Source organism: Flavobacterium sp. RSSB_23 (genome assembly GCF_051547145.1).
In the GTDB taxonomy this organism is placed as follows: domain Bacteria; phylum Bacteroidota; class Bacteroidia; order Flavobacteriales; family Flavobacteriaceae; genus Flavobacterium.
In genome coordinates this window covers 56,952-114,622 of sequence record NZ_JBPTTO010000005.1, presented here as the reverse complement: position 1 = coordinate 114,622, position 57,671 = coordinate 56,952, and the positions used below count along the sequence as shown (strand labels likewise).

Sequence of the window (57,671 nt, the reverse complement as noted above, 5' to 3'; positions counted from 1 at the left end):
TAAATCTCTTGGAGTTTTTACGAATGAAAGTGCAATCCAATCTAATTGTTGTTCAATTGCAAATTTTGCATCTGCAATATCTTTTTCAGTCATAGCCGGAAGAGAGATTTTCGTATTTGGAAGGTTAACTCCTTTTTTAGATTTTAATTCTCCACCTTGAATTACTTTTGCTAGTACTTCGGTTTTTTTATCTGTTTCAACAATTTCGAAAATAAGCTTTCCATCGTCTAAAAGTATTCTTTCTCCTGGATTTACATCGTTTGGAAAGTTTTGGTATTTCATAAATACCTTTTTAGAAGTTCCAATAATGTCTTCGGCAGTTGTGAAAGTAATAAGATCTCCTTCATTAACAAATGCTCCGTCTTCCATCACACCAACTCGTAGTTTTGGGCCTTGTAAATCGCCTAATATTGCAGTTGTGTACCCAAATTCTTCATTTAAACCTCGAATGATGCTGATTTTATTTTTTACATCCTCGTAATCGGCATGCGAAAAATTTACTCTAAACACATTAACTCCTGCTTCAATCATGTCTTTAATGATTTCTCTTGTGCTGCATGCAGGCCCTAAAGTGGCTACAATTTTCGTTTTTTTGTTTGTAAGCATTGGTATTAAAAAATTAAATTGTTTTTCGATTTTATTGTTTCTGTTTTTACACTATAAACCATATTTATGATTTCAATAGTGTTTAAAGCAGCTACAGTTTTTATACTATTAAAATTACTCTGGCAAGTTTCAATCTTCAAGAAATAGTCTGTTTTTTTCATTTCAGGTATTAAATATACTTGAGCTGCTATTTCTATATTTTGATCAAAAAATAAATTGGATTTTAACTGGGCATTGTTCTGAGTTATTTCATTTTTATTTTGAATCAGATGCCAAGTACTATCTTTTTTACAATCATAATAAGAGTATCTCGAAAAAAAAGATTCGCCCTCTTTTATGTGGATCAAAATGTCTTTTGGGCTCTTAACAAGATTAATGTTTAAGGCCTTATTGATAAAATAGGCCAAACGATAATCTTCTACAGTGGTATGTATGGCTATGATAGCATACTCAACTTCCTCAAACTCGTTTAGACTTACTTTATGAACTGCCATTTCAAAAATAAATAGCAGTAAAGATACTATATCTAAGGATGATTTTCTAAGAAAGATTGATATGATTTTGTTAAAACGTTAACGAAAACGATATAGCTTTAAGAAAATTAGGATTATTTCTTATTTATTTTTTCTTGAAATGCAAAATAGGCTCGTTGAGCTGCTTTCTCTTCTGCCTTCTTTTTGGAAGTAGCTCTTGCTTTGGCAATTACTTTATCATCTATGCTTAATCGAACACCAAATAGGCGCTGTCCATCTATACCATTGTCTTCAAAAATATCGAAAAAGAACATTTTTTTTTCTTTTTGACACCACTCAATAACTAAACTCTTGTAACTGATAACTTTTCCTTCAAGTCTGCTAATGTCAACGTAAGGAATGATAACGCGTGAATTAATAAATTTTTCGCAAAACTCATATCCTTTGTCGAGATAAATGGCGCCAATCAATGATTCAAATATATTTCCATGTATGTTATCACCAAAATGTTGAACCGGTACTTTGCTTTCGATGAATTGAATTAATTTTAAATCTTTCCCGAGTTCATTGAGGTGTTCTCTACTAACAATTTTTGATCTCATTTTGGTTAGATATCCTTCGTCGCCATAAGGAGCTTTGTTGAATAAATATCCAGCAATAACCGATCCTAACATCGCATCTCCCAAAAATTCCAATCGTTCATAATTCATTGGATTTCCTTGTTTGTCAAGTTTATTTGAGGATCTATGGGTAAATGCTTTTCGGTAAGGTTCTAATTCATTTGGTGGAAAGCCTAATATTTTTTCGAGTGAATTAAAAAAAATCCCGTCTTCAAGAGAACGGGATTTTGAAAATATTTTTCTAATTATATTCATATATAATTATAGCTCTAATTTTTTAACTAAAACGCATGCATTGTGTCCACCAAAACCAAAGGTGTTGCTCATTACTACTTTCATATCTCTTTTTTGAGCTACATTGAATGTGAAGTTTAATTTCGCATCTATGTTTTCGTCTTGAGTAGTGTGGTTAATGGTAGGAGGAACTATTCCATGTTTTAGGGATAAAATAGAAGAAATTGTTTCTATTGCACCCGCAGCACCAAGTAGGTGGCCAGTCATGGATTTTGTTGAATTTAAATTCATTGTGTATGCATGTTCTCCAAATACATGTTGAATAGCTTTTGATTCTGCAACATCTCCAAGAGGAGTTGAAGTTCCGTGCATGTTTACACCGTCAACATCTGTTGGTTGTAATCCGGCATCTCTCAAGCAATTAAGCATCACATTTTTGGCTCCTAATCCTTCTGGGTGTGGAGCTGTTATATGGTGTGCATCTGCAGACATACCGCCACCACCTACTTCGCAATAAATTTTTGCTCCACGGGCTATAGCGTGCTCGTATTCTTCAAGGATTAGTGCTCCAGCTCCTTCACCAAGAACAAAACCTTCACGTCCTGCATCCATTGGTCTAGAAGCGGTTTTTGGGTCATCGTTTCTTGTGGATAAAGCGTGCATTGCATTGAATCCACCCATACCTGCAATTGTAACAGCTGCTTCAGAACCTCCAGTAACCATTACGTCTGCATGACCTAAACGGATATAGTTAAAAGCGTCGATGATTGCATTTGTAGAAGAAGCACAAGCTGATACGGTTGCAAAATTTGGTCCTCTGAATCCGTATTTAATTGAAATATGTCCACATGCAATATCAGAAATCATTTTTGGAATGAAGAACGGGTTGAATTTTGGAGTACCATCACCAGCTGCAAAATTCAACATTTCGATTTGAAATGTTTCTAATCCGCCAATTCCTGATCCCCAAATAACACCAACGCGGTCTTTGTCTATTTTTTCAAGGTCAAAACCAGCATCAGTCACTGCTTCTTCAGTAGAAACCATAGCATATTGTGCATAACGGTCCATTTTTCTCGCTTCTTTGCGGTCTATAAAATCTTCTACATTGAAGTTTTTTAACTCGCATGCAAAATGAGTTCTAAATTTTGAAGCATCAAAATAAGTAATAGGTGCTGCTCCACTAACTCCGTTGATCAAGCCATTCCAGTATTCTTCAATTGTGTTTCCAATAGGGGTTAATGCTCCTAGTCCTGTAACAACAACTCGCCTTAATTTCATAACGTATGTATTTTGTTAGCTTTAAACAAATAAAACCCACGCATTCTTTATTGTATGAAAAGTACAAAAGAGACATGGGTATTACAATATAAGTATTTTGAAGAGGACAAATCCTCTTGTAAGTATTTAATTGATTTGTAAAAATAATAACACCCGCTTGTTATAATACAAACGGGTGAAAGTTTATTATTTTTTTGCTTCCTCGATGTAAGAGATAGCTTGACCTACAGTAGCAATGTTTTCTGCTTGATCATCTGGAATTTGAATATCGAATTCTTTTTCGAATTCCATAATAAGCTCAACAGTGTCTAATGAATCAGCTCCTAAATCGTTTGTGAAGCTAGCTTCTGTTACAACTTCGTTTTCGTCAACACCTAATTTGTCTACGATAATCGCTTTTACTCTTGATGCAATGTCTGACATAATCTTTAATTTTAGAATTTAATTTGTTGGCAAAAATAAAAAACTTTATTTTAAAACTACTATTTAGTTAATAAATGTATAGTAGAAATGCTAAAATTTATTTTAACAAAGGAGCAACAAAGCTGTTTTTTTTCGTTTTTTATGCCGTTTTTTGCAAAATAAAATTATTTGTAAGATGAAAAGAATTGTTGTTTTTGCCTCAGGATCGGGTACAAATGCAGAAAATATCATAAAATATTTTTTGAATACATCAAAAGCGAAGGTGGTGAGTGTCTTGACCAATAATCCTTCTGCAAAAGTTATTGAACGTGCTTCAAAGTATACTGTTCCAACACAAATTTTTTCAAAGCAAGAACTTAATGAAGGTTTTTTATTACAAAAAATTAATTTGCTTGAACCAGATTTGATAGTTTTGGCTGGTTTTTTACTAAAAGTTCCTCAAAATCTAATAGATGCTTATCCCAATAAAATTATAAATATACACCCCGCATTATTGCCAAAGTTTGGTGGGAAAGGGATGTATGGTATGCATATTCACGAAGCTGTGGTTGCTAACAAGGAAAAAGAGACTGGAATCACTATTCATTATGTGAATGAAAATTATGATGAAGGGGCTGTTATTTTTCAAAAAAGTGTTGCATTGTTAGAAGAGGATACTCCAGTAATTGTAGCAGAAAAAATTCATAAATTAGAACAAGACCATTTTCCTCAGGTTATTGATACGTTGTTGAACGATTAAATATTCTCAAATAACTAGACATTAATCTTGATTAAAGAAATTATAATGGGGCATCAAGTTCATATATACACTGACGGAGCGGCTAAGGGAAACCCAGGAAATGGAGGTTACGGTGTGGTAATGGAATTGGTAGGAACACCTCATAAAAAAGAGTTCTATGAAGGTTTTCGTCTTACTACAAATAATAGGATGGAACTTTTGGCCGTGATTGTAGGCTTAGAAAAACTCAAAAAGCCAAATATGAAAGTCCTTGTAGTTTCAGATTCCAAATATGTTGTGGATTCTGTTGAAAAAAAATGGGTATTAGGCTGGGAGAAAAAAGGCTTTGCAGGAAGAAAAAATGCAGATCTTTGGAAACGCTTTCTAATAGTATATCGCAAACATCAAGTCGATTTTAAATGGATTAAAGGTCATAATAATCATCCTCAAAATGAACGTTGTGATGAATTGGCTGTAATGGCTTCACAGCAAAAGCAACTTTCTATCGATTCTTTTTATGAAAATGAAGAGAAATAATTCTGTAAATTATTGAAAATCAAAACTTTTTGTCTTTAGTGCTTTCGGCCTTTGAATCGTTGCAACTTTACACTTTATAAACTATCTTTGCGCCTTAATTCGAAACACAGCAAATGAATAAATTATTGATTGTTGGAACAGTAGCTTTCGACGCAATTGAAACTCCTTTTGGGAAAACAGATAAAATATTAGGTGGTGCGGCAACATATATTGGTTTGTCTGCTTCTTTTTTCAACTTACAATCTGCTATTGTTTCTGTAGTAGGTGATGATTTTCCTCAAGAGCATTTAGATTTATTGACTTCTAGAAATATTGATATATCTGGAATTGAAATCGTTAAGGGGGGGAAAACTTTCTTTTGGAGTGGCTTGTATCACAATGATTTGAATTCAAGAGATACATTGGTTACAGAACTTAATGTTTTGGCAGATTTTCAACCAAAAGTGCCTCAAAATTTCAAAGATGCTGATGTCGTTATGCTTGGAAATCTACATCCATTAGTTCAAAGTAGTGTTTTGGATCAAATGGAAATTACTCCAAAATTAGTAGTTTTAGATACTATGAATTTTTGGATGGATTGTGCGCTACCTGAATTGCTAGATGTGATTAAGCGTGTAGATGTAATTACCATAAATGATGAAGAGGCTAGACAATTGTCTGGAGAATATTCATTAGTAAAAGCGGCTGCAAAAATTCATACCCTTGGACCTAAATATGTAGTGATTAAAAAAGGAGAACACGGAGCGCTTTTATTTCATAATAATGAAGTGTTTTTTGCTCCTGCTTTACCTTTAGAGGAAGTTTATGATCCAACAGGTGCGGGTGATACTTTTGCAGGTGGTTTTTCAGGTTACATTGCTCAAAGTGAAAACATTTCATTTGAAAATATGAAAAACGGTATCATTTATGGGTCAAACTTGGCTTCTTTCTGTGTTGAGAAGTTTGGAACCGAAAGAATGGTAAGTTTAGAAGAAAATGAAGTGAATCAGCGATTGAAACAGTTCAAGGCTTTAACGCAATTTGATATCGAACTATAATGACTTAAGCTCAGGAAACTGAGCTTTTTTTAATACACAATTTAATACAATACAACACAACAACAAATACCATGAGTGACGCTTTACAACACGAATGTGGAATCGCTTTAGTTAGGCTTCTTAAGCCACTTGAATACTATAAGGAAAAATATGGATCGGCTTTTTATGGCATCCAAAAAATGTATTTGCTTATGGAAAAACAGCACAACCGAGGACAAGATGGTGCTGGATTTGCAAGTATAAAATTAGATGTAGAGCCTGGTCAAAGATATATAAGTAGAGTGCGTTCTAATCATGCACAACCAATTCAAGATGTTTTTGCTCAGATTAATTCAAGAATTAACGAAGAGCTTACTCTTAACCCTGAATATGCTGAAAGCGTAGCACTTCAAAAAGCAAATATTCCTTATTTGGGAGAGTTGTTTTTAGGACATGTTCGTTATGGTACTTTTGGAAAAAACAGTATCGAAAGTGTTCATCCTTTTTTACGTCAAAATAACTGGATGCATCGTAATTTGATTCTAGCTGGAAACTTTAATATGACCAATGTTAAAGAACTTTTCGAAAACTTGGTTGAGTTAGGTCAACATCCAAAAGAGATGGCGGATACCGTTACAGTGATGGAAAAAATTGGTCACTTTCTTGATGATGCAGTGACTGATTTGTATCAAGATTGCAAAAATGAAGGGTTAAATAAAAGAGAAGCTTCGCCTGTAATAGCCGAGCGATTAAATGTCGCAAAGATTCTGCGCCGTGCTGCCAAAAATCTTGATGGAGGCTATGCTATGGCAGGTCTTTTAGGTCATGGAGATGCATTTGTTTTTAGAGATCCAGCAGGAATCAGACCAGCCTATTTTTATCAGGATGATGAAATTGTTGTTGTAGCCTCAGAGCGACCAGTGATTCAAACAGTATTTAATGTGCCTTTTGAAAAAGTACATGAAATTGATCCAGGAGCTGCTTTGATAATCAAAAAGAATGGAACGGTTTCTATGCAAGAAATTCTTCCAGCAATTACAAAAAAGGCATGTTCTTTTGAGCGAATTTATTTTTCAAGAGGTAGTGATGCCGAGATTTATAAAGAGCGCAAAATGTTAGGGAAACTGGTATTGCCGGCTGTTCTAGAAACAATTGATTACGATACGGATAACACTGTTTTTTCTTATATTCCGAATACTGCTGAAACTTCTTTCTTTGGTATGGTAGAAGCTGCTCAGGATTTTTTGAATCAACGAAAAAACAATTATATTTTAGCTAATAGAAATACGTTAACAGCTGAGAGTTTACAAGAATTATTAGCAGTTAAAATCAGAACTGAAAAAGTAGCGATCAAAGATGCTAAATTAAGAACCTTTATTACAGAAGACAGTAGTAGGGACGATTTAGTGGCTCACGTTTATGATGTGACATACGGAGTGGTTCAGCCTACAGATAATTTAGTGATTATTGATGATAGTATTGTTCGTGGTACTACACTTAAGAAAAGTATCATCAAAATGATGGATCGTTTGAATCCTAAACGTATCGTTGTGGTTTCTTCAGCGCCTCAAATTCGTTACCCAGATTGTTACGGAATTGATATGGCTAAGCTTGAAGGTTTGATTGCTTTTAAAGCTGCCTTGGAGTTGCTTAAAGAAAGAAATCTGTACCATATAGTTGATGAAGTTTATGCTAAGTGTAAAGCACAAGAAAACTTTAAAGATGTTGAAGTTGTGAATTATGTTAGTGCGATATATGATCCATTTACGCCACAAGAAATATCAGATAAAATTGCAGAAATGCTAAGTTCATCTGAAATCAATGCAGAAGTAAAAATTATTTTCCAAACAGTTGAAAATTTACATATAGCTTGTCCTAAAAATTTAGGGGATTGGTATTTTACGGGTGATTATCCTACACCTGGAGGTAACCGTGTTGTCAATCGAGCATTTATGAATTTTTATGAGGGTAAAGACGCAAGAGCGTATTAAAGAAATCATAAAATATGCATTTAATCGGATTTTTATGCATTTCATCGGAAAAGATTGTTAGTAATATAGCTTTGCAGTAAGTTTACTACACCATAATATTAGTAGGTTAAGTTTATGGTAGATTTGGGGCAAAAAGGGTGGAAGAAATTCCACCTTTTTTATTTTAATCGTTAAATTAATTTGTTTCTGCTAACTATTGCATTCTTGTATTGCTTTTTTGGAGTTATTTTAAGAGTGTTTTTTAGATATATTGTATAAAAAAAAGAGTCGTTTTCAATTAAGAAAACGACTCTTTTTTTTTGGATAAAATGGTTACTCACTCAAAGCATTCCAGCCCCTGGCTTTTAATGGAATTTTAGTATTGGCTCGAGTAATCAAATGTGTTCCTTCACTTGGTTCAGTCATATGGCCAATGATAGTGAAGTTGGGATTTCCTTTAATTTTGTCGAAATCAGTAATAGCGATTGTAAACAATAACTCATAGTCTTCGCCACCATTTATAGCAATGGTTGTACTGTCAATATTGAATTCCTCGCATACTGAAATAAATTGAGGGTCTAATGGCAATTTGTCTTCATACAGATTACAGCCTACATTGGATTGTTTGCACAAATGCATGATTTCGGAAGAAATACCATCAGATACATCAATCATAGCCGTTGGTTGTATTTCTAAAGCGTGTAATAAGGTACGAATATCGGTTCTTGCTTCTGGTTTTAGTTGTCGCTCAATCAAATAAGTATAGGCATCTAAATCAGGTTGTGAATTTGGATTTACTTGAAAGACTTGTTTTTCTCTTTCTAAAACTTGAAGTCCCATATATGCAGCGCCAATATCTCCAGTCACTACTAATAAATCGGTTGCTTTGGCTCCGTTTCGATAAACAATCTCATTTTCATCTGCTTCACCTAAAGCGGTAATGCTAATAATCATTCCTTTTTGAGACGAAGTGGTGTCCCCACCTATAACATCAACTTTGTATTCTTTCGAAGCTCGAGCAATTCCTTCATATAATTCTTCTAAAGCTTCTAAAGGAAATCGATTGGAAACGGCTACCGAAACAGTGATTTGTGTAGGTTTTGCATTCATAGCACAAATATCAGAGAGATTAACTACAACTGCTTTGTATCCCAAATGTTTTAAAGGCATATAGGCCAAATCAAAATGTACTCCTTCAATTAACAAGTCGGTTGAAATTACTGTTTTTTTTGTGCCAAAATCCAAAACAGCTGCATCATCGCCAATTCCTTTTAGTGTTGATTCTTGGTTAATTTCAAAGTTTTTTGTCAAATGGTCGATTAACCCAAATTCACCTAATTGAGCAATACTAGTACGTTGAGGGTTTTTATCTTCAATCATGTTTATTTATGGTTTTTAAAAAGGCAAAGGTACAAAGATGTTGCCCTAATTTCATTGGAATTTATACGTGTTTATAAAACTAATTAGTTTCTTTGCTTAGAACAGTGCTTACCTTTTCATACTAAAATGCGATTTGAATACTTGTTGTTCTCCATTTAAAAGATAAGTGACTAGAAACCAATAATCGGTCGATGGCAATGGTCGGCCATTGTAATTCCCGTCCCATCCTGAACCTGAGGGTTTGATCTCTTTTATAAATTTCCCGTAGCGATCAAAGATTTGAATGACTGCCTCGGGTTGAAATGCTAAATCCATTATGTTCCAAGTGTCATTAAAGCCATCATTATTTGGGGTGAAAAATTTTGGATATTTCAAAACATTGACGGCCAAAACACGATCGTCACAGCCTCCTTTGATATCTTTAATGGTAACGGTATGTGCACCCGAATTAACATCATAGAAAATGGAGCCATTTTGAAAATTGCCATCGTCAAGTTTAAACTCATAGCTCCCCAATCCATTTTTTACAGTTACTACAACATCGATAGTGTTAGTAAAAGCGCTAGATGTTGTAGCGGTTGCTTCTGCTGGACTTGATTTTTCGACAGTATAAGTCGTGGGATTGAATCCGCAATCAGGTCCAACACTTGGACTTATCTTTTGACTTCTCATAGTGTAAACTCCTTCCTGTGTTGTTGAAAAATCAACGCCTGTACTAATTTTGGTACCTGACAAATACCAATCAACATTATAATCATTCGGATCTAATCCTGAGGTTAATATGGCGGGTTGTATCACTTTGCCTGACTGAAAATCAACACAAATAAAAGCAAGTTGTGGCGCTAAATCCTTCAAAGGAAATATGGTAATTTCAAAAGTAAGCTCTGAGAAACAGTTTGGATTCGTTGCCGAAGCAGCATAAATATACATTTTTTGACTTGCAGTAATCTCATCGCCAGCTTGATATGGTGTACCTCCTTTATTTGTATTTGAATAATAAGCACCAAGGCTCAAAGGCGGTAAAATATAGCTAACACAAGCAGCAATATTTGTCGCAGGTTGAAGTATGGGAGTATTAGAGATGTTCACCATGAAAGACGTTTCACTGGTGCAAGTGATCCGGTTACCAGCCTCAGCAAAAACATATATTCTTTGCGTTGTTTTTAAAACAGTACCTACTGCGATTGGATCTTTCCCGTTTGGGCTTAAGTAATATCCTCCAACAGTTAAAGAAGGCAAGGTATAACTATCGCAAGTATTTATATCAGCGAATGTTCCAATATCGACTTTTTTTATGTTAATTTTAAAAAAGGATTCATTACTACACGCTTTAAAATCATTCCATTCATTATAGATAAAGACAGTTTGTGAAGTGCTGATCAGCGTGCCTTCAGGAATTACCGTTCCAACTCCTTTACTGCCTCCCGAAGCCGTGTAATAGGTGCCATTTTTTAATCTTGGCAACGGAAAACTTGTACATGAAATGACGTCTGTAAAATTATCAACAACGGGTTTTGGTCTAATTTCAATTTTAAACGGATGCTCGTTGCTGCACTCTGGGCTAGATGCAAATACATAAATCGTTTGGTTTATGGTAATACGTGTTCCTGCTTGTAATTGGTTTCCTCCTCCATTGGGTAAGGTGTAATAGTTTCCATTTGTTAAAGTGGGTAAAATGTATTCTTCACAAGCCAACACGTCATCTGGTTTGTCAATCAAGGGCAAGGGTTTTATTGTGATATCTATTTTTAGCGTATCGGTACAATTGGGCGTAGTGGTAGTAGTTGCAAAAAAATAGACCGTTTGCGAATTAGTAATTTGGGTTCCAGCAGGAATGGTATTACCTTGACCTCTGGGCTGATCATAATATCCACCAACTGAAAGTGGAGGCAAGGTATACCCTCCACAGCGACTAACCGGTCCAAATACGGAGGGATCAATGATTACAATTTGGAATGAGGTTTCATTAGTACATTGTCCATCATCGGCAAATATGTAAATGGTTTGAGTTGAAGTGATAGCGGTTCCTGAGGACAAAATTGTTCCGTTTCCTCCCGGTTGCGTGTAATAGTTTCCTTTTGTTATAACAGGTAAAACATACGAGTTGCATGTTACCACGTCTGCTAATTGGTCAACGGGCGGCAGCGGAAAGACAGTTATAGCCACCGCTTCGTCTCTACAAATTACTCCATTAATTTCAGCATAGTAAAAAATAGTTTGACTTGTTGTCAAAATAGTTCCTGCAGGCAAAAGGCTACCGCCGCCACTGGATTGGGTATAAAAGTCACCCACAAGTACATCTGGAACAACATACTGCCCACAACCTTCTTTCAAAAAAGATAAGTCATATGCTAAAGTGACCAAAAATGAAGTTTCATTACTGCAAATAGAATTAGGTGACGGATCGTTGTATATATAATAAGTACCCGATGTGGTGATCACATCTCCGATATTGAGTTGATTTCCTGTAGCGTTCGGTCCAGTATAGTACTTTCCATTGGTAATATTGGGCAAGGTGTAACTATTACAGGCAATAACATCAGCTAACCGATCCACATTCGCCAAAGGAATACCAATAACATCAAAGGTTACTGTGGCATAGCATCTGGACTCATTGTTGCTTTCTACACGTACCCAAATAGCAAGGGGTGATCTAGCCAAAGTCATGATAAAATTGCGGGGATTACTAATGCCATTGGTTTGGTTATTGGCATCAATTAAATTAAAGTAATACGACAACGTGTATTCTGTTGGAGGTAATCCATTTAAAATACTACTAGCATTAGTGGTTAAATCAACGGGGATTTGTCCATTTGCAATATCGCACACTTTAATCTCAGGCGGATTGATAATATTTAGTGGAGCTGTAATTTGTAGTTCAAACGAAACCAAATCATTACAAAGTGTGTTATTGGTAATATGAATGGGTTTGATATATATCGTTTTGTTGGCTGAAGTGATATAGTTGGTCAATTGGTTAGCTGGAATAGCAGGTCCGTTGGCACTGGCATTAGCCAAGGAGTCAAAATATAAAAGAGAATAGGAAGCAGGATCTAATCCTAGTGCAGCTGCATTATTTTTAGTTAAATCGAAAGGGTAACTTATACTGGCATTATAGCAATTAATCAAGTCTTTTGGAGGGACTAAAGCCAATTCGAAAATGGTCACTTCGTCTTTAATAACACATCCCGAAAGAGTAGCTGTTACGCCATAGGTTCCTGCTTGAGTTACGGTCAAAGTTGCTTTGGTTTCGCCTGTTAGTTCAGCACCATTTAATGTCCATTTATAATTATAATTTCCAACTAAATCCGACTGAAGTAGTAGTTGCTCTCCTTTGCAAAGGATTTGATCGGGGCCTAAGTTCATCGATGTTTTAAAACTACCGCCTTTAATAAAAACTGCCGAATCATAATTACTATCGTTGTAATCTCCTATGGCCAATTTAATTTGATACTTCCGATTCGGAACTACAGTTGCTGAGGCGGTTAATACCTTAGTTTCGCCTCTCATATTCATTAAAGAAGTAGTAGAATTACCAACATTATAATTATCAAAAAAAGAAGCATTGGCCGAAAGACAGGATGAATTGTACCGATTATCACGAATATTTAAAACGGATACTGCTTGATTTGTTTGGGGAAGTACAGCCAAATTAGTGGAAATACCAGTAGTAAGATCCGTCAATATAAAACCAAAAACATCGCTAAAACCACATTGAAACTCGCCATATTCGTTAGACGCAAACAAAAAATCAAAACTAAAATTACTGGACACTGGTGTAAAATCAAATTGAATAAAACTCACATCCGTAATAGGTGTAATTTGCCCGTTGCTATTACTAATCGCTTGCAAATCTGGATCACCATTGGTATTCAATTGACTACTCTCGTTAGCGCCAGTATACGTTCCTTCGGTGTGCTTAGCAATTCCATTCCTAATAATAATACCCTCTTGAAAGGGAAAATTAGGGTTTGAACTTATAAACTTCCCAATTCCTAAACGTGATGAAAATTTGAAATTGCTCTCCTCAGCGCAAGCATTTTGCAACAATTCATTTCTAACCAATTCAGGAATACTCAGCGTAGTCGTATCCACAACGATGCCCTGCGACCAAGAGTGTGCCGAACAAAATAATAAAACAAGAAATAGAGCTTTTCTCATAATTCTGAATGTATTATTTAGGATAAACAAATATACAAATCAAAAAAGTAAAAAATTGATAATCAACAAATTGAATTAATTATTATTTCGAAGGCCTCTATTTCATAACGACTAAGCCAAATATCCGAAAGCAACTGATTACAAAAAACAGTAGCAACTAGCGCATCGCCTCAAAATTGATTAAATTGCAACTTAGATCTATAAAATTTTAAAAAAATGAAAGCATTCGACATAGTGACCCTAACGGTCAACCCAGCAGTAGATAAAAGCACCAGTTTTAAAGGATTAGTAGCCGAACAAAAAATACGTTGCGAAGTACCAAGATACGACGCAGGAGGTGGCGGAATCAACGTCTCTAAAGCGATTGCTCGTTTGGGAGGCAATTCTATGGCTTTATTTACTTCAGGTGGTGCAATGGGGCAATTGTTGGAAGAATTAGTGGCTAAAGAAAATATTGCCAGTGAGGCTATTGCTGTGGAGAGTTGGACACGAGAAAGTTTTGTGGCTGTAGATACGAATACCAACTCGCAATACCGATTTGGACTTACAGGAGGTTCGTTAAAACAAGAAGAAAGTGAGCGATTTTTAGCAAAAATTGCTGAGTTCAAACCCAAATTTTTGGTCGCTAGTGGTAGTTTGAATGAAGGCTTGAATTCTGATTTTTACCAAAAAATAGCGCATATTGCTAAAGAGAACAACTCAAAATTAATTATTGATACTTCAGGAGAAGCTTTAGAAAAAGTCCTTGAAGTAGGTGCTTATTTAATCAAGCCAAACGTTGGTGAACTAGCCAAATTAATTGGCGAAGAGCGACTTGAAATGGAAGAAGTAAATGAAGCAGCCAAGAAAATTATTGCTAAAGGAGGTGCGGAAGTAGTAGTGGTATCTCTTGGTCCACAAGGTGCTGTTTTGGTGACCAAAGACCATTATGAGTTTGTTCCTGCTCCCAATGTCGCCAAAAAGAGTACTGTAGGCGCTGGTGATAGTATGGTAGGAGGAATGGTTTGGGCACTTTCTCAAAATAAACCTTTAAAAGAAGTTATTCGATGGGGCGTGGCTTGTGGTTCAGCTGCCACGATGAATGAAGGTACCCAATTATTCAAAGGTTCGGATGCGCTGCGTTTGTTTGATTGGTTGAAGGATAAATAGGAAAAGCCCCCTAACCTCCTAAGGGGGAATTAGAAACAAAAAACCTGACAGTTTTGATTGTCAGGTTTTCTTTTTATTGTCATAAAAGCTAAAGCTATATTTGCAGAAAAAGAAGTTACTTATTTCTTTTTTTCCAAATTTCGGGATTTCTTGAAGTATGAAAAATGGCAAAAACAGTAATTAACTTTAATTCTTCATCTACAAGATAATGAATTAGGAAAGGGAATTTTTCAATTTTACGACATCTTATCGCATCGTATTTTATGGAATACAAGTAAGGGTTTTTCTTTAAAGAATTAATTTGTCTTTTTACTTGAGCTTTGTAGCGAAAACCTAAACCTTTTAATTGTATTTCATACCATTCAGAGGTTTCAAGGATGTCATTGAGTGCGTCAATATCTATCTTTAATTTATAGCCCAAATCTTTATAGTGTTTTAGATACTTTGTCCCAATCCAAAAGGCGTTCAGGATTAGTTTTAGCTTTGGCAATTCGATCTAACACAATTTTTTGATGCTCTATTGGAATTTCAACATCTTCATTCCAAAGCGCATCATTGATTTTCAATCGATCTTTTGGAGATAATTGTTTAACCGCTTCGAGTAATTGGCTTACACTTAAATCAATGTTTAATTTTATTGTTTCCATAAAAACAAAGTTAATGAAAAAAGACTTTATCTGCTAGTCTCTTTAAATTTTGTAAAACATACATAGTCTTAAAATAGTTTAAAACTAAATTGTTATGATTTTTAAGCTAAACAAAAATACCTGACAACTTTTACATTGTCAGGTATTCTATCTTAATACTTTGTACTTAAATCTTAATACTAAAGTTAATCATTCAGCTTCAACACCGCCATAAACGCTTCCTGTGGAATTTCCACATTTCCTACTTGACGCATACGTTTTTTACCTTTTTTCTGTTTTTCCAATAGTTTACGTTTACGAGAAATATCTCCTCCGTAACATTTGGCGGTAACGTCTTTACGCAAGGCTTTTATGGTTTCACGAGCAATGATTTTGGCACCAATTGCAGCTTGAATCGGAATATCAAATTGCTGTCTCGGAATCAACTCACGCAATTTTTCGGTCATTTTTTTACCAATTGTATAAGCGTTGCTTTCGTGAATTAGTGCAGAAAGCGCATCCACCTGATTAGCGTTCAATAATACATCCAGCTTAACCAATTTAGAAGTACGCATTCCAATTGGAGAGTAGTCAAACGATGCATAGCCTTTAGAAACTGTTTTCAATCGGTCGTAAAAGTCGAATACTATTTCGGCCAATGGCATATCAAAGTTTAATTCTACACGTTCCGTAGTCAAATACGTTTGGTTTGTGATAATACCACGTTTTTCAATACACAAACTCATTACGTTACCCACGAAATCAGACTTGGTAATGATAGTTGCTTTGATATAAGGTTCCTCTACACGGTCCAATTTTGATGGTTCCGGCAAATCGGATGGATTGTTAACGATAATAGCTGTTTCAGGCTCTTTTTTGGTATACGCCAAATACGAAACGTTCGGAACCGTAGTAATTACCGTCATATCGAATTCACGCTCCAATCGCTCCTGAATAATTTCCATATGTAGCATTCCCAAGAATCCACAACGGAAACCAAATCCTAAAGCTGCCGAACTTTCAGCCGTAAATACCAGCGAAGCATCGTTTAGCTGTAGTTTTTCCATCGAAGCTCTTAGTTCTTCAAAATCTTCTGTATCTACAGGGTAAATTCCAGCAAAAACCATTGGTTTTACGTCCTCAAAACCTGTAATCATATTGGTGGTAGGTGTTTTGGCATCTGTGATGGTATCACCTACTTTTACTTCTTTGGCTTCTTTAATTCCAGAAATCAAATACCCAACATCCCCAGTTGAGATGATGCTTTTTGGCACCTGATTCAATTTTAGAGTACCTACTTCATCGGCAAAATATTCATTGCCAGTAGCCATAAATTTTATCTTTTGACCTTTTTTGATTTCTCCATTTACCACACGGAAAATAACTTCAATCCCGCGGAAAGGGTTATAATGTGAATCAAAAATCAAAGCTTGTAACGGTTCTTCTTTATTACCTTTTGGAGGTGGAATTTTTTCGATAATGGCAGCCAAAATATTTTCGACACCAAAACCTGTTTTTCCTGACGCGTGAATAATATCTTCTAATTCACAGCCCAACAAATCGATAATATCATCGCTTACCTCCTCAGGATTAGCGCTTGGCAAATCGACTTTATTTAAAACTGGAATAATTTCCAAATCGTTTTCTAAAGCCAAGTATAAGTTAGAAATCGTTTGTGCTTGTATACTTTGAGCCGCATCTACAATCAAAAGCGCGCCTTCGCAAGCGGCTATCGAACGAGAAACTTCATAGGAGAAATCCACGTGACCCGGAGTGTCAATCAAATTCAAGATATATTGTTCGCCTTTGTAGGTGTATTCCATCTGTATAGCGTGACTCTTAATGGTGATTCCACGTTCGCGCTCCAAGTCCATATTGTCCAACAATTGAGCTTTTTCTTCACGAGCGGTAACCGTTTGCGTGGCGCCTAATAATCGGTCAGCAAGAGTACTTTTTCCGTGGTCAATGTGTGCAATAATGCAAAAATTTCTAATGTGTTTCATGCGTTGTCTCTGTCATTAATGGCGAAAAATATCGCTTTCAAGCTGCAAATATAGCGCAAAGTTTAGATTTAATTGTATGTTTTTAAAGTTAGTACCTATAACTATTTATTTTTAATCCCGTTACTGCTGGTGTTTAAGAATTGAATAATGGAACTAGTATTTTAATAAAACAACTTTTTTCATAGTACAAGAAGTAGTATCAAGCTATTGCTGTTGTTTTTGTACATTTGAGAAATGAGTGCGGCATCCCCTTTTTTGAAAAAACTACATCTAATTATTTCAGCAGCTATAGTAGTACCTGTTGGTTTGGTATATGGCGGTAAGCCTGACCTCCTTTTTGAAGTAAGCTTACAATCGACCGATGATTTTTCTATTTTTAAAGCTATAATGGGTTTGTATTTAGGCTTTTCGTTTTTTTGGCTTTTAGGAATTTTTCAAAAACAATTTTGGAAAGCCGCCACGATTTCTAATATGATTTTTATGTTGGGCTTGGCTTTCGGGCGATTGGTTTCGATGTTTTTAGACGGTTTACCTTCTACAGTATTTCTTTTGGGTACTGTTGGGGAATTGGTTTTAGGGGGTTACGCTTATTATCAATTGGTTGATGATGAAACTAGCTGAGGTTTTTATTTTTTATCAAAAGTAAAGAATACCTTAGTGGTATCTTTTTTTGTGTCAAAAATGATTCTTCTATTCTCTTTATTTTCTAATTCAAACTGCTCATTTACAACAAATTTTACTTCGGTGAACTTGTATCCCGTATAGGTAGTTATTGTAGTTTGATAAAGGTTATCTTTTTTAATTTCTTTCATTTCGGTATCATTATCCCAAGAAAGAGGTTTGTCATTTCCTCGAATTCCTACTTTTTTGATGTTCTTGATTTTAGATGCATCCAAAGTATAAACTACCGTTCTCTTATACGTTTTTTGAACACAACTTGTCAAAAGTATGCATAGAACTAGTGCCATTATGTTTTGTGTAGTTCTCATAATTATGCTTTGTTTTTAGTTAATAAATAATCCATACCAAAACGTCCTGAGCCTAACATCAGATTAAAAAGCCCAATCCACAGGAAACCCATAGCAGGAAGGCAATTCCAAAGACCGTTTTGAATTTGCTGCATAAAAATAGCCACTAGCATAGTGCAGATTATTAAGAATGAAGCTATCCTTGTTTGAAGGCCAATTATCAGAAGAAGACCACCAATTGCCTCCGAAAAAGCACCTATCCAAGCAAAGAACGCAGGAGCAAGGGCAAAAACTCCTCCATAACTTGCTACATCACTTGGGAACCAAAACGCTACTTCAAATAAGCCTAAGTTGTTGTCAGCGGGAGACCAAGGCATTCCGAATTTGGCCGCTCCAAAATCAAAAGCTAATAAATAGCCACAGACGATTCGTGGTAGGGTTACGACTAAATCTTGTGACCAATGTGGCAACAAAGTAGGTGTTGTGATTGTTTGTATTATTTTCATATATGTAAATTTTATTTTTTATAGGTCATATATGGTATGCTTCGCCAATTCGCTTCGCTCGGGTCGCCTTTTACTTATCGGTGTTTGTTTGCAACAAACTTGTTGTTAGTGGCGATTTCATAATTCTTTTGATTTTGTGATTGAAAACTCTAGTTGGTTATTAATTTGCCATTGCCTGATTTTTTTGAATTGGCATCAAATTTGGCTTTTCCTTTGTTGATGATATCTCCATTTCCAGATACTTTTGCCGAAAGGGTATCGGATACATTTACGATAAGGTTTCCGTTTCCAGTGCTGTGCAAAGTGGCTTTTTTTGCAATAAGGTTTTCAGCGTTTACATCCCCATTTCCTGTTTTATTGATATCTAAAACATCAATAGTTCCAATAATTTTACTATCTCCATTTCCTGTGTTTTCCATCCTAAAGTAACGTCCAAAAACATTTTTAACAATCAAATCGCTATTTCCTTCATTCTTGATGACACTAGCTTCGGGCATTGTGATTTTAATTTTGGGATTGGTTTTTTCAATATATTTTTTGTTGTTTTTGTTGTCCTTGAATTGAATTTTTAGTTCATATTCTGAGGTGTTTTCTGAGAAAACTAGAAGATGCTTCAAGTTGTCATCGATGGTTACCGAAATGCTCCAAGGTTTTCCTATTTCGATTTCAATTTTTCCATCCAAATCTTCTAGATAAACTTTGTCGAAATTTTTATAATCATAATTCGTAGTGATGGTTTTTCCAGAACCTTGAAGTTGTGCTTGTGCAAAGATTGACGTAATGGTCAATACAATGGTGAGAATTATTTTTATCATACTCTTTGTTATTAGTTTATTGGTTATTATAAGTCATTCCTAAATTCAAGTCACCTTTTACTTTTAGTGTTACCGAGCCATATTCGTTGCCTGTGTTTTCTATTATTAAAGCCGTATTTTTTGCGGTTTTGAGGTTTGCCGTTTCTTTGGGTTTGATAAGAATGGTAGAGTGCGTTCCTCCGTTAATGGGAGCTTGATAAATTTTTAAGGTCGTTGTTCCTTCATTTTTCAAATAGGTTTTGAAAGCATTGTGTTCGTTTTTTCCTAGGACAAATGTTTCGTTGGGTTTAATAGAAGTATTGGAGTTTAATGACCCAAAAACACCGCAAGAAGTGGCTAAAAATAGTGTTGCTAGGCAAGCAATACTTGTTGTACTTGATTTCATAGTTTTTGTTTTTATGGATGAATAACAAAGCAAAGATGCGTTGTATAGCAGTAGCAAGCGTTGCAAATTATAATTTGAGTCCAAGTAAGTAGGTCTCAAATTGTAAATGAAGTTTGTTGTCAAGCAAAATCAATGATTAAGAGGGGAGCCTCAAATTGTGTTTTGAAAAAGAGAAGGTGTATTTTGAAGTTTTTTGCGCGAAGGATGCAAGGGAAAATCCTTTTTTGCGATTCTTTTAGCAAAAAAGATTGGAATAGGCAGCCTGACCCTTTTCGGGTCGCGCCCAAATTTAGCTAAAGCTTTGAAATGTATTCTTTTGGAGAAAGACCTGTATTTTTTTTGAAAGCACGATTGAAGGTAGCTTTGGAATTAAAACCGCAATCATAGGCAATTCCTAGAAGCGTGGTTTTTTTATGTTCACCTTCTGTAAAAGCTTTTTTGACAGATTCAATTCTGTGATGGTTGATGTAGTCGTTAAAGTTCATTTGAAACCCTTGATTGATGGTTTTTGAGATTATGGACGCGTTGGTCTGTAATTTTTTAGCCACTTCGGTCAATGATAATTCGGGGTCTTGATAGAGTTTTTGATGAATGATAATCGATTCGATTTTATCTTTCCAAAAAGTAATTTCTTCTGAAGGTTTGTTTTCAAGAAATTCGAAATCAATATCCAACACTTCGGTTTCTGATTGGTACGGGTTGGCTAGTAATAAAGCAGGCTTCTTTTCAAATACGGATATCTCAAAAGGAATTTTGGCAACAATAGCATTGGCATATCCTTCTATCGCGATGTAATAAAGGACAAAAGAAAAGAAGAGAAAAAACCACCAACTCCCTTTGTAGCTATTTAGTTCTGCAAAATAATTACCTAAAACATCAAAAACCACGGGCAATATGAGCATAATCAGAAAGCTATACAAGAACGTTTTTATCCATTTAAAAAGTAAGCTATCTGCGTAGCTTACCACCTGTTGCATTAGTTTTCGGTATTTATTGTAAAATCGAATTGAGATGATAAAATAAAAAAGCATTGAAAGTTGTCCTGTGATTTGATACCATTCATCGAAATCTTTATCGGAACCATCTTGATAAAAATAGTAATCACCTAGAATAAGTTTATCATAAACAAATAGCGATAAACTATAAAGCAGATAAAGGAGGGCAGGAACAAAATGAATACTGTTTTTTATGTTTAAGGAAAAAGAGGGATTCAATAAGCTTTGAATGTAAAAGTACATTAAGGGACCAATTAAAAACAAATGCTGGAAAGGCGTGTAAAATAAAATATCTCGATAAGGCTGATTATCATACCATCCGCCAAAACCCAACATCCAAGGCGCAATATACAAACAGCAAACAAAAATGAAAATGCTTAGCCAATAGTTGGAGGAAACCTCGGTTTGAATTCCTTTTTTTAGCAACAAAAAGGAGTAAACAATGCCGTGAGAAAATGAAATTAATAGCAGTGAAGAATAAAAACCAAAGGTAAAAAGCATATCGAAGTTTTCGTAAAAATAATTATAAAATGCTAAAACAGTGGCACTCTTGAGATTAAATTTTATTACTAAAAATTCTTAACTATCTTTGCAAAAAATTTAAGCAATGCCCAAAATTGGCAACATAGAACTTCCAGATTTTCCTTTACTTCTTGCACCTATGGAAGACGTAAGCGACCCGCCTTTTCGTAGATTGTGCAAAATGCACGGTGCCGACTTGATGTATTCCGAGTTTATTTCTTCTGAAGGATTGATTCGCGATGCCATCAAGAGCCGAATGAAGTTGGATATTTTCGATTACGAACGTCCCGTTGGAATACAAATCTTCGGTGGCGATGAAGAAGCGATGGCGTTATCTTCTAAAATCGTTTCTACCGTAAATCCAGATTTAATTGATATCAATTTTGGTTGTCCCGTAAAGAAAGTGGTTTGTAAAGGCGCTGGAGCAGGAGTTCTAAAAGACGTTGATTTGATGATTCGTTTGACCAAAGCAGTTATTGATAGCACGCATTTACCCGTAACCGTAAAAACCCGTTTGGGCTGGGATGATAATTCTATCAACATCGATGAGGTGGCCGAGCGTTTGCAAGATATTGGCGTTGCTGCATTGAGCATTCACGCTAGGACACGTGCTCAAATGTACAAAGGCCATTCGGATTGGTCTCACATTGCTCGAATCAAAAATAATCCAAGAATTACGATGCCGATTTTTGGAAATGGTGATATCGATTCTCCTGAAAAAGCTTTAGAATACAAAAACAAATACGGAGTCGACGGGATTATGATTGGTCGTGCCGCTATTGGTTATCCTTGGATTTTTAACGAAATCAAGCATTTCTTTAAGACGGGAGAACATCTGGCAAAACCCACGGTGGCTGACAGAGTAGAAGCGGTTCGTAACCACTTGACTTGGGCTATGGATTGGAAAGGCGAACGTCACGGAATTGTAGAAACAAGACCACATTATACCAATTATTTCAAAGGAATTCATTCGTTCAAAACCTACAAACAACAATTGGTTACTCTTGATAAACCTGAAGAATTATTTGCAGTTCTTGACGAGATTATCGACGCTTATTCTGGGTATGAAGTGGTGTAAATAAATGGTTTAGCTACCTTGTTTTTTACTATATTTGACTAAACAATAGTTATTATGAGTGTTCAAGCAGAAAAATCTTTTTTAATTGATTTACTTCAAAATAGTAATGATGCTTCATTTATTCAGAAGGTAAAAAACTTTGTTTTGAAGGAAATGGAAGCTATTCCTTTAACTGAAAATCAAAAAAAGGAATTGGATAAAAGAATAGTAGAGCATCAGGAAAATCCTAATTCTGGTTTGGATGCTTTTGATTTTTTAGATAAGCTAGCATCCAAATATGAATTATAAAAAGCTTATTCTAAAGACAAATGCTGCCGTTGAAATAGAAGAAATAATGGCTTTTTATGCGTCTAAAAATCTGGCGATATATAAAAATTCTCTTCCGAACTCAAAAAAGCATTTCAAGTAATTCAACGAAACCCAGAAAGTTTTCAATATAGATATTCAAAAATTAGGGTGTTTTGGTTGCGGAAATTTCCCTATGGATTGTATTATTTTATAGAAGAACAAGAAATTGTGATTATTGCGTTTTGGCATTCAAAAGAAGATATTCCCAATAAGTTACCTAAAATTTTATAGTCTTTTAATCTAACAACTTCTTCGTAACTCGACTACTAGCAATCAACGAAGCTAAAAAGCCAAGAGTTATTATTGTAGCCATTACTATAGCTATATTTTCAAAACTAAAAACGACTGGATAAGCTAATGTTGGGGTAATCATAATCCACTCGAATTGTTGTTGCAATAGCACAATTACGATGCCCAAAAGCAATCCAATGATTCCGCCATATACACTCAACAAAGTCCCTTGTAGCAAGAAAATATTGCGAAGACTCTTGATTTCGGTTCCGAGATTGAATAAGGTTTTCAGATTTCCTTTTTTGTCTAAAATCATCATAATCAAAGCGCCAATCAAGTTAAAAAGCGCCACGACAATCACTAAAGTAAAAATCAAATACACCGCGATATTTTCGGTGTTCAACATTTTATAAAGCGACTCGTTTAGTTGCGCTCTGTTTTTTAGCGTGATTTTATTCTTGAAAATCGTTTGTAATTGCTCAATAATAGCTTCTTCATCAGCATTTGGCTTGAGTTTAAATTCCATCCCAGAAATTTGATTGGGTTGGTATTCTAGTAATTCTTGCGCCAAGCTTAAATCGGCAAAAACATATTTTGAATCCAAATCTTCACTAATCGAATAAATCCCAATCGGAATCAAATCCGTTTGATTGAAGGCTTCCGAGGGAATAGTAATCGTCCCTTTTCCCGGTCTTGGCACCATAACTTCTAGCGCCGTATTGTAGTCAAACAAACCCATCGAAAATTTTTGCGCCATACCGTATCCTACTACAACTTGATAGGTGTTGGGTTGCAGCCATTGCCCGTTGTACAATTTTTTTTCAATGGCGTTTACTTTGGTGAATTGCGTGTCTACTCCTTTCAAATAAGTCACTTCTTGCTTGTCTGCAAAAGTAAAAAGCACTCGTTCTTCAATAATCTTGGAGAACGAAGCGATTCCAGCTATTTTTTTGATTTCTTGATTTTGTTGGGGAGTAACAAAAAACGATTTGCCAAGGGTAGGCGTCGCTTTTAAATCGGGGTCAATTTCGTTGGTAAACGAAAGGCTAAATTCTTTCAAACCGCTAAATACCGACAGCACCACAAAAAGCGCCATAGCACCCACAATGATGCCCAAACTAGCTATACGATTGATGATGTTAATAGCGCTGTTTTTGCTATTACTTCTAAGGTATCGGTGCGCGATGTAAAGCGGAAAATTCAATTTAAAACTGTCTGCGTTTTTCTAATAAATCTCTGTTTTCAATAGGATTTTCTTGATTTTTCAAGGCATTGTCGATTTTCTCGATATAATCCAACGAGTCATCAATAAAGAAAACCAAATTAGGAACTCTACGCAATTGCAAACGAACACGTTGTGACAAATCGTGTTTAATCAAGTTGGTATTCGTTTTTATAGCTGCCAAGGTTTCTTGTGCTTTTTCTTGAGGGAAAATACTTAAATGCACCGTAGCTACCGATAAATCTGAGGTTACCACTACTTTGGATACTGAAATTACTAAGTTAGTAACGCCATTTTTTCTCACTTCACCTTGCAAAATGTCCACCAAATCTTTTTGGATTACACCGCCTATTTTTTTCTGTCTATTTGTTTCCATACTGCAAAAATACTACTTTTAAGCTTTATTCGAACAAATTTTCAACGTAACAATCCTGATTCTAAAATAATCCGATTGATAATCAGGAGCTATTTCCTGCTGTACGCTATATCTTTGCTGCCTCGTCCCAAAAGACGAGGCAGCAAAGGATGCCGCTTCCATCAGGGCTAGGGTTTAGGATAATCGAGAAAATTTATTTTTATTGTTCACTATTATCCTTTCAGAGTTTTGAGAGGTTAAGCCGAAAAGTTTACAAACAATCACAACTATGCAAAGCACTTCCTTTTCAATTTATGACGCATCTGCTGGCTCTGGGAAGACGTATGCATTGGTCAAAGAATACCTCAAAATAATTTTGGTCGCCCCCAAAAACGATGCCTATCGCCATATTCTAGCCATCACTTTTACCAACAAAGCGGTGCAAGAAATGAAGAGCCGAATTGTAGGTAGTCTATCCGAATTTGCCAAAGACGAACCCAATGCCAAAGCACTTGATTTAATGCAAGATTTGGCTATTGATACTCAGTTGTCTTTGATTCAAATCAAAACCAAAGCGCAACAAATCATCAAGCATATTATTCATAATTATGCGGCTTTTGATATTTCTACCATCGATAAATTTACCCATAAAGTCATTCGCGCTTTTGCTCTCGATTTGAATCTCCCGATGACTTTCGAAGTGACGTTGGATACCGAAAATTTATTAATCGAAACCGTAGATGCCATTATTGCTCAAGCTGGCGAAGATGCAACCCTAACGCAACTACTCATCGATTTCACTATGGAGAAAACCGATGATGATAAGTCTTGGGACATTTCAAGAGAAATATTAGAAACGGGTCGACTAGTGCTTAATGAGAATAATCGTAATGAAATTGCGCAATTTCAAGACACTACGATTGGTGAATTTGTAAAAATAAAAGAGAAATTACTGCAGCTCAATCGCGATTTAGAACAAGAGACCATGTCTGGGGCAGCTGCAATTTTAGAACAAATCAATTCGAATGGCATTGATTCAAAATCATTTTCTGGGGCTTATTTTCCAACGCATCTTTTAAGTATTCAGGAAGGAAACTTTAATCCTAAGAATAAAACCTATCACGAATTTGAGGATATAAAAATCAACAAAACAGCCAAAGATAGAGCGATTATAGAGGCTTTAATTCCTGAGTTTTTGAGTCAGTTAGCTGCTATTTATAAAATCTTTGAAAAGATTAATTTTTATAAAGCCTTTCTAAAAAACATCACGCCTTTATCTTTATTGAATACGGTCAGCAACGAATTGGCCAAAATTCAAGAAGAGCAGAATGTGCTTTCAATTGCAGAGTTCAATGCTATTATTCATCGAGAAATTCAAAACCAACCTGCGCCTTTTATTTATGAGCGTTTGGGTGAGCGCTATCGTCATTTTTTTATCGATGAGTTTCAAGATACTTCCGAAATGCAATGGCAAAATCTCATTCCGCTAATTGATAATGCCTTGGCGGGTCAAGATGATTATGGCGTAAAAGGAACTTTGATGATTGTGGGTGACCCCAAACAATCCATTTATCGTTGGAGAGGAGGAAAAGCAGAGCAATTTATCGCTTTGAGCAAAGACCATAATCCGTTTAGCAATCCAGATAAAAAGCTGATTCACTTGGATAAGAATTATCGAAGTTATTCTGAAGTCATTGACTTTAATAATGCTTTTTTCAAGATGTTATCGGCTGAATTTACCAATAAAGATTACAAAGACTTATACGAAAATCACAGCCACCAAAAATCGAATGATAAAACGGGAGGCTATGTAAATATCTCTTTTATTCCTCAGTCAGTCACAAATGAGGAAGAGGAGGAAACACTTGATAAAACAGAATTGTATGTTTTGGCAACATTGCAAACGATTCAAAAAGTAATCGCTCAAGGGTTTGAATACAAAGACATTGTTATTCTTACCCGAAAACGCGAGCAAGGAATTGCGGTTGCGAATTATTTAACGGAACAAAACATTCCGTTGTTGTCCTCAGAAACCTTGATGATTCAAAACGCCACCGAAGTCCGTTTTTTGATTCATTTATTGAAGTATTTGAACAATAGCAATGACTTAGAAGCTAAGGTGAATTTTTTGTATTTCATTGCTAAAAACAAACAAGATGTAGTAGCTGTCCCTGATTGTATCGCACAAGGAATGGCATTGTCAAACGAAGCTGATTTTGAAGGTTGGCTGCAACAGCAATTCGGGGTGCAATTTTCATTTCAGGATATCCGAAAAAAAGCTTTGTATGAAGCAGTTGAGATTAGTATTGCTAAGTTTCTGAATGCAGCAAACAGTAATTCTTATGTGCAATATTTTTTAGATATTGTACTTGAGCGAGACATTCGTAATCAAGCTGGAATAGCAGATTTTTTACTGTTTTGGGAGAAAAATGGCTCCAAATTCAGTATTCCTTCTCCAGAAGGCAGCAATGCAGTCCGAATAATGACCATTCATAAATCCAAAGGGCTGGAGTTTCCAGTGGTAATTATGCCTTTTGCAGAAGAAGATTATTCACGGAAACCCAAAGATAAATTATGGCTCGATGCTGAAAAAGAAGAGCTCGGATTAGAAAAAGTCTTGGTAGATAATAGTAGTGCGGTTGAGGGTTTTGGTGCAGAAGCATCATTGGTTTACAATCAAAAGAAAGAAGAAGAATTGTTAGACAATATCAATGTGTTATATGTGGCATTGACTAGGGCAGAAGAGCAATTGTATATTATTTCTAATATGAATTTATCCAATAAAGGTGCTTTGCCTAAGAATAATATGTGTACTTTTTTTATCAATTATTTAGAGAGTAAAAATCAATTTGATAGCGAAAAATTAACCTATGAATTTGGTTCTGCTACCAAGCTTTCAAAATCGGTAAAACATATCGATTCCACCAAGTCAATTCCAGTAATGGAAGCGTTTTTAGACCCAAAAAACATCAAGATTGCGCAAAAAGAAGCCTTAATGTGGGGCACGCAACAGCAAGAGGCAATTGCTTACGGAAACGTGGTGCACGAAATCTTATCACTGGTAAAATATCAAAAGGATATAGAAAAGGCCGTTGAGATAGCTTTGGCAAATGGTTGGATTCATTTCGAGCAAACTGCAACGGTAACTCAAACGATTCAAGCCATTGTATCACATCCTGAGTTGGAGGGGTATTTTGAGGAAGGGAATCAGGTTTTTAACGAACAAGCCATTATTCAAACAGAAGGAAAAACAATGAAACCCGACCGAATGGTTTTGAAAGGGGGCAATGAAATGCTGTTGTTGGATTACAAAACAGGAGTTCATAATGTTAAATATCAGCAGCAACTGGAGAATTATCAAGATGCTATTGAGAAAATGGGATATAAAGTAGTTAAAAAGGTATTGGTATATATCGGATTAGCAATCGATATAGTAAATTTGTCATAAAAACTAAATTTAGAATATAAAAACATATACTATGTACGGTAAGATACAAGAATACTTGCAAAACGAATTGCAAACCATCGAAGCTAATGGCCTTTTTAAAAAAGAAAGAATCATTACTTCAGCTCAAGGGGCAGAAATTACAGTGAATGGCGAAACGGTACTTAATTTTTGTGCCAATAATTATTTGGGACTTTCTTCGCATCCCGAAGTAATACAAGCCGCAAAAGATACTTTAGATTCTCACGGCTTTGGAATGTCATCCGTTCGTTTCATTTGTGGTACACAGGATATTCACAAAACCTTAGAAAAAAAGATTGCCGATTTTTACGGTACCGAAGATACTATATTATACGCTGCAGCTTTTGATGCTAATGGAGGTGTTTTTGAACCTTTATTAGGAGAGCAAGATTGTATCATTTCAGATAGTTTGAACCACGCTTCTATAATAGATGGAGTACGTTTGTGTAAAGCGGCTCGTTATCGTTATGAAAACAGTAATATTGAGGATTTGGAACAGCAACTAATCAAGGCTACCGAAGCAGGTACCCGTTTTAAATTGATTGTTACTGATGGGGTTTTCTCAATGGATGGACTTGTGGCGCCTTTAGATAAAATTTGTGATTTAGCAGATAAATACGAAGCAATGGTAATGGTAGACGAATGTCACGCTGCAGGTTTTATTGGAGCCACAGGAAAAGGAACATTGGAAGCTAAAGGAGTTATGGGACGTGTGGATATAATTACCGGTACACTCGGAAAAGCCTTGGGAGGTGCTATGGGAGGTTACACGACAGCTAAAAAAGAAATAATTGAAATTTTGCGTCAACGTTCCAGACCTTATTTGTTTTCTAATTCATTAGCACCAGCAATTGTTGGGGCATCTATTAAGGTCTTTGAATTGTTGGAAAAAGACACATCTCTTAGAGACCAATTAGAGTGGAATACCAACTATTTCAAACAAGGAATGATTAAAGCTGGTTTTGATATTATTGATGGCGATTCTGCTATTGTTCCTGTAATGTTATACGATGCGAAGTTGGCACAAACAATGGCCAATGAGTTGTTAAAAAACGGAGTTTATGTTATAGGTTTCTTTTTTCCTGTAGTGCCAAAAGAGAAGGCTAGAATCAGAGTGCAGTTGTCTGCCAGCCATACTAAGACGCACTTAGATAAGGCGTTGAGTGCTTTTGAAAAAGTGGGAAAACAATTAAAAGTTATTTAATTTCACTGATTTTGTTTTTTTTTGTAGGTTTTTTTTAGCTTTTAATTTTGCTGATAAAAATTAAGTTGCTATTTTTGTTTATAATTAACTAAATTTTAATAGAATCATTATGAAACATCTTAACAAACTTTTAGTTGCTGTATTGATGGCTGCGGGTTTATCTTCGCAAGCGCAGGACAGTAACAATCCATGGGCAATTACCATTGGAGCAAATGCGGTTGACTATAGAACAAGCGCTGGTCCAGGACATGTGAATTGGTTTCAACAACACTTTTCTCAACCTTTCGACGTGAAAACCAATTGGAACATTCTTCCTTCTGTATCTTATCTTAATGTATCAAGATATATTGGAAGCGGTTTTACATTCGGATTGTCTGGATCTGTTAACAAAATTGACAAATATGTTAACCATGTTCCAACTGCTGCAAACGCTGACAGTAGAGGTATGAGTGTAACAAATCCTGGTGATTTGATGTACTACGGAATTGATGGTACTGTTAAATACAGTTTCTTGGAATTAATTGGTACTAAATGGTTTGATCCAAGTTTACAAGCTGGAGGAGGTTATACTTTCTTAGGTGATGAAAGCTACGGTCATGCTAACTTAGGTGTTGGTTTGACTTTTTGGTTTACTGAAAATGTTGGTTTAGCATTAGCTTCTACATACAAAATGGCTTTGCCAAATGATAATAGAAATTATGTAAACACAGCAAATCCAGACAAACCATCTTACGCACAACACACTGCTGGTATCGTATTCAAATTTGGAGGTAAAGATACTGATGGAGACGGAATCTACGATAAAGATGACGCTTGTCCAGAAGTTGCTGGTTTAAAACAATTCAATGGATGTCCTGATACTGACGGTGACGGAATCGTTGACGGAAGTGATGCTTGTCCAGATGTTGCTGGTTTAGCTGCTTTCAACGGATGTCCTGATACAGACGGTGACGGAATCGCTGATAAAGATGACGCTTGTCCAGATGTTGCTGGTCCAGCTTCAACTAAAGGTTGTCCTGATACTGACGGTGATGGTCTTGCTGATAAAGATGACAAATGTCCTAAAGAAGCTGGTCCAAGAGATAACCAAGGTTGTCCAGTACCTGTAGTATTAGATGCTGATAAAGATGGTGTTCCAGATGCAGAAGATGCTTGTCCATTGGTACCTGGTCCAAAAGAAAATAATGGTTGTCCTTATGTAACTAAAGAAACTTTAGAGAAAGTTAAGTTAGAAGCTAGATCAGTATTCTTTGTTACTGGTAAAGCTGAATTACAAACAGCAGATAAAGGTGAGACTTCTAAAAGATTAGATGCAATTAAAGAAATCTTAAAAGATTATCCAAATGCGAAATGGTCTATCGAAGGTCACACTGATAATGTTGGTAAGAAAGCATCTAATTTAAAACTTTCTCAAGCTAGAGCTAAAGCAGTTATGGATGCTTTAATAGCTAGAGGTTTGAAAGCTGAAAATCTATCATCTAAAGGATTTGGTGATAGTAAACCTGCTGCAACAAATAAAACTGCTAAAGGTAGAGCTGAAAACAGAAGAACTGAAATCATTTATGTTGGAGGTGCTGATGTTGATATCAAAAAATAATATTTAAATACTATTTTTTTAAAAGCCGTTCTTAATTGAACGGCTTTTTTTTATATTTATAAAATGACAAATGCTACTTTTCTAGACCAAATTGCGACTCAATTAATCACTAATTATTCGGGAAATTTTTCGAATATTGTTGTGGTACTACCCAATAAGAGGGCTAAAATCTTTTTAATAGAGGCTTTAAAAAGACAAATTACTGGAACTGTTTTTTGTCCTGAAATAACTAGTGTTGAAGATTTTGTACAAGAGGTTTCTGGAATTCGTTCTATAGATTCGATTGCCTTATTATTTGAATTTTATGAAGTGTATTTGTCAATCACTTCCAAACAAAACCAGCAATCTTTTGAATTATTTGCCAACTGGGCGAAAATGTTATTGCAGGATTTTAATGAAATTGATCGCTATTTGTTGGATCCGAAACACGTTTTATCTTATTTAAAAGATATTGAAGACATAAAAAAATGGGGAATAGCAGTAGAAGATAAAACGCAATTACTTGAAAATTATATTGATTTCTGGAAATTGTTGCCTCATTATTACCAATCGTTATACCGCTATTTGTTAGAGAAGAAAATAGGGTATCAAGGTTTAATTTATAGAGAAGCAGTAACTAATCTTCCTGTATTTTCAAGCAATGGTGATGCAACCTTTTATGTATTTGCTGGATTTAATGCCTTGAATGCTGCCGAAGAAAAAATTATTCAGCATTTAATGGTTAATGATAGAGCTACCATTTTTTGGGATGCTGATCAAACATTTTTAAATGACCCCTATCACGACGCGGGATTATTTATTCGAAGATTTAAAGAAAGTTGGAAGTACTACAAATCCCACCCTTTTGAGTGGATACTTGATGATTTTTCTAAGGCAAAAAACATTCACGTAATCGGTACTCCCAAAACTATTGGGCAAGCCAAAATTGTAGGTAGTCTTATTGAAAAGACCATTGCTGAACAAGAAACGCCTAATCTCGATAAAGTGGCGGTAGTTTTAGGCGAGGAAAATCTTTTGGTGCCGTTGTTGTATTCTCTTCCTGCTTCGGTTGGCGCGTTAAATATTACTATGGGATATTCTAGTAAAAATAACCCAGCGCAATTGTTAGTAGCGAAATTATTTAAAATGCATACGAATGCTTTGAAAAGGAATCCTTCTCAATATGTGTTTTATTATAAAGATGTGCTCGATATTCTTACGCATCCACTGGTAGAATCTTTTGCTAATGCGAATCACTTGGTTCGCATTATAAAAGAGAATAATTACACTTTTATTACACACAAGAAAATAATTGAGCTCCAATCTAAAACGAATGCTTTATTCGATTTGTTGTTTCAAAAATGGGACAACGGTTCTATGGCAGTTTTAGATGTTATTTCTAGTTTGTTGTTGCTCTTACGTAATAATTTGAGTAATGATAATGAAGAAGAGAAATTGACCAAGGCTTTTGTGTATTCAATTTTTACGGTGATTAATAAGTTGAAGAGTTATTATGCTCAACATTTGCAGATTGATCAAATACCGACTCTTTTTGCTATTTACAAACAGATAATTGATTTGGCTGAGGTTTCCTTTGAAGGAGAGCCGTTGAATGGTTTGCAAATTATGGGAGTTTTGGAAAGCAGGGTACTGGATTTTGATACCGTCATAGTGACTTCAATGAATGAAGGGAAATTTCCGGCGGGTAAGTCTATGAATTCTTTTATTCCTTATGATGTCAAAAGAGAATTGGGATTGCCCACTTTTAAAGAAAAAGATGCTATTTATACCTATCACTTTTATCATTTATTACAACGTGCCAAAACTATTTATTTGATTTACAATACCGAAAATGAGGGATTAGATGGTGGTGAAAAAAGCCGTTTCATCACACAGCTCGAAGTGGAGCAACGTCCGAATCATAAACTTACTCACGAGATTTACAATGCCACTGTTCCTGATTCGGCTTACTTGCCGATGAGTGTTGAAAAGTCGCCATTGGTTATGGAGCGTTTGAAAGAGATTGCAGAGAAAGGATTTTCACCTTCGGCATTGACTAGTTATATTCGTAATCCTATCGATTTTTATTTTAAAAAAATAGTGCGTATTCGAGACACAGAAGAAGTCGAAGAGACTATTGCCTTGAATACTTTAGGTACAATTATTCACAAGACCTTGGAGGAATTGTACACGCCTTTTATCGACAAGTTCATTTCGGAACAAGATATCGAGCAGGCTATTCAAAAAATTGATTCCGAGGTGTTGAAACAATTTAAATTGGTTTATAAAGAAGGTGAAATTTCCAAAGGACGCAATTTATTAGCTTTTGAAGTAGCGAAACGCAACGTCTTTAATTTCTTAAAGTCCGAATTGCAATCGATAAAAGCGGGTGATGCTGTTAAAATTTTGTCTTTGGAAGCGACTTTTGAGCGCGTTTTGGAGCATCCGAGTTTGCCTTTTCCAGTGAAAATTGCAGGGAATGTTGACCGAATAGAAGTCCGAAACGGTACCATCCGAATTATTGATTACAAAACTGGTAAAGTTGAAAAAGGCAATGTTACCTTAAAAGCTTGGAACGGATTAGTGGATGACATTAAAAATGACAAAATCATTCAAATTTTGGCGTATGCATTTATGTATGAAACCCTTGCCAAAGAACAACCCATGCAAGCGGGTATTATCTCTTTTAAAAATAGTAAAGCTGGATTTTTGCCTTTTACTTTAAAAGAAGAAAAAACTGAAGAAACTACTATTAATGCAACTATTTTGACTGCTTATTTGGAGCAATTGGTTGGCTTGTTACAAGAGATTTTAGACCCTGCAATTCCGTTCAAGGAAAAAGTATAATTGGATATGAGTTGGGTAAAAATCATCCTTATTTTTCAGTTTTTTAAATCCACCATTTTGCTTAATTGTACGGTTTGTCTCTTGCCTTTATTATTTGGAGGGACGGAGTTTTTTAATAGTTGTTTTTTGAGTATAGGTTTTTTTTCTAGTCTTTTGTTTAAAGAGATTAATCGTAAAAATGAGTATTTGTTTTACTATAATAATCAGATTTCTAAACCTGTTTTGTTTTTGATTTCTTGGATGATGTCTTTTGTGTTGCTTGTATTACTGAATTTAGTGTGTCATTTTATTATGGAATTTTAGGATGAAACACGTTTTAGAAATAGATAGTATTCAGAAAAAGTTTGGTTTAAAACCAATTCTTTCTGATGTTTATTTGAAATGCGAAACGGGAGATATTGTAGGACTTTTGGGGAGAAATGGTTCTGGTAAATCCACATTATTGCAGATTATTTTTGGCATTTTAAAAGCTGATTTTAAATTTATTCGAGTGGACGGTGTGGTAAAGTCCAAAACAAGTGAATTGTTTAATGAGATAAGTTATTTATCACAAGATGATTTTCTGCCAAGAAATTTTAGCGTAGCCAAAGTAATAGCTTTATCCATAAAGAAGGATAAAATCAATGACTTTTATTGTGATGAAACGATAACAACTTTAAAGAATAAAAGCATTGGTGAATTGTCTTCGGGAGAATTAAGGTATTTAGAGATTAAGTTGGTGCTAAACTATCCTTCTAAGTTTGTTATTCTTGATGAACCCTACAATGGGTTGTCGCCCTTATTAATTGAAAAGATAAATGATTTAATTCTTAAAAATTCTGCTCAAAAAGGGATAATTATAACGGACCATAATTATGAAAGCATAATTGGTATATCCACGCGGTTGACTTTATTAAAAGAAGGTAAATTACACCACATCAAAAATAAAGAGGAGCTGGTCGAAAAAGGATATCTATCTCGATGAATACTTTAAATTTTCTTCAAAAATTGCATTAATACTTCGCTTAACTCCGTTTCATTTTCGATGTGGCTCATATGACCGTCTGGGAAAGTTACCAATTCAACGGTGGTTCCTTGAATTTGAGTGACGGTTTCTTCGTAGTTCAAAACGGGGTCTTTTTTTCCTAGAATTAATACTTTAGGAAAAGCAGTAGTGTGGAGCAAGACTTCTCGGTCTTTGCGGATTTTCATCCCTTCGAGAGAGGCGACGATGCCTTGAAGGGGAGTTTGTAAAGCTTCGATTTTTACTTTTTCGATGCGGTCGTTCAAACGGTCGCGGTTGTCTTCGCTGAATAAGTTGGCGATAGAAAGACGAATAAATGTTTCGTAATCTTTTTTTACTGCTATAATGGCGCGGTCTCGGTTGGTTTTGCGTTCGGGACTGTCTTCTTTGGCGGTGGAGTTGAGTAACACTAATCCTTTGACGCTTTCAGGATACAACTCGGAATAGGCTAAAGCTACGTAACCGCCCATTGAGTGTCCGATGAAAACTGCTTTGCGGAGACGCAAACTAGAAAGCACTTCGTGTACCGCATCGGCATTGTCTTCCATGGTTTGGATGTAACCCATAGGTTCGGTTTGGCCGTGACCTAACAAATCGATGGTGATGACGCGGTATTTTTGACTCAAAACGGGTACTAAAGCATTCCACATCGATTGGTTTTCTAGGAAGCCGTGCAATAAAACAACAGCGGTTCCTTTTCCCGTGTCGGTGAATGCGATTGAGGTGTTTTTGTAGTGAAGGGTTTTCAAAGCTCAAATGTTTTTGCAAAAGTACTTTTTATTTCTAGACTTTTTGAATTCAAAATGTAACCAAAAAAAGCCAAATGTTGGTTTTTAGCCCCGATAGGAGTGGAAATCCTCTAGTGCCGGGGTTCGGTACTAGAGATTGTAGCGGATAGCGGGACGGTGTTTCCAAAAAATCCCTATGCTTACTGCTCCTAAAAAAAATACCCCAAAATTGGTGTCTTTTGGGGTAGGGTGTTTTTGAAATTTTTCTGTTATTAGAAGCGATTATCGCCGTCTAAAAGATTGCCCAATCCGCCCAAAAGGCTGCCTTCTTCACGGCTACTTCCGCCTGCTCTTGGGGCTGAAGCAATGATACGGTCGGCCAATCTAGAGAACGGAAGCGACTGAATGTACACTGTTCCAGGGCCACGCAAAGTCGCGTAAAACAAGCCTTCACCACCAAAAAGAGAGTTTTTGATGCCGCCAATAAACTCGATATCATAATCGACATCTTGGGTGAAACCTACGATACAGCCGGTGTCTACTTTGAGGATTTCGCCAGGTTGTAATTCTTTTTTGGCTAAAGTTCCGCCTGAATGTACGAAAGCCATTCCGTCGCCTTCTAGTTTTTGCATGATGAAACCTTCGCCACCAAAAAGTCCTGTACCTAATTTTTTGGAGAATTCAATACCAACGGCTACGCCCTTGGCAGCGCAAAGGAATGCGTTCTTTTGGCAAATGAATTTTCCGCCAAATTGTCTTAAATCAATTGGAATGATTTTTCCGGGATAAGGCGAGGCAAAAGAGACTTTGCTTTTGTTGTAATTTTGATTGATAAAGGCGGTCATAAACAGGCTTTCTCCGGTTAGAACTCTTTTTCCTGCGCTTAGTAATTTGCCAAACAAACCCGTTTGTTGTTGGGAACCGTCTCCGAAAATGGTTTCCATTTGGATGCCATTGTCCATCATCATAAAACTTCCCGCTTCGGCAATGACAATTTCTTGTGGGTCGAGTTCTATTTCTACATATTGCATTTCTTCACCATAAATATGGTAGTCTATTTCGTGTGCTATCATGATTTTGTGTTTTAGGGTTTAAGGAATTAGTAAGTGGTTAAATTGAAATGTTACATTTTTAGACATAAAAAAACGGCATCCAGAACAGATGCCGTTAGTTATATTTATTTTTAATTCTACTTTTTCGTGAGAATTAGTGCAATTCGTGTTCTATTTTTATGCGTTCATTAAGCTTTCGATTTCGTCTGCTTCAATCGGAATGTTGCGCATCAAATTGAATGGTTCTCCTGATTTTTGAATTACCACATCGTCTTCAATTCGGATACCGAAACCTTCGGCAGGAATATAAATTCCAGGTTCTACGGTAAACACCATATTGGCTTCCATTGGTTCGTGGAGCAATCCATAATCGTGTGTGTCGAGTCCCATATGGTGAGAAGTCCCGTGCATAAAATATTTTTTGTAAGCTGGCCAATCAGGATTTTCGTTTTGAACGTCGGCTTTGTCAATCAGACCTAAACCTAATAATTCAGAAGTCATAATTTTGCCCACTTCTACGTGGTATTGTTTCCAAAGGGTACCCGGAGTAAGCATTTTTGTAGCTTCGTTTTTCACACGAAGAACAGCGTTGTACACGGCTTTTTGTCTTTCAGAATAGCGACCAGAAACTGGTATGGTACGGGTTAAGTCGCTTGAATAATTGGCGTATTCGGCCGCTACATCTAGCAACAATAAATCGCCCGCTTTGCATTGTTGGTTGTTTTCAATGTAATGCAATACATTGGCATTATTTCCAGAAGCAATAATGGGTGTGTAGGCAAAACCTTTGGAACGGTTGCGAACGAACTCGTGAATCAATTCGGCTTCGACTTCATATTCCATTACGTTGGGCTTCACAAAAGAAAGCAAACGGCGGAACCCTTTTTCGGTGATGTTACACGCTTGTTGGATTAAATCGATTTCTTCGGTTTCTTTTATGGAGCGAATGCGTTGCAAAATTGGGTTGCTTTTGGCTACGGTATGCGCTGGATATTGTGCTTTCCATTTTTTGATAAAACGGTCTTCACGGGTTTCGGTTTCTACAGCTGAACGATAGTGTTCGTTGGTGTTGATGTACATTACTTCGGCATACATCATAATTTCTTTCAAGGTTTTGTCAAAATCTTGTAGCCAAAAAACTGTTTTGATTCCTGATACCTGAAACGCACGCTCTTTGGTTAGTTTTTCGCCTTCCCAAATCGCAATGTGCTCATTGGTTTCTCTCAAGAAAAGGATTTCTTTTAAGTGCTCGTAAGGCGCATCTGGGAATAATAACAAAATGCTTTCTTCTTGATCTACACCGGATAAATAGAAAATATCTCTATGTTGTGCAAAAGGTAAAGTGCTATCGGCAGAAACAGGATATATGTCGTTTGAATTAAAAACCGCAACGCTTTTCGGTTTCATTTGAGCAGTGAATTTTTCTCTATTTTTTACAAAAAGCCCACTGTTTATTTGATGATATTTCATAACAACCAATTATTTATTAGTAATACTCAAAAATAGTAACTTTAGTAGAAACGGGTGTTAATTTGGGTATAAAATTTTTGAGTCTCTATTTTAATGCTTAATTTTCGTTCAAAATTGATGTAAATGAAAAGTCGCAAGGCCTAAAATTAGTTCAAAGAGAGATTAATTTTTGTGCGACTTCCTAATTCCTCTAAAAAAATAGTTTTTACATATGAAAAAAATTGCCTTCTTAATCAGTGCCTTGACCTTTAGTATTTCCTGGGGCCAAAATGGTACTACTACCACGACGCCAACTTTGTTTCAAGAGTTGACTTTGCAAAATGTGGGCCCCACAGTAATGAGTGGACGCGTAGTAGATGTGGCCGTAAATCCTGAGAATCCTATCGAATTTTATGTAGCTTATGCCTCAGGTGGTTTGTGGTATTCGAATACTAATGGTTTGAGAATGGAACCTGTGATGGATACGGCACCTACACTAAATTGTGGTTCTCTCTTTGTGGATTGGAAATCAGGGATGATTCTGGTAGGTACAGGAGAAATCAATTCTTCGAGATCTTCTTATGCAGGGATAGGTTTGTTGCAATCTTTTGACAAAGGAAAAACCTGGAAAAATATAGGATTGACCGACAGTCATCATATCAGTAAAATTTTGGTTAACCCAAAAAATAGCAATGAGATTATTGTTGGAGTGGCGGGACATTTATACACTAAAAACAAGGAAAGAGGTGTTTTTAAAACAACCGATGGTGGAAAATCGTGGCAACAAGTGTTGTTTGTAAATGATGAAACCGGAGTGATTGATATGGCTGTGGCCGAAAGTAATTTTGACGTTATCTACGCCAGTGCTTGGCAGAAAGACAGAAAAGCACACAATTTTAATGGAAACGGAAAAGCTTCTGGTATTTACAAAAGTACCGATGCAGGATCGACTTGGCAGTTGATTTCTACCCCAGAAAGTGGCTTTCCTTCGGATGAATTCGTCGGGCGTATTGGATTATCGGCTTTTACTTCAGACATCATTTATGCTGTGATGGATAATCAAAAAATGCGACCTTCGGCTAAAAAAGAAAAAGATCCCAACGATGAAGATCCAGAGGTAATTGGAGCTGAAGTTTTCAAATCCATCAACGGAGGGAAAACGTGGGTAAAAACCAATACGAGTTTTATTGATGATTTTTACTCTAGTTATGGCTATTATTTTGGTGACATCACGGTAGATCCAAAAAACCAAGAACGCATTTATATAACGGGTGTTCCGTTGTTGTTTTCAGATAATGGAGGGAAAACATTTCAAGCTATTGATGGTGACAATGTGCACTCCGATCATCACGTAGTTTGGATCAATCCTAATAATCCGAATCATTTGGTTAACGGAAATGACGGTGGTTTGAATATTACCTATGATAATGGAAAATCGTGGCAGTTATGCAACAGTATTCCAGTGGGTCAGTTTTATGCAGTAAATGTTGATGAACAAGAACCGTATAATATTTATGGTGGGTTGCAGGATAATGGCGTTTGGGTTGGAGCGAGTAATTACAGTGCTTCTATTGGCTGGCAACAAGAAGGAAAATATCCTTATGCCAGATTAATGGGTGGCGATGGGATGCAAATCCAAATCGACAAACGTAATCCTAATATCGTTTTTACAGGCTACCAATACGGAAGTTACTACCGCATCAATCGTGCGGATGAATCTAAAAGTAAATTCATTGCACCGAAAGCCAAAAAAGGAGATAAACCTTATCGATACAATTGGCAATCACCTATTTTATTGTCATCTCACAATCAAGACATTTTGTATTTAGGTTCCAATTTTTTACACCGTTCTATGAATCAAGGTGATACTTGGACGGCTATTTCACCCGATTTAACTCAAGGAGGTAAACAAGGGAATGTGGCTTTTGGAACCTTGACGACTATCAGCGAAAGTCCTTTCGAGTTTGGAGTGTTGTATACCGGTAGCGATGATGGTTTAGTACAATTTACCAATAACGGAGGCGTGAGTTGGAAAGTGATTTCGACTGCTTTGCCACAAAACCTTTGGGTAAGTAGAGTAGTGGCTTCTGCCCACAAAAAAGAACGCGTTTATGTAACGCTCAATGGCTATCGCAATGACGATTTTACGAGTTATGTGTATGTTTCAGAAGATGCAGGGCAAACTTGGAAAAGTATTGCAAACAATCTTCCTGCAAGTCCAGTCAATGTGATTTTAGAAGACAGCGTTTTGGATAGCGTGTTGTATGTAGGAACTGACAATGGCCTTTACATTTCTGTTGACGGCGGTGCTTCTTGGCAAGATTTCTCAAACGGAATGCCTCCTGTTGCGGTTCACGATTTGGTGATTCAAAAGAAAGCCAAAGATTTAATTGTGGGGACACACGGTCGCTCGGTATACAAAGTGAGTTTGAAACAAGTACAAGAATTGAAAAAAGAGGTTTTAGACAAAACTCTTTATGTGTATGAAGTCAAAAACACAACAAAATCCGAAAGATGGGGTTCGAAACGTGGCGCTTGGGGTGACGAGTTTATTCCAAAAAATGAACTTTGGTTTTATACCAATTCCGCTGGAAATGTTAGTGTTCAATTAGAAAACTCTTCTAAAGAAATCGTGTATTCAACCACTGTTGCTGCCCAAAAAGGATTGAACAAAGTGGTTTATGATTTAGCAATCGACAAAGCTGCGGCCGACAAATGGATGGCAAAAGATAAAAAGCTAAAAATAACGCCTGCTAAAAACGGCAAGTATTATTTGCCAGTAGCTAAATATATTTGGAGCCTTGCAAAAGACAAAGAGAAAGCGACAACTCCTTTCGAAATTGTAGCACCTAAATAAAACACGGTTTAGAATAAAAACAAATTTGACAATCCGTTACTTGAACCAATAATAAAAATGGCACGCAGATGATGCAGATTTAAACGAATTTTTACATACAAATCAGCGAAAATCCGTACCATCCGTGTTCCATTTTTGGTACACATAGCGGATAGTCAAAAAAACAAAAGGCACGATTCCAAGTTGGTTTCGTGCCTTTTTTTGGCAAACATCTTTAACAATTAAACTTCTAAAATATTTTTAAAATTGTGCCACTTCTGTTGAGTCTTTCATTGCGGTCGTAGACGCTTTTCCAGTAGTAACCGTATTTTGAACAGCATCAAAATAGCTCGTTCCCACAAAACCTTGGTGTTTTACCGCTCTAAAACCGTGTTGTTGCAAAGCAAATTCTCTTTCTTGCAATTCAGAGTAGCCCGCCATACCTCTTTCTTTGTAAGCTTTAGACAATTCAAACATACTCGTGTTCAAAGCGTGGAATCCAGCCAAAGTAATGAATTGGAATTTATACCCCATAGCCGCCAAGTCTTCTCTAAAGGTTTCCATTTCAGCAACTGATAGTTTCGCTGCCCAGTTGAACGAAGGCGAACAGTTGTAAGCCAACATTTTTCCTGGATATTTCGCGTGAATCGCATCGGCAAATTGTTTTGCGTAAGCCAAATCAGGATTGCTGGTTTCCATCCAAATCAAATCAGCATACGGCGCATAACTCAACCCACGGTCAATACCTTGCTCCACACCACAGTTTACATAGAAGAAGCCTTCGTCTGTTTTTTCTCCTGTAATGAATTTGGCATCTCTTGGGTCTATATCGCTTGTCAATAAGTTTGCAGCATCCGCATCCGTTCTTGCTACAATTAGGGTTGGTGTTCCCATTACGTCAGCAGCCAAACGCGCAGCGATTAATTTATTGATGGCTTCTTGCGTAGGAACCAAAACTTTTCCGCCCAAGTGTCCGCATTTTTTAGCAGAACTCAATTGGTCTTCAAAGTGTACGCCCGCTGCACCCGCTTCAATCATTGATTTCATCAATTCAAAAGCGTTCAAGTTTCCTCCAAAACCTGCCTCGGCATCGGCAACAATCGGAACCAAATAGTCTTTTTTATCTGCGGTTTTGTTCACCACTTGAATTTGGTCAGCGCGCAACAAAGCGTTGTTGATTCTTTTTACTACCAAAGGAACACTATTGGCAGGATACAATGATTGGTCAGGATACATTTCGCCGGCCACATTCGCATCGGCCGCCACTTGCCAGCCACTTAAGTAAATCGCTTCTAGACCAGCTTCCACTTCTTGAATGGCTTGATTACCGGTCAATGCGCCTAATCCGGCAACAAAATCCTGCGATTTCAATCGGTTCCAAAGTTTCGTAGCGCCCATTCTAGCGATACTGTGTTCAATTTGATACGAACCTTGCAATTGTACCACTTCTTCAGCGGTGTAAGGACGTTCAATGCCTTCCCATCTTGGGTTCGTCAACCAATCAGTTACTAATTCTTGAATGCGTTTCTCGGTGGTTTTCATAATTTTTGATTTAAGTTTTTTGGTTTTTTATTTTGGTTTGTTTTGATTTCAATAATTGAAAAAGCTATTTTCAGGAGCGGCAATCAAAGGGCTTTTTCAGGAAGTATGGTTCCCGCTCTCCGTTATATCTCTGTCCTCGCTCGTTCGCGAGTACAGAGGATGCCACTGCTATCGGGGCTAAAAGCCAGCATAGTGAATTCTTGTTAGTAATAGCCAATCACGAAGTACTAGAAACGTACACCCAACGACTAAGAACTATACACTAAGTACTATTCATTAATCACTAGAGTTAAAAAGCTAACGACTAAGAACTATCCACTAAGTACTAAGGACTAATCACTAATTACTAATCACTAAGTACTACTCACTATAAATACTTATACCCCGGTATCGTCAAGAACTCTACAAATTTTTTGTTCACTACCAGTTGGTCTAGTAATTTTTCTGCCAAGATGTAGTTTTCCTCCTCGTGTGCTCGGTCACCCACTTGCTTTCTGATTTTTTCATATTCTTCCAAAGCAATGCGGTGGTACAATTTGGTCGTTAATTTTTCACCCGAATCCAACGTCACTTCATTTTGAAGCCATTGCCACAATTGCGACCTTGAGATTTCGGCCGTGGCGGCATCCTCCATCAAGTGATGAATCGCTGCAGCGCCTTGACCGTTTAGCCAAGAAGTGATGTACAGCACGGCCACATTTACGTTTTTGCGAATCCCTTCTTCGGTAATCGTTCCTACTGGAATTTGCAACAAATCCGCTTCGGTAATTTGCAAATCCGCTCTTTTGATGTGAATATGATTTTTGGTCATCATATTTTCATTAAACACTTTCATCGCTATCGGAACCAAATCAGGATGCGCTACCCAAGTTCCGTCGTGTCCGTTTCTTGCTTCTCTTTCTTTGTCGGCAATCACTTTTTTGAAGGCGATTTCGTTGGCTTCAGGGTCATTCTTAATCGGAATTTGTGCTGCCATTCCGCCCATTGCGTGAATGTTTCGTTTATGACAACGCTGAATCACCAATTTAGAATAAGCGTCCATAAAAGGAGAAGTCATTGTTACTTGGTCACGGTTTGGTACGATAAAGGCAGGATTATTTCTGAATTTTTTGATGTATGAAAAAATATAGTCCCAACGCCCGCAGTTCAAGCCTACGATATGGTCTCGTAATTCGTAGATGATTTCATCCAACTGAAAACTAGCGGTTATGGTTTCAATCAAAACCGTTGCTTTAAACGTGCCGTGTTGCTCTCCAAGGTATTCTTGTGCAAATTCAAACACTTCGTTCCACCATCTGGCTTCCAAATAATGTTCTAATTTGGGTAAGTAAAAATAAGGAGCCGAACCGTTTCTGGCCAATTGGTCGTGATTGTGAAAAGCATACAACCCAAAGTCAATCAAAGAACCAGAAGCTTCTTCGTCTTCTATCAAGATGTGCTTTTCGTTCAAGTGTAATCCTCTTGGGCGTACAATCAAAACGGCTGTTTTTTCTTTTAGTGCATATTTTTTATTGCGTAAAGGGTCGTCAAGTGTTATGGTTTTATTTACGGCATCTTTTAGGTTTTGTTGCCCTTCCATTATGTTGTCCCAAGTAGGCGAAGTACTGTCTTCAAAATCGGCCATAAAAGTTTTAGCACCTGAATTCAAAGCGTTAATCACCATTTTTCTATCTACTGGTCCTGTGATTTCCACTCGTCTATCGATTAAATCTTTTGGGATTGGAGCTGCTTGCCAGTTGCTTTCTCTAATGCTTTTGGTCTCCAAAGGAAAGGTGGGTAACACGCCATTATCAAATTGGACTTGTTGTGCTTTGCGGGCTTCTAAAAGTTCCAATCGTTTAGCATTGAAATTTTCGTGTAAAGCCGTCAAAAAATCGATGGCTTCTTCGGTTAAAATGTTCTTTTGTTGTGCAATTTCTTCATTCAAAAATTGCCATTTTTTTTCGGTGGTTTCGGTTAGTGTTTTCATAACTAGTTCATTTTGATATTGCAATACTACAAAAAGTTTTTTACAAAACAAGCGAACGTTCGCAAAAAATAAAAAAAATGTTTTTTGCGTATTTTGGTTTTTTAATTTATCTTTGATTTTATGAACATAGAGAAAGATTATATTAAGTTGATTTTTGGGCTTAAACTCAAGCAGGCTCGAATGAATAAGGATTTGTCTTTATTCGGTTTGGCGAAGATTACGGAGTTGTCCAAATCGTATTTGAACGAAATCGAAAAAGGGAAAAAATATCCCAAAACGGATAAAATTATTCTGCTTGCCGAAAAACTAGAGGTTTCTTATGACCAAATGGTGTCTTTGAAACTCGATAATAATCTGGCTCCTATCGGTGAAATTTTGAAATCTGGTGTGTTGAAAGAAATTCCGTTGGAGTTGTTTGGTATCCAAGAAGCCGATTTGATTGACATTATTGCCAATGCACCTGCAAAAGTGACGGCTTTCATCAGTACGATTATCGAAATTGCACAGCATTATAATCTTACGCGAGAAAGCTTCTTTTTGGCGTCTCTGCGTTCCTATCAAGAAGCGCACAATAATTATTTTGAAGATTTAGAAGAAAAGGTATTGCTGTTCTGCAAAGCCTTTCACGTGGATGTAACCACGAATATTTCTATCGAGGAGTTAAAGGCGATTCTAAAAGAGGAATACGGCTATACCATCAAAGAATTGGTGTTTTCCGAACAAGAAGAAATGGGGGATTTACGCTCAATTTATGTGCCAACGAGCAAAACCTTATTGCTTTCGGATGAAATTGATGAAGGGCAAAAGGCTTTTGTTTTAGCCAAAGAAATCGCTTATAATTTTATGGAAATAAAAGAGCGTTTGTACACGTTCAGTTGGATTAAATTCGACAATTTTGACCAAGTCTTGAATAATTTTTATGCCTCTTATTTTGCAGGAGCATTATTGTTGCCTAGACAAAAGTTGATTGATGAATTGAATTTGTTTTTGGCCAAAGAGAATCCAAAACCACAAGAAATGGTGCAATTGATGACGCAATTCAACGTCTCGCCAGAATCCTTCTATCAGCGATTGACGAATATTTTGCCAAAGGATTTCAATTTGAAAAACTTATTTTTCTTGCGTTTGTCTCACAAAATAGGTGCCGATACCTACCAAATCAAAAAGGAACTACATATTACTAATCAGCAGGAACCGCATGCTAACGAAATGAACGAGCACTACTGCCGCAGGTGGGTGTCGATTAAAACCATTGAGCAATTGTTAGCACAAGGCAAGACGCATTTTTTTGATGCGCAAGTATCGCGTTATGAAAACAGCAGCAATGAATATTTAGTCTTTTCTTCGGCTACTCCCGATCCGTTTAAGAAAGATTGTTTGCGAAGTATTTCGGTGGGGATTTTAATCACGCCATCGGTAAAGAAAAAGTTCAAATTCTTAGAAGGCGATGTGGTGCCTAAACAATTGGTGGGTGTAACTTGCGAAACTTGTGCGGTGAAAGATTGCCAAGAGCGCGCCTCAGAACCCATTCATCTCAATCAAAAAATACGCAACGAAAACACCGAAGCCATCGTTCAGAAATATATGGCGAAGTTTAGTTAAAGCTTAGTCTATCTGTTTGTTGTAATTTAAAAGAGTGTTTTATAAGACAGATTTCATTGATTATGTTAGAAATCAATGAAATCTGTTTTTTATAATTTACTTTCTACTCCACCCATTTGTAATAACGAGCTCCTAGTAAGTTGGGATTTTCGTTTTCGATACGGTCCAAAATCCATTCGTTTTGTGGGGTGCGAATGCTGTGTTTTTGTTCCTTTTTGTGGAGTTTTTCGTAGGTTTCAAAATCAATAGCGACACTTTTTTCTAAAGTTTCAAATAGCGCCACGGGTTGCAAGGCTTTTTTCCAATCCGCTTGAATGGTTCCCTCGAAAACTTTCGATTTTGAACCGCTTCCGTAGGCTAAAAAGCCCATTTTTTTGTTAGCAATTTCAGTATTGTTTTCTGAAAAATGTGCCAAAGTCGATAATAACCCCATAAAAATAGAACCCGTATATAAGTTTCCAATTAAAGAGGAAGCGATTTCTGCAGGCTGTAATTTTTGACTCACAAAATCTTGATAAGCCGGAGTTTTGCTGATTTCTTTGAGCTTGTTTTGGTATTCTTCTGGAGTTTCGTTTCCAGTAATAATTGCTTCGGTTGCATCTAAAGCATAAATCTCAGTCAACATACGTCGTCCTTGAAAGGCATACGGTAAGTGCATCACAATGCTTTTCCAGCTGTTATAAATCGTTTCAGAAGTATTTTTTGCTTTTTTGAAAGCAAAATAGGCATCTTTGGTACGGTCCATATAGCATTGGTTCGAATACTGCCCGTCAAACACTGGTTGGTCTTTGTGAATTTCGATTTCGTCCTCCAAATTATCAAACCAAGCCTCGTTGTTGTTATTGCCTGTGATTTCTTGTTTTGAGATAATTCTGTAAGGTTTGAAAAAGTCAAATACGCCTTTGGTACTTACGCCCCAATGGTTGTCAAAAGCAATAATTCTTGGGTTAGCAGAGATGAGTATGGCTACAGCTCCTGCGCCTTGGGTGTATTCTCCAGTGGAGTTGAGGTCGTATTTGGCAAAATCCGTAGTAACAACAATTGCTTTTTTGGTGGGATTCAACTGCACGAAATCCAAGCAGTTTTGTAGTGCATCTACCCCTCCGATACAAGCAAAAGTGAAATCAACTGCATCGCAATGCGTTAAACAGTTTTCTCCAAATTTTTGTTCCATCAAGGCTACCAAAAAGGAAGCGATGGGTTTAGAGCTGTCTATGGCGCTTTCGGTTCCAACGTAAATTCTAGCAATGTCCTCTAAAGCTATTTTTTGGTCTTGGATGAGTTTTGTTAAAGCATTGGCGCCAAAAACCACAGTATCTTGGTGGGCATCGGCGAGAGTCATATTGGTCAATCCGAGTCCTTTTTGCAATTTTGCGGGTTCTATATTTCGAGCTTCTGCTAAGGTTTGTATGGGTAAGTGTATTTTGGCTACATCAAAGGATAGGGCGTCAATTCCGATTTTCATGGTACAAATTTTTGAATTGCAAAGGTAAAATGACAGGGGGCAAATACAAGGTTTTTGGGGGAATATTCTGTTTTTGGAATGCATTTTTTTTGATTAAAAGCAAAACAAAAAACTTTGTTGTCAAATCTGTAATTTTAGTTTCTTTTTGGTCGAAAATACTGTAGATATGGTAATTGTATTTTTTTTCTTTTTTTAAGTTTTGTTTAGAGTAAAAAGCCAAAAAATAGCTGTAATACAGTAGGATATTAAACACTTTAAAATCATTATAAATAGTTGTAAAAAGGTTGTGATTCATGAGTAATTCGCTTATTTTTGTGTGAAATTTTTAATAATCTATATAAAAAAATTATGGCACAAACTGCATTGTTAAAGTCTTCCATAGCCAGAAAAGTGGCAATGGCACTTTCGGGACTTTTCTTAATTACTTTCTTGTCATTGCATTTTTTCATTAATATGATATCGGTTTTTAGTGCGGATACTTTTAATGCAATGTCTCACTTTATGGGGTACAACCCAGTAATCCAATTTGTTATGCAACCTATTCTAATTGCAGGTGTGGTTTTTCACTTTGTAATGGGGATAGTTTTAGAATTACAAAACAAAAAAGCAAGACCTGTAGCTTACGCCAAATATGATGGAGCAGCGAATGCTTCATGGGCTTCTAGAAATATGATTATTTCTGGATTGGTGGTTTTGGCTTTTTTAGGATTACACTTTTATGATTTTTGGGTACACGAAATCACTTACAAATATGTAGAGGTAGGTGCAATAAATGAAACCCGTTATTTTGAAGAATTGGTTCACAAATTTGAAAGCCCAGTGCGAACAGGTATTTACGTTGGAGCTTTTGTTTTGTTGGCCTTACACTTGTGGCATGGCTTCAGTTCTTCTTTTCAATCAGTAGGATTCAATAACAAGTTTTCTTCTACTATTCAAAAATTAGGATATGCGTTTGCAATTGTGGTTCCTTTCGGATTCATTTTTATTGCTTTATTTCATCATTTTAATCATTAATATCAATTGATAATGAAACTAGATTCTAAAATACCAGAAGGTCACATTTCTCAAAAATGGACGGATTATAAAGATCACTTAAAATTAGTTGCTCCCAACAATCGCCCTAAGATTGATATTATTGTTGTTGGAACAGGACTTGCAGGAGCTTCTGCTGCGGCTTCATTTGCAGAAATGGGGTACAATGTAAAAGCATTTTGTTATCAAGATTCTCCACGTCGTGCACACTCTATTGCTGCACAAGGAGGAATTAATGCTGCCAAAAACTATCAAAATGACGGAGATAGTACATTCCGTTTGTTTTACGATACCATCAAAGGAGGAGATTACAGAGCACGTGAAGCTAACGTACACCGTTTAGCAGAAGTATCAAGCAATATTATTGACCAATGTGTGGCTCAAGGAGTTCCTTTTGCACGTGATTACGGAGGATTGCTTGATAACCGTTCTTTTGGAGGAACTCAAGTACAACGTACGTTTTACGCAGCAGGTCAAACAGGACAACAATTGTTGCTAGGAGCTTATTCTGCTTTGTCAAGACAAATTGGTCTTGGTAAAGTAGCTATGTACAACCGTCATGAAATGTTGGAATTAGTAAAAGTGAATGGTAAAGCTCGTGGTATTATTGCACGTAACTTAGTAACTGGTGAATTAGAGCGTCACTCAGCTCACGCAGTAATCATAGCAACTGGAGGATACGGAAATGTGTATTTCCTTTCTACGAATGCTATGGGTTCTAACGTTACTGCAGGTTGGAAAATTCACAAACAAGGAGCTTTATTTGCTAACCCTTGTTATGTTCAAATTCACCCAACTTGTATTCCAGTTCACGGAACCAATCAATCTAAATTAACGTTGATGTCTGAGTCATTAAGAAACTCAGGGCGTATTTGGGTACCAAAGAAAAAAGAAGATGCTGAAGCGATTCGTGCGGGTAAATTAAAACCAACACAAATTGCAGAAGAAGATAGAGATTACTATTTAGAAAGAAAATACCCTGCGTTTGGTAACTTAGTTCCTCGTGACGTTGCTTCTAGAGCAGCGAAAGAAGTTTGTGATGCTGGTCACGGAATTGAAGCTAACGATACTAATGAAGGAGTTTATTTGGATTTCTCTTCTGAGATTCAATCTAAAGGAAAACAAGTAGCTTACGCCAAAGGAAATCACAATCCATCTCAAGAAGAAATTACTGCTTTAGGTAAAAAATGGTTAGAGGAGAAATATGGTAACTTGTTTACTATGTATCAAAAAATCACTGACGAAAATCCATACGAAACGCCAATGAAGATTTATCCAGCGGTTCACTATACTATGGGTGGTGTTTGGGTTGATTATAACTTGCAATCTACAATTCCGGGTTGTTTCGTTGCTGGAGAAGCTAATTTCTCTGATCACGGCGCGAATCGTTTAGGAGCTTCTGCTTTGATGCAAGGTTTGGCAGATGGTTATTTTGTATTGCCTTACACGGTTTCTGATTACTTAGCCGATGATATTCGTACAGGAAAAATTTCTACTGATTTGCCAGAATTCGTTGAAGCTGAAAACAATGTGAAAGCAAGTATCGAAAAATTCTTGAACAATAACGGAACTAAAACTGTAGACCATTTCCACAAACGCTTAGGTTTGATTATGTGGAATAAAGTGGGTATGGGACGTAATGAAAAAGGATTGAAAGATGCTATTCAAGAAATTGCAGCTTTGAAAGAAGAATTTTATAAAGACGTTTTTGTTCCAGGAAGTGCTGATGAATTGAATCCAGAATTAGAAAAAGCACTTCGTGTAGCTGATTTTATTGAATTAGGACAATTGATGGCAATTGATGCATTACAAAGAAAAGAATCTTGTGGTGGTCACTTCCGTGAGGAGTATCAAGATGCTGAAGGGGAAACTCTTCGTGATGACGAAAACTTTAAGTTTGTTGGCGCATGGGAATATATGGGCTATGACATTAATCAAGAGGTACTTCACAAAGAAGAATTGAAATACGAGTTTATTAAAATAGCAGCTAGAAATTATAAATAGTAATTATGAAAAAAACTATAGTATTCCTTTTTTTAATTCTTTCTGTTAATTTATTTGCTCAAAACGAGTTAAAGTCAGGTATTCAAGCTTTTCAGAAACCGAGTGAGGGAAAAAGTCTTGTGTATATTGTTAAATCAGGGGCAGGAGCACTTGTTAATTTTAGAGCCTTTTTAAATGATAAGTTCCTAGGTGTCCTTTCAAGTGATAATTATATAATAGTAGAGTGTGATCCTGGAAATCATTTGTTTTGGGCTACATCCGAAAATAGAGATTTTATTGAGGCAAATTTATTACCAAACAAAGTTTATGTTTTAAACGCTGAGGGGCAGATGGGTGCATTTGTAGCAGGAGTTTCATTTGAACAATTGAATCCAAATGAAAAAAGCAACAAAAATTTATTTTCAAGAAAAATAAAGAATAGTAGTGCTGTTGTGTACAATCCAAATAATCCTAGCACTGACGATAAAGCGGACAATATTAGTAAAGGATTAGCTAAATATGAAGATTTAAAAAAAGAAAAATCTTCTAAAATCATACAATTAAATAGTGATCTTTATTTTGAAGATGCTGAAAAATTTCAAAAAAACTAGAAGCCATGAGTGCAGCAAAAAATATCAATATAAACCTTAAAATTTGGCGTCAAAAGAATGCTAAATCAAAAGGAAGCATGGAAAGTTATAAATTAGATAACGTTTCTACTGCCAGTTCGTTTTTGGAAATGTTAGACCAATTAAACGAGCAATTAGTTAACGAAAGAAAAGAGCCTATCGCTTTTGACCACGACTGTCGTGAGGGAATTTGTGGAATGTGTTCTTTATATATTAACGGACGTGCTCACGGACCAGACACAGGAATTACTACTTGTCAGTTGCACATGAGAATGTTCAACGATGGCGATACAATTTACATCGAGCCATGGAGAAGTGCTGCTTTTCCTGTGATTAAAGATTTAGTTGTAGATCGTTCTTCATTTGATAGAATCCAACAAGCGGGAGGTTTCGTTTCTGTAAATACTTCTGGTAGAACAATGGATGCGAATGCTATTCCAATCCCAAAACACGATGCAGATAGAGCTTTTGAAGCAGCAGCTTGTATTGGTTGTGGAGCTTGTGTGGCTACTTGTAAAAATGGTTCAGCGATGTTGTTCGTTGGAGCCAAAGTTTCACAGTACGCACTTTTACCACAAGGAAAAGTTGAGGCTACCAACCGTGTATTGAATATGGTTCGTCAGATGGATGAAGAAGGATTCGGAAACTGTACTAATACTGGAGCTTGTGAAATTGAATGTCCAAAAGGAATTTCTTTAGAGAATATTGCTCGTATGAACAGAGAATATTTGGCAGCAAGTTTGAAATAATTGTCTTAGTTTAAGATAAAAAGTAAAAAACGCATCCATTCTTGGATGCGTTTTTTTATGTCTTTAATAGAGGGATTTTGTTTCGTTTATGTGTTTATAGTCAATTTTTACTAAATTTAAATTATGAAAATAGCCATTCTACAAACTGCCTTAGTCTGGGAAAATCCAGCAGCGAATCGAATTCATTTTGAAGAAAAAATCAATGCGATTGATGAACCAATTGACCTAATTGTACTACCTGAAATGTTTACTTCAGGTTTTACTATGCATCCTCATTTGGTTGCAGAACCGATGCTAGGCGAAACGATGGTGTGGTTGCAACAGTTGGCCAAAGCAAAAAATGCAGCCATCACTGGGAGTTTGGTTATTACCGAGAAAGGAAATTTCTATAACCGATTGGTATTTGTTTTTCCTTCTGGAGAAGTACAATTTTATGACAAAAAGCACTTGTTTACTTTGGCAGGAGAGGATAAAAAGTATACAGCTGGCAAAGAAAAAGTAATCATAGATTATTTGGGTTGGAAAATTTGTCCATTGATTTGTTATGATTTGCGTTTTCCTGTTTTTGCACGAAATAGTGAAGAGTACGATGTATTACTTTATGTAGCGAATTGGCCCAATACTCGAATTAATGCTTGGGATGCCTTGCTCAAAGCTCGGGCGATTGAAAATATGTGTTATGCAATTGGAGTGAATAGAATAGGAGTAGATGCCAATAACCATATATACAACGGACATTCGCAAGTGCAAGATTTTTTGGGTCGTGCCATTGTAGAACCACAAGAGTCTGAAGGTGTTTTTATAGCTACTTTAGAAAAAAGTGCACTATTGGAAACCCGACAAAAACTAGGTTTCTTGAACGATAAAGATGATTTTGAAATCAAGTAAATTGATTAAGAGTTCGCTTTATTCAATCACACGAATTACCGTTTTTGGGTTTTTACATCGTACCGTTATCTTTTGAAAAAACCATTCGTTTCCTTTTTTGTTGGCTGTAAAATCCATTTTTCCTTGGTTATGATTTCCTTTGATTCGAATAGTCGATGCAATAGAGGTGTCGTTATTAGAATAAGCAGTAGTACCCTCCAAAATAGTTAATTTATCGATGGCTTCAATAGTTCCAAAAGTGGATTTGCTTTTCGAATTCGCATTGGCTATAGCAATCGCTTTTTCAAAAACTTTAGTATCAGAATAGGCTTTAATAAACTGAGGAGCTTCGTTGTTTAAAACTGGAATAATGGTATAAAAAGTCAAAATTAGGATTACAATTGTAGTTGGAAGTAGCCATTTCCAATTTCGTTTCGTCCAAGAATCACTATCAATTCCATCATTGTTCATCGCTTCTATTTTTTCTTCTTCTTATCCTTGTCCTCTTTCTTTTTAGGTTCAGGAGTGTAAGGAATGCTGAGGTCAAAAGTTTCGTTGTCATTCCAATTTGCCCGGACATCTTTTATAACTTTCGAATAATAGATTACTTCTTCTGCTTGACGTTTTTCTAAATAATTCCCACTATCCCATTTTTTGTTTTTATTATCATCATAGATAATTCTTAGGATGTAATCTTTAGGTTCAAGGAAATTGAATTCAACTTTAGTGTTTTTTTCGGAGTAATCGTGAGCAAGTATTTCTCCTTTTTCATTTGTTAATTCAATAATTATTGGAAAACGTTTAACGTTTTGCAAATCAACAATTAAATTCCCATAATCACTTTCACTTCGGGTTTCTAATTTATAGTTCAAAGTATCGTTTGATTTCTCAAAAAAGTCAGTCAATGCTCCTGGTAATAACTGAATTTGATATTTTTCTGAAGTGTTTTTTGGAAAGTTTAAAACTAACTTTTGATTAAAATCGTCATAATTTGGAGTGAACTCGGTTATTTTTGTTTTGCTGTCTTTTATAGAAATTTTACTCTTATCAATTTTAACTAATGGTGTGGAGGATTCTAAAGTAAATTCATCTCTCATATTCAAAATCCCGGTCTGAACAGCACTTATACTTAAAGTATCCTTTTTCTGATTTTTGATTTTTACACTAAAATCGTTTGCATAGCTTTCTTTCTTGATATTTAATAGCAAAGAGTCTGCTTTTATAGGTTTGTACCATACTTGAAGCGAGTCTTTTTTTGGAAACTGCGTAACAATACTTTCTAGAATTTGATTGTTATTTTTCAAGATGATTTTAGGCTTAGATTTTGAAAAATCTTGTTTTCCATCGTACCCAATGGCTATTCTGTTTCCTGAAACTTGAGAAGGTTTGTAGGCTTTAAACGGAAGCTCTTCTTTGAACAATTCAATTTCATATACCGTATCATTTGGGATGGTTATGAATTGTTTATGAAACCCAATTTTTTCTGTTTTCGGATTGAATTTATTGTTGTTATTGCGGTCTTTCATAGCTACCAAAAGGTATTTTCCCGCCTTTAGATTTTCTAAACGAAACGTCTTTAAACTATCCAATGTATTGGTAATGTATCTTGGTGGACTAGTGTACACTACTGAATCTTTGAATTTTTCATTCACTTCATACAACATTACAGAAACAAACGATTCTACTTCTCTATCAAGAGCGTCTTTTACTCTACCACCAAGAGCAAGCGAATCGATATAAGGTCCCGTAGAGAAAACATACTTGAATTGGTTCAAAGGATTTCCTTCGTTGTTGTCGGCAATGCTTTGTCCAAAATTGAAGCTGTAAGTTGTATTGGGTTGTAAAGTGTCTTTGATTTGAATAGTAAGGTATTTCGTTACCGTAGACGGAATAATCAAAGGCTCATTTTTCATCGGTGGCGAAACAATCAGTTGTTTTTCCAGTCCTTTTAGTTTTATATACTCATCGAAAGTGAGTTTGATTTGATTGCCTTTAAAATTGGTGCTAAAATTTTCTGGAAAACTAATCTTAAGTGTTGGGGCTATGGTATCTTTCAAACCGCCTGTGATACTTCCTTTTTTGGCACAGCCAATACAAACGAAAAGAAAAAGGAACAAAATAAAACGGTAATTGGATTGCGACATATCAGTTTAACATTAGAGAGTACAAAATAACAATTATATTTACTGTAATCGAAATTATTTAGCGATTTATTGGCATTTCTCTTGTAGTAAAATTTAGGTTTTTCATATTTTGTATATTGGTTATTCTTACATTTGTTGTGACTTTTAATAGCTGTTTCTTTTGAAAAGTAGATTAGGTTTTGCGCTTCTATTGCTTTTGCTTTTGGCCTGCCAACCAAGCAAAAAACCAGCTATATCATTTTATTATTGGAAAACAGTTTTTGATTTGACCCCAAAAGAACAAGCGGTATTGACTCAGAACAACGTCAAAAAACTTTATGTACGTTATTTTGATCTTATTCTAAATGTTGCTTCCCATAATGTTTATCCCGCAAGTCCGATTCATTTTACAACACCTATTCGGCAATTTACAGTAGTTCCTGTGGTGTATATTAAGAACCAGATTTTTTTAGACACTACAGTTGCAATCCCCGAATTAGCTAGGAAAACAGTCGATTTAATCACAAGAATCAATACCTCTAATGGAATAAATTGTCAAGAGATTCAGCTAGATTGCGATTGGACATTGAGTACCAAAGAACGTTACCTAGAATTTGTTGAGGTTTTTAAAAGAATTTCACAAAAAAGAATTTCAGCAACCATCCGATTGCATCAAGTAAAATATTTCAAAAAGACTAAAATTCCTAATGTAGATTCGGGGGTTTTGATGTATTATAATATGGGCAAAATTGCTCCCGATTCGCTCAATTCTATTTATGACCGAAAAATAGCCGAGAAGTATTTGGCAAGTTTAAAGAAGTATCCACTACAACTCAATTTTGCATTACCGATTTATTCTTGGTGTATTCATATTCAAAACCAAAAAGTAATCGGGGTGCGTACTAAAATTAGCGTCGCTGATTTAGTAAAGGACAAAAAATTTAAACGAGAAGATGAAAAACATTTTAGGGTGATACAATCTAACTACAAGAATGGCGTTTTTTATCAAGAAAATGATGTCTTGAAATTAGAATCTATTGCTTCTTCAGATTTGTTAGAAATGGCCTCAGATTTGAAAGAGAACACCAAAGAGTCTCCTAACGAAATACTATTTTACGATTTAGACCAATTCAATTTTAATAGCTATGAAAAATCAATTTTTGAGCAATTTATTGCTGTTTTTTAGTGCCATTTTACTCATGGTGTATGGTATAATTTATGCCTGTGCTGATGGTGATTATGGCGATTTTTCATTTGATTCAAATTTTACTCCCGAAACCTTTGTCGATGCTTCCTACGAACCGCTGTTTTTATCTGGGGATGTTTTTTATTCCATTCGCTTTGAAGATAATTATAACACTAGGTTCAACGAATCGATTAGAACCGATTGGGAAACGTATCTGAAAGGGAAAGCGGATTCGGCCACGGTTCATTACTTTTTGTTTGATAGTAGTGCTGTAGCGGTTCAAGATATTCATGCTTTTTATAACACCAAAAAAAGTACTAAAAACGTTGTGAAATGGGAATCCAAATTAAAGTTAAAAGATTCAAAAATTAAAAACTTCATCGACTTTTTGTATCTCGCCAAACAAGTTGAAACGGTTTCCGTAAATGCCGATTATTGGAGCTATGATCCTGTTACTGTTAAAACGTTTGAAGATGTAGGAACGGTAAAAGCCATCGAAAATAATTATAAAAATGCTAAAGACGCTTTTCTTAAAAACAGGTATTGGTTTCAAACGATGAAGGCTTATTTTTATAGTGATGATCGCAAACAAGCTTTTGATTTTTTTCAAAAAACTGAAGCAACTGTTCCTAAAAATGTATTGTATTACCGCGCATTGTCTTACTTGGCCGGTTTTTATTATAAAGAAAAAGAGTATGCCAAGTCTAATTATTTCTATGCGATAGTTTTTGATAAGTGCCCTGAAATGCGAGTCGTTTCGGCTTATAATTTTCATCCTCAAGAGGAGAAAGATTGGAACGCTTCTTTGGCTATGGCCAAAGATAATAAGGAGAAAGCAGCGCTTTGGGCGATTCAAGGGTATTACAAAGACGAGGTTCGTGCTATGGAGAAAATTTTTGAATTGGATCCAAAATCTACACATTTGGATTACCTCTTGACGCGTTTGATTAACAAAACCGAGCAAAATATAAATCATTCTTTCTCTAAAACAGATGAAAGTAATGATGCGAAAAAACAAACCGTTTCTGAAAACAAATCCGATAATAAAAAGAAGATTGACGCCAAAGTTTTAGGATTAGTGACCAAAATAGCTGGGGCTGAAACCACGGCTCAACCGTATTTATGGGATATGGCTTTGGGGTACTTGTATACCTTAAGAGAAGATTTTTCAAAAGCAGAGGCTTTTTATACGAAAGTGGAGCAAAAAATGCCTGCGAAAAAACTTGCCAATTATCAGTTGCGTTTGCTTCGTTTTGTGAATAATTTGAGCAAAATAGAAAAATTAACTGCTCAAAATGAAAAAACGATTATCAAAGATTTAAAATGGCTATACCACGAACTGCCTAAAGAAAAAGGAATTCCAGAATTCAGATACCAAAATGCGACCAATTGGAGTAAAAAATATTTAGCAGCGCTATACAGAGCTAGTGGGAACAGAGTGATGGCTGAATTGTTTGATGACGCCAATGATTACTGGGGGTATGGAAATAATTTTTATGATGCCACTGCCGATTTGCAAGCCATGAAAGCCTTTTTGATCAAAACAAACAAAACCGAGTTAGAACAAGTAGGGCAAAGTGTGTATGGTGTAAAATTGGCCGAGATAAATAATTTTCAAGCGGTCAAAGCCACTTTCAAAAATGATATTCCTGCGGCTATCGAGTTTATGAAGCAATCCGATTCGCTTCAAAATACTGTTTTTTATGGGAATCCTTTTAATGGAGGCATCAAAGATTGTCAC

47 protein-coding genes and 1 pseudogene (2 of these 48 cut by a window edge) are annotated in these 57,671 nt (G+C 36.1%); 23 read left to right on the top strand and 25 right to left on the bottom strand.

Annotated elements, in window-relative coordinates; genetic code table 11:
• The 5 genes from pyk to ACSVH9_RS09915 form a co-directional block, all read right to left on the bottom strand.
• Positions 1-606, bottom strand: partial view of a pyruvate kinase gene (gene pyk, locus ACSVH9_RS09935; protein ID WP_438063581.1) — the beginning only. It extends 825 nt beyond the left edge of the window; only the first 606 of its 1,431 coding nucleotides appear in the window; it begins with the start codon at positions 604-606; its stop codon lies beyond the left edge, outside the window.
• A 5-nt stretch (positions 607-611) separates the two neighbouring features.
• Positions 612-1,100, bottom strand: coding sequence for an IPExxxVDY family protein (locus ACSVH9_RS09930; RefSeq protein WP_159689593.1), 489 nt, complete (start codon positions 1,098-1,100; stop codon positions 612-614).
• A gap of 113 nt (positions 1,101-1,213) precedes the next feature.
• Entirely contained in the window at positions 1,214-1,954 is a 741-nt protein-coding gene (rnc, locus tag ACSVH9_RS09925) for a ribonuclease III (RefSeq protein WP_159689596.1), read from the bottom strand.
• 6 nt (positions 1,955-1,960) lie between these two features.
• Positions 1,961-3,214 (bottom strand): beta-ketoacyl-ACP synthase II, encoded by a 1,254-nt coding sequence (gene fabF / locus ACSVH9_RS09920; protein WP_438063580.1) that lies wholly within the window; start codon positions 3,212-3,214, stop codon positions 1,961-1,963.
• 186 nt (positions 3,215-3,400) lie between these two features.
• The gene (locus ACSVH9_RS09915) at positions 3,401-3,637 is read right to left on the bottom strand and encodes an acyl carrier protein (protein WP_007137004.1); all 237 of its coding nucleotides are present in this window, start codon (positions 3,635-3,637) and stop codon (positions 3,401-3,403) included.
• A 175-nt stretch (positions 3,638-3,812) separates the two neighbouring features.
• On the opposite strand from ACSVH9_RS09915, the gene purN reads away from it, so the two are divergent.
• The 4 genes from purN to ACSVH9_RS09895 all read left to right on the top strand — a co-directional run bounded on the left by purN (position 3,813) and on the right by ACSVH9_RS09895 (position 7,899).
• On the top strand, positions 3,813-4,376 hold the full coding sequence (purN, locus tag ACSVH9_RS09910) for a phosphoribosylglycinamide formyltransferase (RefSeq protein ID WP_438063579.1): 564 nt from the start codon (positions 3,813-3,815) through the stop codon (positions 4,374-4,376).
• Between the two features lie 45 nt (positions 4,377-4,421).
• The gene (gene rnhA, locus ACSVH9_RS09905; protein ID WP_438063578.1) at positions 4,422-4,892 is read left to right on the top strand and encodes a ribonuclease HI; all 471 of its coding nucleotides are present in this window, start codon (positions 4,422-4,424) and stop codon (positions 4,890-4,892) included.
• A gap of 113 nt (positions 4,893-5,005) precedes the next feature.
• Positions 5,006-5,929 carry a PfkB family carbohydrate kinase gene (locus ACSVH9_RS09900; RefSeq protein WP_438063577.1) on the top strand — a complete coding sequence of 308 codons (924 nt, stop codon included), beginning with the start codon at positions 5,006-5,008 and terminating at the stop codon, positions 5,927-5,929.
• Positions 5,930-6,000: 71 nt separating this feature from the next.
• On the top strand, positions 6,001-7,899 hold the full coding sequence (locus tag ACSVH9_RS09895) for an amidophosphoribosyltransferase (protein ID WP_438063576.1): 1,899 nt from the start codon (positions 6,001-6,003) through the stop codon (positions 7,897-7,899).
• Between the two features lie 312 nt (positions 7,900-8,211).
• On the opposite strand, the gene thiL is transcribed toward ACSVH9_RS09895, so the two are convergent.
• Both thiL and ACSVH9_RS09885 read right to left on the bottom strand, forming a co-directional pair.
• Positions 8,212-9,258, bottom strand: coding sequence for a thiamine-phosphate kinase (gene thiL, locus ACSVH9_RS09890; RefSeq protein WP_438063575.1), 1,047 nt, complete (start codon positions 9,256-9,258; stop codon positions 8,212-8,214).
• Between the two features lie 108 nt (positions 9,259-9,366).
• Positions 9,367-13,419: a choice-of-anchor L domain-containing protein gene (locus ACSVH9_RS09885; RefSeq protein ID WP_438063574.1), complete on the bottom strand. Its 4,053-nt coding sequence runs from the start codon at positions 13,417-13,419 to the stop codon at positions 9,367-9,369.
• Positions 13,420-13,635: 216 nt separating this feature from the next.
• Here ACSVH9_RS09885 and ACSVH9_RS09880 point away from each other — a divergent pair, with 216 nt between their 5' ends.
• Positions 13,636-14,568, top strand: coding sequence for a 1-phosphofructokinase family hexose kinase (locus tag ACSVH9_RS09880; protein WP_438063573.1), 933 nt, complete (start codon positions 13,636-13,638; stop codon positions 14,566-14,568).
• 115 nt (positions 14,569-14,683) lie between these two features.
• On the opposite strand, the gene ACSVH9_RS09875 is transcribed toward ACSVH9_RS09880, so the two are convergent.
• The 3 genes from ACSVH9_RS09875 to lepA all read right to left on the bottom strand — a co-directional run bounded on the left by ACSVH9_RS09875 (position 14,684) and on the right by lepA (position 17,197).
• Positions 14,684-14,989 (bottom strand): type II toxin-antitoxin system RelE/ParE family toxin, encoded by a 306-nt coding sequence (locus ACSVH9_RS09875; RefSeq protein ID WP_438063572.1) that lies wholly within the window; start codon positions 14,987-14,989, stop codon positions 14,684-14,686.
• A gap of 4 nt (positions 14,990-14,993) precedes the next feature.
• The gene (locus tag ACSVH9_RS09870) at positions 14,994-15,215 is read right to left on the bottom strand and encodes an addiction module protein (RefSeq protein ID WP_064715756.1); all 222 of its coding nucleotides are present in this window, start codon (positions 15,213-15,215) and stop codon (positions 14,994-14,996) included.
• A 185-nt stretch (positions 15,216-15,400) separates the two neighbouring features.
• A complete protein-coding gene (gene lepA / locus ACSVH9_RS09865) occupies positions 15,401-17,197 on the bottom strand; it encodes a translation elongation factor 4 (protein WP_298294697.1) in 1,797 nt (598 codons plus the stop codon).
• Between the two features lie 234 nt (positions 17,198-17,431).
• On the opposite strand from lepA, the gene ACSVH9_RS09860 reads away from it, so the two are divergent.
• Complete coding sequence (locus tag ACSVH9_RS09860) at positions 17,432-17,818, top strand: DUF4345 domain-containing protein (RefSeq protein WP_438063571.1); 387 nt, start codon at positions 17,432-17,434, stop codon at positions 17,816-17,818.
• A 5-nt stretch (positions 17,819-17,823) separates the two neighbouring features.
• Here ACSVH9_RS09860 and ACSVH9_RS09855 read toward each other — a convergent pair whose 3' ends face one another.
• The 5 genes from ACSVH9_RS09855 to ACSVH9_RS09835 all read right to left on the bottom strand — a co-directional run bounded on the left by ACSVH9_RS09855 (position 17,824) and on the right by ACSVH9_RS09835 (position 21,367).
• Positions 17,824-18,186 (bottom strand): hypothetical protein, encoded by a 363-nt coding sequence (locus ACSVH9_RS09855; RefSeq protein WP_438063570.1) that lies wholly within the window; start codon positions 18,184-18,186, stop codon positions 17,824-17,826.
• A gap of 2 nt (positions 18,187-18,188) precedes the next feature.
• A complete protein-coding gene (locus ACSVH9_RS09850) occupies positions 18,189-18,671 on the bottom strand; it encodes a DoxX family protein (RefSeq protein WP_438063569.1) in 483 nt (160 codons plus the stop codon).
• A gap of 149 nt (positions 18,672-18,820) precedes the next feature.
• Entirely contained in the window at positions 18,821-19,486 is a 666-nt protein-coding gene (locus tag ACSVH9_RS09845) for a GIN domain-containing protein (protein WP_438063568.1), read from the bottom strand.
• A 16-nt stretch (positions 19,487-19,502) separates the two neighbouring features.
• Entirely contained in the window at positions 19,503-19,871 is a 369-nt protein-coding gene (locus ACSVH9_RS09840) for a hypothetical protein (RefSeq protein ID WP_438063567.1), read from the bottom strand.
• A gap of 293 nt (positions 19,872-20,164) precedes the next feature.
• On the bottom strand, positions 20,165-21,367 hold the full coding sequence (locus ACSVH9_RS09835) for a helix-turn-helix domain-containing protein (RefSeq protein WP_438063566.1): 1,203 nt from the start codon (positions 21,365-21,367) through the stop codon (positions 20,165-20,167).
• Positions 21,368-21,473: 106 nt separating this feature from the next.
• On the opposite strand from ACSVH9_RS09835, the gene dusB reads away from it, so the two are divergent.
• The 3 genes and pseudogenes from dusB to ACSVH9_RS09820 all read left to right on the top strand — a co-directional run.
• On the top strand, positions 21,474-22,466 hold the full coding sequence (gene dusB, locus ACSVH9_RS09830) for a tRNA dihydrouridine synthase DusB (protein WP_438063565.1): 993 nt from the start codon (positions 21,474-21,476) through the stop codon (positions 22,464-22,466).
• Between the two features lie 54 nt (positions 22,467-22,520).
• Positions 22,521-22,754 (top strand): hypothetical protein, encoded by a 234-nt coding sequence (locus ACSVH9_RS09825; RefSeq protein WP_438063564.1) that lies wholly within the window; start codon positions 22,521-22,523, stop codon positions 22,752-22,754.
• Between the two features lie 99 nt (positions 22,755-22,853).
• Positions 22,854-23,045, top strand: a pseudogene (locus tag ACSVH9_RS09820) (type II toxin-antitoxin system RelE/ParE family toxin); the annotation flags it as partial.
• A gap of 4 nt (positions 23,046-23,049) precedes the next feature.
• Here the strand turns inward: ACSVH9_RS09820 and ACSVH9_RS09815 are convergent.
• Both ACSVH9_RS09815 and rbfA read right to left on the bottom strand, forming a co-directional pair.
• Positions 23,050-24,249, bottom strand: a complete 1,200-nt coding sequence (locus ACSVH9_RS09815; RefSeq protein WP_438063563.1) for an ABC transporter permease — start codon at positions 24,247-24,249, stop codon at positions 23,050-23,052.
• Position 24,250: 1 nt separating this feature from the next.
• Positions 24,251-24,643 carry a 30S ribosome-binding factor RbfA gene (rbfA, locus tag ACSVH9_RS09810; RefSeq protein WP_298294690.1) on the bottom strand — a complete coding sequence of 131 codons (393 nt, stop codon included), beginning with the start codon at positions 24,641-24,643 and terminating at the stop codon, positions 24,251-24,253.
• 268 nt (positions 24,644-24,911) lie between these two features.
• Here rbfA and ACSVH9_RS09805 point away from each other — a divergent pair, with 268 nt between their 5' ends.
• From ACSVH9_RS09805 to ACSVH9_RS09785, 5 genes are all read left to right on the top strand, one after another.
• Complete coding sequence (locus tag ACSVH9_RS09805; RefSeq protein ID WP_438063562.1) at positions 24,912-28,070, top strand: UvrD-helicase domain-containing protein; 3,159 nt, start codon at positions 24,912-24,914, stop codon at positions 28,068-28,070.
• A 31-nt stretch (positions 28,071-28,101) separates the two neighbouring features.
• Positions 28,102-29,292 (top strand): glycine C-acetyltransferase, encoded by a 1,191-nt coding sequence (gene kbl, locus ACSVH9_RS09800; RefSeq protein WP_438063561.1) that lies wholly within the window; start codon positions 28,102-28,104, stop codon positions 29,290-29,292.
• A 109-nt stretch (positions 29,293-29,401) separates the two neighbouring features.
• Positions 29,402-30,889, top strand: coding sequence for an OmpA family protein (locus ACSVH9_RS09795; protein ID WP_438063560.1), 1,488 nt, complete (start codon positions 29,402-29,404; stop codon positions 30,887-30,889).
• Positions 30,890-30,952: 63 nt separating this feature from the next.
• The gene (locus tag ACSVH9_RS09790; RefSeq protein ID WP_438063559.1) at positions 30,953-33,715 is read left to right on the top strand and encodes a PD-(D/E)XK nuclease family protein; all 2,763 of its coding nucleotides are present in this window, start codon (positions 30,953-30,955) and stop codon (positions 33,713-33,715) included.
• Positions 33,716-34,019: 304 nt separating this feature from the next.
• Complete coding sequence (locus ACSVH9_RS09785; RefSeq protein ID WP_438063558.1) at positions 34,020-34,679, top strand: ATP-binding cassette domain-containing protein; 660 nt, start codon at positions 34,020-34,022, stop codon at positions 34,677-34,679.
• 5 nt (positions 34,680-34,684) lie between these two features.
• On the opposite strand, the gene ACSVH9_RS09780 is transcribed toward ACSVH9_RS09785, so the two are convergent.
• The 3 genes from ACSVH9_RS09780 to ACSVH9_RS09770 form a co-directional block, all read right to left on the bottom strand.
• The gene (locus ACSVH9_RS09780) at positions 34,685-35,467 is read right to left on the bottom strand and encodes an alpha/beta fold hydrolase (RefSeq protein WP_438063557.1); all 783 of its coding nucleotides are present in this window, start codon (positions 35,465-35,467) and stop codon (positions 34,685-34,687) included.
• A 251-nt stretch (positions 35,468-35,718) separates the two neighbouring features.
• Positions 35,719-36,519, bottom strand: coding sequence for a TIGR00266 family protein (locus tag ACSVH9_RS09775; RefSeq protein WP_298294678.1), 801 nt, complete (start codon positions 36,517-36,519; stop codon positions 35,719-35,721).
• Between the two features lie 156 nt (positions 36,520-36,675).
• Positions 36,676-37,968, bottom strand: a complete 1,293-nt coding sequence (locus ACSVH9_RS09770) for an aminopeptidase P family protein (protein ID WP_024979971.1) — start codon at positions 37,966-37,968, stop codon at positions 36,676-36,678.
• A gap of 211 nt (positions 37,969-38,179) precedes the next feature.
• On the opposite strand from ACSVH9_RS09770, the gene ACSVH9_RS09765 reads away from it, so the two are divergent.
• On the top strand, positions 38,180-40,804 hold the full coding sequence (locus tag ACSVH9_RS09765) for a WD40/YVTN/BNR-like repeat-containing protein (protein WP_438063556.1): 2,625 nt from the start codon (positions 38,180-38,182) through the stop codon (positions 40,802-40,804).
• 240 nt (positions 40,805-41,044) lie between these two features.
• Here the strand turns inward: ACSVH9_RS09765 and aceA are convergent, their stop codons facing one another.
• Complete coding sequence (aceA, locus tag ACSVH9_RS09760; protein WP_438063555.1) at positions 41,045-42,325, bottom strand: isocitrate lyase; 1,281 nt, start codon at positions 42,323-42,325, stop codon at positions 41,045-41,047.
• 367 nt (positions 42,326-42,692) lie between these two features.
• On the bottom strand, positions 42,693-44,294 hold the full coding sequence (gene aceB / locus ACSVH9_RS09755) for a malate synthase A (protein WP_438063554.1): 1,602 nt from the start codon (positions 44,292-44,294) through the stop codon (positions 42,693-42,695).
• Positions 44,295-44,414: 120 nt separating this feature from the next.
• Between aceB and ACSVH9_RS09750 the strand changes: the two genes are divergently transcribed.
• Positions 44,415-45,896 carry a helix-turn-helix domain-containing protein gene (locus tag ACSVH9_RS09750; protein WP_438063553.1) on the top strand — a complete coding sequence of 494 codons (1,482 nt, stop codon included), beginning with the start codon at positions 44,415-44,417 and terminating at the stop codon, positions 45,894-45,896.
• 103 nt (positions 45,897-45,999) lie between these two features.
• Here ACSVH9_RS09750 and ACSVH9_RS09745 read toward each other — a convergent pair whose 3' ends face one another.
• The gene (locus ACSVH9_RS09745; RefSeq protein WP_438063552.1) at positions 46,000-47,361 is read right to left on the bottom strand and encodes a hydroxymethylglutaryl-CoA synthase family protein; all 1,362 of its coding nucleotides are present in this window, start codon (positions 47,359-47,361) and stop codon (positions 46,000-46,002) included.
• A gap of 348 nt (positions 47,362-47,709) precedes the next feature.
• On the opposite strand from ACSVH9_RS09745, the gene ACSVH9_RS09740 reads away from it, so the two are divergent.
• From ACSVH9_RS09740 to ACSVH9_RS09720, 5 genes are all read left to right on the top strand, one after another.
• Positions 47,710-48,375: a succinate dehydrogenase cytochrome b subunit gene (locus tag ACSVH9_RS09740; protein WP_438063551.1), complete on the top strand. Its 666-nt coding sequence runs from the start codon at positions 47,710-47,712 to the stop codon at positions 48,373-48,375.
• A 12-nt stretch (positions 48,376-48,387) separates the two neighbouring features.
• The gene (locus tag ACSVH9_RS09735; RefSeq protein WP_438063550.1) at positions 48,388-50,397 is read left to right on the top strand and encodes a fumarate reductase/succinate dehydrogenase flavoprotein subunit; all 2,010 of its coding nucleotides are present in this window, start codon (positions 48,388-48,390) and stop codon (positions 50,395-50,397) included.
• 5 nt (positions 50,398-50,402) lie between these two features.
• Positions 50,403-50,987, top strand: a complete 585-nt coding sequence (locus tag ACSVH9_RS09730) for a hypothetical protein (protein ID WP_438063549.1) — start codon at positions 50,403-50,405, stop codon at positions 50,985-50,987.
• 5 nt (positions 50,988-50,992) lie between these two features.
• Positions 50,993-51,754, top strand: a complete 762-nt coding sequence (locus ACSVH9_RS09725; protein ID WP_315144464.1) for a succinate dehydrogenase/fumarate reductase iron-sulfur subunit — start codon at positions 50,993-50,995, stop codon at positions 51,752-51,754.
• 123 nt (positions 51,755-51,877) lie between these two features.
• Positions 51,878-52,642, top strand: a complete 765-nt coding sequence (locus ACSVH9_RS09720; protein WP_438063548.1) for an amidohydrolase — start codon at positions 51,878-51,880, stop codon at positions 52,640-52,642.
• An 18-nt stretch (positions 52,643-52,660) separates the two neighbouring features.
• On the opposite strand, the gene ACSVH9_RS09715 is transcribed toward ACSVH9_RS09720, so the two are convergent.
• Together ACSVH9_RS09715 and ACSVH9_RS09710 are read right to left on the bottom strand one after the other, a co-directional pair.
• The gene (locus ACSVH9_RS09715; protein WP_438063547.1) at positions 52,661-53,092 is read right to left on the bottom strand and encodes a cytochrome c oxidase assembly factor Coa1 family protein; all 432 of its coding nucleotides are present in this window, start codon (positions 53,090-53,092) and stop codon (positions 52,661-52,663) included.
• A gap of 5 nt (positions 53,093-53,097) precedes the next feature.
• Positions 53,098-54,765: an Ig-like domain-containing protein gene (locus ACSVH9_RS09710; protein WP_438063546.1), complete on the bottom strand. Its 1,668-nt coding sequence runs from the start codon at positions 54,763-54,765 to the stop codon at positions 53,098-53,100.
• 160 nt (positions 54,766-54,925) lie between these two features.
• Here ACSVH9_RS09710 and ACSVH9_RS09705 point away from each other — a divergent pair, with 160 nt between their 5' ends.
• Positions 54,926-55,930, top strand: a complete 1,005-nt coding sequence (locus ACSVH9_RS09705; protein ID WP_438063545.1) for a hypothetical protein — start codon at positions 54,926-54,928, stop codon at positions 55,928-55,930.
• Positions 55,890-57,671, top strand: partial view of a hypothetical protein gene (locus ACSVH9_RS09700; RefSeq protein ID WP_438063544.1) — the 5' portion only. It continues 525 nt past the right edge of the window; the window shows 1,782 of its 2,307 coding nt (coding positions 1-1,782); the start codon lies at positions 55,890-55,892; the stop codon falls past the right edge of the window. Before ACSVH9_RS09705 ends, ACSVH9_RS09700 begins: the two co-directional genes overlap by 41 nt.

Coding starts and splice junctions, on each gene's coding strand:
- ACSVH9_RS09930 (WP_159689593.1), bottom strand. CDS start 1,100: ATGGCAGTTCATAAAGTAAGTCTAAACGAGTTTGAGGAAGTTGAGTAT.
- rnc (WP_159689596.1), bottom strand. CDS start 1,954: ATGAATATAATTAGAAAAATATTTTCAAAATCCCGTTCTCTTGAAGAC.
- fabF (WP_438063580.1), bottom strand. CDS start 3,214: ATGAAATTAAGGCGAGTTGTTGTTACAGGACTAGGAGCATTAACCCCT.
- ACSVH9_RS09915 (WP_007137004.1), bottom strand. CDS start 3,637: ATGTCAGACATTGCATCAAGAGTAAAAGCGATTATCGTAGACAAATTA.
- purN (WP_438063579.1), top strand. CDS start 3,813: ATGAAAAGAATTGTTGTTTTTGCCTCAGGATCGGGTACAAATGCAGAA.
- rnhA (WP_438063578.1), top strand. CDS start 4,422: ATGGGGCATCAAGTTCATATATACACTGACGGAGCGGCTAAGGGAAAC.
- ACSVH9_RS09900 (WP_438063577.1), top strand. CDS start 5,006: ATGAATAAATTATTGATTGTTGGAACAGTAGCTTTCGACGCAATTGAA.
- ACSVH9_RS09895 (WP_438063576.1), top strand. CDS start 6,001: ATGAGTGACGCTTTACAACACGAATGTGGAATCGCTTTAGTTAGGCTT.
- thiL (WP_438063575.1), bottom strand. CDS start 9,258: ATGATTGAAGATAAAAACCCTCAACGTACTAGTATTGCTCAATTAGGT.
- ACSVH9_RS09885 (WP_438063574.1), bottom strand. CDS start 13,419: ATGAGAAAAGCTCTATTTCTTGTTTTATTATTTTGTTCGGCACACTCT.
- ACSVH9_RS09880 (WP_438063573.1), top strand. CDS start 13,636: ATGAAAGCATTCGACATAGTGACCCTAACGGTCAACCCAGCAGTAGAT.
- ACSVH9_RS09870 (WP_064715756.1), bottom strand. CDS start 15,215: ATGGAAACAATAAAATTAAACATTGATTTAAGTGTAAGCCAATTACTC.
- lepA (WP_298294697.1), bottom strand. CDS start 17,197: ATGAAACACATTAGAAATTTTTGCATTATTGCACACATTGACCACGGA.
- ACSVH9_RS09860 (WP_438063571.1), top strand. CDS start 17,432: ATGAGTGCGGCATCCCCTTTTTTGAAAAAACTACATCTAATTATTTCA.
- ACSVH9_RS09855 (WP_438063570.1), bottom strand. CDS start 18,186: ATGAGAACTACACAAAACATAATGGCACTAGTTCTATGCATACTTTTG.
- ACSVH9_RS09850 (WP_438063569.1), bottom strand. CDS start 18,671: ATGAAAATAATACAAACAATCACAACACCTACTTTGTTGCCACATTGG.
- ACSVH9_RS09845 (WP_438063568.1), bottom strand. CDS start 19,486: ATGATAAAAATAATTCTCACCATTGTATTGACCATTACGTCAATCTTT.
- ACSVH9_RS09840 (WP_438063567.1), bottom strand. CDS start 19,871: ATGAAATCAAGTACAACAAGTATTGCTTGCCTAGCAACACTATTTTTA.
- ACSVH9_RS09835 (WP_438063566.1), bottom strand. CDS start 21,367: ATGCTTTTTACCTTTGGTTTTTATTCTTCACTGCTATTAATTTCATTT.
- dusB (WP_438063565.1), top strand. CDS start 21,474: ATGCCCAAAATTGGCAACATAGAACTTCCAGATTTTCCTTTACTTCTT.
- ACSVH9_RS09825 (WP_438063564.1), top strand. CDS start 22,521: ATGAGTGTTCAAGCAGAAAAATCTTTTTTAATTGATTTACTTCAAAAT.
- rbfA (WP_298294690.1), bottom strand. CDS start 24,643: ATGGAAACAAATAGACAGAAAAAAATAGGCGGTGTAATCCAAAAAGAT.
- ACSVH9_RS09805 (WP_438063562.1), top strand. CDS start 24,912: ATGCAAAGCACTTCCTTTTCAATTTATGACGCATCTGCTGGCTCTGGG.
- kbl (WP_438063561.1), top strand. CDS start 28,102: ATGTACGGTAAGATACAAGAATACTTGCAAAACGAATTGCAAACCATC.
- ACSVH9_RS09795 (WP_438063560.1), top strand. CDS start 29,402: ATGAAACATCTTAACAAACTTTTAGTTGCTGTATTGATGGCTGCGGGT.
- ACSVH9_RS09790 (WP_438063559.1), top strand. CDS start 30,953: ATGACAAATGCTACTTTTCTAGACCAAATTGCGACTCAATTAATCACT.
- ACSVH9_RS09785 (WP_438063558.1), top strand. CDS start 34,020: ATGAAACACGTTTTAGAAATAGATAGTATTCAGAAAAAGTTTGGTTTA.
- ACSVH9_RS09775 (WP_298294678.1), bottom strand. CDS start 36,519: ATGATAGCACACGAAATAGACTACCATATTTATGGTGAAGAAATGCAA.
- ACSVH9_RS09770 (WP_024979971.1), bottom strand. CDS start 37,968: ATGAAATATCATCAAATAAACAGTGGGCTTTTTGTAAAAAATAGAGAA.
- ACSVH9_RS09765 (WP_438063556.1), top strand. CDS start 38,180: ATGAAAAAAATTGCCTTCTTAATCAGTGCCTTGACCTTTAGTATTTCC.
- aceA (WP_438063555.1), bottom strand. CDS start 42,325: ATGAAAACCACCGAGAAACGCATTCAAGAATTAGTAACTGATTGGTTG.
- aceB (WP_438063554.1), bottom strand. CDS start 44,294: ATGAAAACACTAACCGAAACCACCGAAAAAAAATGGCAATTTTTGAAT.
- ACSVH9_RS09750 (WP_438063553.1), top strand. CDS start 44,415: ATGAACATAGAGAAAGATTATATTAAGTTGATTTTTGGGCTTAAACTC.
- ACSVH9_RS09745 (WP_438063552.1), bottom strand. CDS start 47,361: ATGAAAATCGGAATTGACGCCCTATCCTTTGATGTAGCCAAAATACAC.
- ACSVH9_RS09740 (WP_438063551.1), top strand. CDS start 47,710: ATGGCACAAACTGCATTGTTAAAGTCTTCCATAGCCAGAAAAGTGGCA.
- ACSVH9_RS09735 (WP_438063550.1), top strand. CDS start 48,388: ATGAAACTAGATTCTAAAATACCAGAAGGTCACATTTCTCAAAAATGG.
- ACSVH9_RS09730 (WP_438063549.1), top strand. CDS start 50,403: ATGAAAAAAACTATAGTATTCCTTTTTTTAATTCTTTCTGTTAATTTA.
- ACSVH9_RS09725 (WP_315144464.1), top strand. CDS start 50,993: ATGAGTGCAGCAAAAAATATCAATATAAACCTTAAAATTTGGCGTCAA.
- ACSVH9_RS09720 (WP_438063548.1), top strand. CDS start 51,878: ATGAAAATAGCCATTCTACAAACTGCCTTAGTCTGGGAAAATCCAGCA.
- ACSVH9_RS09715 (WP_438063547.1), bottom strand. CDS start 53,092: ATGAACAATGATGGAATTGATAGTGATTCTTGGACGAAACGAAATTGG.
- ACSVH9_RS09710 (WP_438063546.1), bottom strand. CDS start 54,765: ATGTCGCAATCCAATTACCGTTTTATTTTGTTCCTTTTTCTTTTCGTT.